Raw genomic sequence first — 49617 nt, 5'->3', positions numbered from 1 at the left:
TAGGCGCCGGCGCCGGGAAGGAACACTTTCGGCGTCTTGAACAGGATCACGATGTCGCGCCAGAGGGTCCAGGTCCGCACATAGTCGACATTGAGGCGGATCTTGGTCTCGTAGCTGGTGTCGTTGCGACCGGAGATCTGCCAGACGCCGGTCATGCCGGGCCGGGTGCTGTGATAGTAGCGGATCGCAGCGCCCCAGCGTTCCTGCTCCTCCTCGTACATCGGCCGCGGGCCGACCAGGCTCATCTCGCCCTTCAGCACGTTGAACAGCTGCGGCAGCTCGTCGAGGCTGGTCTTGCGCAGGAAGCGGCCGATCGCGGTCACCCGCGGGTCCTTCTTCAGCTTGAAGCCGGATTCCCACTCCCGCCGCATCTCAGGGTCTTTCTGAAGAAGATCCGCCAACAGCTTGTTCGCGTTGGGAACCATCGTCCTGAACTTGTGGCAGTAGAAGATCTTGCCATGGCGACCGACACGGCGGTCGCTATAGAAGACGCCCCGGCCGGAGCGTCGGATCATGGCCGCGCACACCAGGAACAGCGGTGAAAACAGCACAAGAAACACGATCGACAATACGATATCCATCAACCGCTTTGCCGCCATGCCCACCCGAGCCGTCCGGATCGGCGTCTCTGCGGAAATGTCTACAGCGGCAGTATCGACGAGGCTGTCGGACTGCATATTCCTGTACCCCCAGAAATCCGAAACAAAGGAGCAAGACATGTCCCGCCGCCGCAAACGACAGAACACCCCACATATATATTTCGTCTGACTCCCCGCCCCCTAGTCCCTAGGGTTGCCGCGCATCACTATTGCCTAAACACAGCAATTTTTAGTGTGGCCTGGCGGCCATTGAATGCGCCCACTATGTATATCGAATGCCGCCAGGGGAGACAATCCATTTGTTGCTGTCTGTTGCCGCCATGAGCGTGGACAGATCAATGGCAGAGACAGCAAAATTAAACTGATATGCAAACAAAATCATTCAATATATTGTTTCTATTCGCCTTTCCCACGAAGCAGCCGCGCCACCAGCTCACTTTCCCCGACCTTGCCGATCAGCCGGCCGTCATCGTCCAGCACCAGGATCGGCTGCCGCGTCGCTTCATGCGCGGCTATGAAACGGCGCATTGAAGCATGGACCGGCATGGTTGCGATCTGCCCCGGCGCCACGCCATTGATGAGGCCGTCGGCGATCTCCAGCGGCCTGTCGTCCTGCAGCACCGCGATCGGCCGGCCGAGATCGTCGACCCGGCAGCGGCAGGTCATGGCCTTGTCGACCAGGATCGAATCGCCGTCGCGCGGCAGCAGGTCCAGCGGCGTCATCAGCGCCTCGGCTCGCAGCACGTTGAGCGGGTTCACATGGGCGACGAAGTTGGCGACGTAGTCGTCGGCCGGCTTGGTGACGATCTCCTCCGGCGTGCCGACCTGGACGATGCGGCCGGATTCCATGATCACGATCCGGTTGCCGATCTTCAGCGCCTCGTCGAGATCGTGGCTGACGAAGACGATGGTCTTCTTCAGCCGGCGCTGCAGTTCCAGGAGCTCGTCCTGCAGATGGGTGCGGATCAGCGGGTCGAGGGCCGAGAACGGCTCGTCCATCAGCAGGATATCGGCATCGGTGGCGAAGGCGCGGGCCAGGCCGACGCGCTGCTGCATGCCGCCGGACAGCTCGCGCGGGTACTTGCCGGCCCATTTGTCGAGATGGACCAGCGCCAGCTTCTCGTCGACCACGCGGTCGCGCTCGGCCTTCGGTACGCCGCGCAGCTCGAGCCCTAGGCCGACATTCTCGCGGATGGTGCGCCACGGCATCAGCGCGAATTGCTGGAACACCATCGATACCCAGTCGGCGCGGAGCTTGCGCAGAGTGGTCTCGTCGCACGAGGCGACGTCGACCTCCTGCCCGTCGCAGCGCACGATCATGCGGCCGCGGGTGACCTTGTTGAGGCCGTTGACGCAGCGCAGCAGCGACGACTTGCCGGAGCCGGACAGGCCCATCAGCACGCAGAGCTCGCCTGGCGGGACCGAGAGCTCGGCCCCCGCGACCGCCAGGGTGTCGCCGGTCTCGGCCAAGATCTCGGCCCGGCTGCGGCCCTGGTCCAGCAGGGCCAGCGCCCGCTTCGGCGTCGGCCCGAAGATCACGTCGAGGGCGTTGAAATGGACCGCGGGAAGGGTGTCCGACATCAGTGCGCCCCTCCGACGGGCCGTTCGCTTTTCACCAGGCGGTCGAGGATCACCGCCAGGATGACGATGCACAGGCCGGCTTCGAAGCCCATGGGGACATTCACCGAGTTGAGGGCGCGCACCACCGGCTTGCCCAGGCCGTCGGCCCCGACCAGCGCGGCGATGACGACCATCGACAGCGACAGCATGATGCATTGGGTCAGCCCGGCCATGATCGTCGGCAGGGCGTGCGGCAACTCGACCTTGAACAGCAGCTGCCGCTTGGTGGCGCCGAAGGCCTCGCCAGCCTCGAGCAGCGGGCTCGGCACGCCGTGGATGCCGAGATAGGTCAGGCGGATCGGCGCGGCCACGGCGAAGACAATGGTCGAGATCAGGCCCGGCGCCACGCCGAGACCGAACAGGATCAGGGTGGGGATCAGGTAGACGAAGGTCGGCAGCGTCTGCATCAGGTCGAGGACCGGCCGGATCACGGCGTAGACCAGGGGCCGGTGGGCGCAGAGGATGCCGATCGGGATGCCGATGACCAGCGACAGGAAGGTGGCGCTGATCACCAGCGCCAAGGTCTGCATGGTCTCGGTCCAGTAGCCGAGATTGAGGATCAGCAGCAGGCCGATCACGACCAGCGCCACCAGCTGCCAGCGCCGGTGCAGGACATAGGCGAGGACGGCGACGATGCCGATGAAGACCAGCGGTGGCGGCCACAGAAAGACGTCGATCAGCCATTCGATGGCGGTGCCGAGGCCGATCGAGATGGCATCGAAGACGCTGGCGAAATTGTCGGTCAGGAAGTCCGTCAGGTGTTTGATCCACAACCCGAGCGGGATCTTCTGGGACAGCAGCGCGCTCAGTTCGTCCATGCGGCGTCCTTCTTGTTCCGGACGTTTGGACGACGCGCCGCCGGGGCGGCGCGCCTGTCAGGGAGTCTCAGAGGCCGAGCGACGCCTTCACCGCGGCGAGGCCGTCCTTGCCGTCGAAGGTGGTGACGCCGGCGAGCCAGGGGGTCAGCACATCCGGATTGGCCTTGAGATAGGCGGTCGCCGCCTTGTCCCGGTCATCGCCATTGCCGATCGCCTCCATCACCGTGGCCTCCATGTCGAGGCTGAAGGCGAGGTTCTGCAGCAGCTTGCCGACATTCGGGCATTCGCCGACATAGCCGGCCCGGACATTGGTGTAGACGGTGGCGCCGCCGAAATTCGGGCCGAAATAGTCGTCGCCGCCGGTCAGGTACTGCAAGGCGAAGTTCTTGTTCATCGGGTGCGGCGCCCAGCCGAGGAACACGATCCATTCCTTGCGGCGGATGGCGCGGTCGACCTGCGAGAGCATGCCCTGCTCGCTTGATTCGACCAGCTGCCAGGCCTTCAGGCCGAAGGCGTCCTTGTCGATCATGCTCTGGACCAGACGGTTGCCGTCATTGCCCGGCTCGATGCCATAGATCTTGTCGCCGAACTTGTCGGCGTTCTTGGCCAGGTCCGCGAAATCCTTGACCCCGCCCTGGGCCACGTAGTCGGGCACCGCGAGGGTGTATTTAGCGCCTTCGAGATTGGCCCGGAGGCTCTCGACCGACTTGTCGTCGAAATAGGGCTTGGCGTCGCCGGCCATCGACGGCATCCAGTTGCCGAGGAACACGTCGATGTTCTTGTTCTTCATCGAGACGTAGGTGACCGGCACCGACAGCAGCTCGTCCGAGGGCTCATAGCCCAGGCCCTTCAGCACGGTCTTGGTCAAGGCCGTCGTCGCGGTGATGTCGGTCCAGCCGACATCGGAGAACCGCACCTTCTGACAGCTCGCCGGATCGGCCGCCTGGGCCGTCCCGGCGGCCAGGGCCAGGCCCAGCACCAGCCCGCTCAAACGCCACGACATCATGATTGCGACTCTCCTGTTTGCCCGCCTGTCTCACAATTTTCGTTCGTTACGGGGCAGCCCCGGCCGCCGGACCCGCGGCAAGGCGCCTCCGCGCGAGTCTAACGACGGCCCGGGCGTCGCCGCTGGCCGATTTCCGGCATGGCGTGACGCAAACCGGCCTCATCGCCCGGCCCGGCCCCGCTAGCATGCGCCGCAGCCCCGAGGAGCGGAAGGTATGACGGCAGAATTCGACTATGTGATCGTCGGCGCCGGCTCGGCCGGCTGCGTCCTGGCCAACCGGCTGTCGGCCGAGCCCGGCAACCGCGTGCTGGTGCTGGAGGCCGGGCCCGAGGACCGGACCTGGAAGATCCACATGCCGGCGGCGCTGACCTACAATCTCGGCGACGACAAGTACAACTGGTACTACGAGACCGAGCCGCAGCCGGCGATGGACGGCCGCCGCATGTACTGGCCGCGCGGCCGGGTGCTGGGGGGTTCCTCCTCGCTCAACGCCATGGTCTATGTCCGCGGCCATGCCTATGACTACGACCGCTGGGCCGAGGAAGGCGCCGCCGGCTGGTCCTATGCCGAGGTGCTGCCCTATTTCCGCCGCGCCGAGACCCGGGCCAAAGGCGGCGACGACTATCGCGGCAGCGACGGGCCGCTCAACGTGTCGACCGGCAGCCAGCCGAACCCGCTGTTCGACGCCTTCGTCCAGGCCGGGCAGCAGGCCGGGTATCCGTTCACCGACGACATGAACGGCTACCAGCAGGAGGGCTTCGGCAAGATGGACATGACGATCCATCAGGGCGAGCGCTGGTCGGCCGCCAAGGCCTATCTGAAGCCGATCCGGTCGCGGCCGAACCTGACGATCGAGACCGGCGCGCTGAGCACCCGGATCCTGTTCGAGGGCACCCGCGCGGTCGGGGTGGAATACGCCCGGGCCGGCCAGGTCCGCATCGCCCGCGCCGCGCGCGAGGTGATCCTGTGCGGCGGCGCCATCAACTCGCCGCAGCTCCTGATGCTGTCCGGCGTCGGCCCGGCCGACCAGCTGCGCCGGCACGGCATCGCCGTGGTGCACGACCTGCCCGGCGTCGGCCGCAACCTGCAGGACCATCTGGAGATGTACATCCAGTACGAGTGCACCAAGCCGATCACGCTCTACAGCGTCGAGAACCCGCTGTACAAAGCCAGGGTCGGAGTCGAGTGGTTCCTGTTCCGCAGCGGTCTGACCACCTCGGCCCATCTCGAGGCCGGCGGCTTCATCCGCTCACGTCCCGGCATCCGGCACCCGGACATCCAGTATCATTTCCTGCCGTCGGTGGTGAACGACCACGGCCGCCAGCCGGGCGACCGCCACGCCTTCCAGGCCCATGCCGGCACCATGCGCGCCACCTCGCGCGGCTGGGTCGAGCTACGCTCGGCCGACCCGAGGGCCAAGCCGATCCTGCAGCCGAACTACCTGAGCACCGAGGACGACCGCGCCGACATGCGGGCCTGCGTGCATCTGACCCGCGAGATCTTCGCCCAGAGCGGCTTCGACCCCTATCGCGGGCCCGAGATCTCGCCCGGCGCGTCGGTGCGCACCGATGACGAGATCGACGCCTTCGTCCGGGCCAAGGCCGACAGCGCCTACCATCCGTCCTGCACTTGCAAGATGGGCGTCGACGAGATGGCGGTGGTCGACCCCGAGACCCGGGTGCGCGGGCTGGAAGGGCTGCGAGTCGTCGACGCCTCGATCATGCCCTCGATCGTCAGCGGCAACCTGAACGCCCCCACCATCATGATCGGCGAGAAGGCGGCGGACATGATCCTCGGCCGCACGCCCTTGCCGCCGTCCAACGCCCCGGTCTACGAGGCGCCGAACTGGCAGACGGCTCAGCGCTGAAACAGGAGAACGCCATGGTTGAGATCGGGCTGCATATCGGCGGACAGGCGGTCGCGGGCAGCGGCACGCCGTTCGACACCATCAACCCGGCGACCGGGCAGGTCATCGGCCGGGTCGCCGCCGCCTCCCCCGCCGATGTCGACCGCGCCGTGGCTGCCGCCAAGGCCGCCTTCGACGGCTGGGCCGGCATGACCGGCACCCAGCGCGGCCGCATCCTGCGCGAGGCGGTGCGCCTGCTGCGCGCCAACCGCGACCGGCTGGCGCGGATGGAGGTCGAGGACACCGGCAAGCCGATCGCCGAGGCGCTGGCGGTCGACATCGATTCCGGCGCCGACGCGATCGAGTATTTCGCCGGGCTGGCGCCGTCGCTGCACGGCACCCATCACGATTTCGGCCGCGCCTTCGCCTATACGCGGCGCGAGCCGCTGGGCGTGGTCGCCGGCATCGGCGCCTGGAACTACCCGATCCAGATCGCCTGCTGGAAGTCCGGCCCGGCTCTGGCCTGCGGCAACACCATGGTGTTCAAGCCGTCCGAGCTGACTCCGATGACCGCGCTGGCGCTGGCCGGGATCTTCGCCGAGGCCGGCCTGCCGCCCGGCGTGTTCAACGTGGTGCAGGGCAAGGGCGACGTCGGCCAGGCGCTGGTCACCCATCCCGACGTCGCCAAGGTGTCGCTGACCGGGTCGGTGCCGACCGGCCGCAAGGTCGCCGCCGCCGCCGCCGGGGCGATGAAGCACGTGACCATGGAGCTGGGCGGCAAGTCGCCGCTGATCATCTTCGCCGATGCCGATGTCGAGAACGCGGTGAAGGCGGCGATGATGGCGAATTTCTACACCCAGGGCGAGATCTGCTCGAACGGCACCCGGGTGTTCGTCGAGGCCTCGCTGCACAACCGCTTCATGGACGCGCTGCTGGCCCGCACCGAAAAGATGCGGATCGGCGACCCGATGGACCCGGCGACCCAGGTCGGCGCCCTGATCTCGGCCGACCACCGGGCCAAGGTGCTGGGCTATGTCGAGGCCGGGGTGAAGGCCGGCGCCCGGCTGGTCTGCGGCGGCCGCGCCCCGGCCGACCCGGCCCTGGCCGGCGGCTATTTCGTCGAGCCGGCGATCTTCGACGCCTGCCACGACGACATGTCGATCGTGCAGGAGGAGATCTTCGGCCCGGTGATGACGGTGCTGACCTTCACCGACGAGGACGAGGCCGTGCGCCGCGCCAACGCCACGGAATACGGGCTGGCCGCCGGCGTGTTCACCCGCGACCTGGCCCGCGGCCACCGCGTCGTCGCCCGGCTGCAGGCCGGCACCTGCTGGATCAACAACTACAACATCACCCCGGTGGAGATCCCGTTCGGCGGGTACAAGCAGTCCGGCCTCGGCCGCGAGAACGGCCTCGCCGCGCTGGAGCACTACACCCAGCTGAAGAGCGTCTATGTCGAGACCGGCGACGTCGACTCGCCCTACTGACCAGCGGTCTCACCGGGGCCGAATCGCGGCATCAACCGTGCCGGCGTAAGCCCGCGCCGCCTGCAGCGCGGCCTCGGCGGCAGGGCCGAGCAGAGAGGGCGGATCGTTCGCCGCGCCGGCCGCGATGAAGGCGTCGCGGATGCGGCGCCAGCCTTCATTGGCCATGGCCTGCAGCTGCGGCATCGCCGTGTCGGCCGGCGCAGTGATCTCGATGCTCAGCAGGTCGAAGCGGTTCTCCCCATGCGCGTACTGCCAGCCCACCAGCGTGCAGCCGGGAAGCGCGGCGACCAGGGCGAGAAGAAGCTGCTCCAGCGTCGCCCGCTCCACCGGCGCGAGCAGCGGATTGTCGTGGCTGAGCGAAAGCGTCGCCGTCCGGACATGGTCGCCATCGGCGTGCCGGGCGAAGCCGGGCCTGCCGCTGTGCTCGAGCAGGATGCCATTGCACAGGAAGATGCAGCGGTTGCAGATCGCGGTCGCACCCGGCCCCGCGATGATCTGCTCGACCCGACGCCGGTCAGCCCCGCAGAAGGAACAGACGACCGCGTCGACGCCCCGCCCCGTCAACAGGGACCACGCGCCGGCAATCCTGGTGCTGATGTCCATCGTGTCCCCCGTCATCGCCGCCCGGCATCCGGCGGCAGCGTCCTGCGATCTTGCCCGACCGGGTAGGCCGGAGCATAGTCCGGCCGCCGTCACGGCGACGGCGGATAGCCCTGGTTCATGAGCAGCTTCCGGATTCGCGACGACACCCCGCACTACACCATCCTGACCAAGCTGCAGCTGATGAGCTGGGGCCTGGTGGTGCTGGTCTGCGCCATCGCCGCGGTCGGGGTCATGCTGCTGTACTCCGCCGGCGGCGGCTCCTGGGAGCCCTGGGCCAGCCGGCAGCTGACCCGTTTCGCCACCGGCTTCGTCGTCATGCTGCTGCTGGCGCTGGTCGACATCCGGGTCTGGATGAAGCTGGCCTATCCGATCTACGCCATCGTCTTCGCGCTGCTGATCGTGGTCGAGATGATGGGCCATGTCGGCATGGGCGCCGAGCGCTGGATCAATCTCGGGCCCCTGGTGATCCAGCCCTCGGAGCTGATGAAGATCGCCCTGGTCCTGGCCCTCGCCCGCTATTTCCACGGCTTCTCGCTGGTCGAGGTGCGCCATCCGCTGGTGCTGATCGTGCCGCTGCTGCTGATCCTGGCGCCGGTCGGGCTGGTGCTGATGCAGCCCAATCTCGGCACCGCCATGCTGCTGATCCTGACCGGCGGCGCGGTCATGTTCGCCACCGGGGTGCGGTTGTGGAAATTCGCCGTGGCCATCACCCTCGGCCTGTCGGCGATCCCGATCGGCTGGGAGTTCCTGCACGACTACCAGAAGAACCGCGTCTACACCTTCCTCGAGCCTGAGCGCGACCCGCTCGGCGCCGGCTACAACATCATGCAGTCGAAGATCGCGCTCGGCTCCGGCGCCCTGTTCGGCAAGGGCTTCACCGCCGGCACGCAGAGCCAGCTGATGTTCCTGCCGGAGAAGCACACCGATTTCATCTTCGTGGTGCTGGCCGAGGAGTTCGGCATGGTCGGGGCGCTGATCCTGCTGTTCCTCTACACCATGCTGTTCGTCTACGGGCTGATGATTGCGCTCAGCGCCCGCAGCCATTTCGGCCGGCTGGTCGGGATCGGCCTGACCACGACCTTCTTCCTCTACGTCTTCGTCAATGTCGCGATGGTCACCGGCCTGATCCCGGTGGTCGGAATCCCGCTGCCCCTGGTCTCCTATGGCGGTACCGCCATGCTGACCCTGCTGATGGGCTGCGGCATCCTGCTCAGCGTCTGGATCCACCGCGAGGTGCGGGTCCCGCGCAGCGGCATCACCGACTACTGAGTCCGCACGCTTCGACCGGGGTCGAAGCGTCCTCAGCGAGCCCTCTCCGGATTGCGGCCGTTCCCCCTGTGACAGCGGGAGCAGCCACATGCCTTCAGCCGACACCATCGACACCATCGACACCCCGCGGACGCAGCCCGGCCTCGTCCTGTTCGCCATGTGCCTCGGCGTGCTGGTGGCCCAGATCGACACCTCGGTGGTCAATCTCGGCGGCCATGCCATCGGCGCCGCCCTCGGCCTCGGGGTCAGCGCCCTGCAATGGGTGCTGGACGTCTATAACCTGGTCTATGCCACGCTGCTGCTGACCGGCGGGCTGCTGGGCGACCTGTTCGGCCGGCGGCGGATCTTCGTCATCGGGGTGGCGATGTTCGCCGCCGGCTCGCTGGCCTGCGGCCTGGCGCCGGACGGCACCGTGCTGATCGCGGCTCGGGCGATCACCGGGCTGGGGGCCGCGCTGCTGCTGCCGGCCTCGCTGTCGATCCTGGCCGCGACCTATCCCGATGCCGGGGAGCGCGCCCATGCCATCGGCATCTGGGCCAGCTCCAACGGCCTGGCCTTCGCCATCGGCCCGACGCTCGGCGGCATCCTGGTCACCACCGCGGGCTGGCGCAGCCTGTTCTTCGTGGTGGTGCCGGTGGCCGCCCTCGCCCTGGTCCTGGCCGTCCGGTCGGTGCCCGAATCCGCCGATCCGGAGGGGCGGCGCCTCGACCTGCCCGGCCAGGGGCTAGCCATGCTGGCGCTCGGCGCCCTGACCCTGGCCGCGATCGAGGGCAACCGCTGGGGCTGGACCTCCGCCGCCACGCTCGCCGGCCTCGCCGTGGGTCTCGTCGCGATCGCCCTGTTCCTGGCAGTCGAATCCCGCACTGCGGGGGCGCTTGTGCCGCTCGACCTGTTCCGCAGCCCGGCCCTGTCGGGCTCGCTGATCGTGGCGCTGGCGATGACCTTCGGCATGTACGCCATGCTGTTCCTGATCCCGGTCTATCTGCAGACGGTGCGTGGCGCCACGCCGATCGAGGCGGGGCTGGAGCTGCTGCCGATGTCGGTGATCTTCTTCGTCGTCTCGCAATTCTCCGGCCGGCTGGCGACCCGGTTGGGGCCGTGGGCGCCGATGACCGCCGGCATGGCGCTGATCGGCGCCGGGCTGCTGCTGCTGGCCTGGATCTCCGCCGGCACCGGCCTGCTCTATATCGAGGTGGCGCTGCTGGTCACCGGCGTCGGGCTCGGCCTCAACACCGGCCCGGTGATGGCGGTGACGGTGTCGAGCGTGCCGCAGAAGCGCTCGGGCACCGCATCCGGGCTGGTCAACACCGCCCGGATGGTCGGCGCCACCCTGGGCGTCGCCATCCTCGGCGCCGTCTTCGCCGCGCATGGCGGCGACGTCAACGCACCGGCGGACCGGCTGATCGCCGGCCTGGGGCCGGCTCTCCTGGTCGGGGGCCTGGGGGAATGTCTCGGGGCGGTCGCGGCCCTGATCCTGATCCGCGGCGACGCGCTGGAGCGGAAGGCCGGCTGAGAAAGGCTCAGGCGTCGCCGCGCAGGGCGGCCTGCAGGCGCTTCAGCTCCGCCAGCAGCACGGTCAGCTCGTCGCGCAGCTCGGCCGAGATGCCTTGGGCGCGGCCCTCGCGCCCCGCCCCGGCCAGCAGCGAAAGCTGCATCTCGTCCCGCGACTTCCCGGTCGGCTTGGTCCGCGTGACCGGAACAGGCCTCGCCGGCCCGGCCGGAGTCCCAGCCTCGTCGGACGCCGCCGGGGTCGGGGCATCGGCCTCGGCCGATTTGCCTTCCTTCAGCAGGCGCTGCACGCCCTTGATGGTGTACCCCTCCTCATAGAGGAGGCGCTGGATCCGGCGCAGCAGCTGGACATCTTCGGGGCGATAGTACCGGCGGCCGCCGCCGCGCTTGAGCGGGCGGATCTGGGAGAACTTGGTCTCCCAGAACCGCAGCACATGCTGCGGCACGGCGAGGTCGTCGGACACCTCGCTGATCGTGCGGTAGGCCGTCGCCGACTTGCGCAGCGGCACGGGCTTCGCTTCCGATCCTGCCATTCCGGCCATGGCTTACTCGTCGTCGTCCAGGGGAGGATTGGTGCCGTTGATGCGTCCCTTGAGCACATGCGAAGCGCGGAACACCAGCACCCGGCGCGGCAGGATCGGCACCTCCTGCCCGGTTTTAGGGTTGCGCCCGACTCGCTGCCCCTTCTGGCGCACGCCAAAGGTGCCGAAGGACGAGATCTTCACCGTCTCGCCACGCTCGAGCGCTTCGGAGATTTCTTCAAGCACCGTCTCAACAAGGTCAGCGGACTCATTGCGAGATAAGCCGATTTCTTGATAGAGCGATTCACTGAGCTGCGCTCGTGTCACCGTTTCCGCCATGCCGCCCCCCCGACGGGCAATTGCGAAGAAGACCGTCGAAGGACGGTACCCTTCACAAAATAATCCGTCAATTCCAAAGCTTTGGGCGGGTTTCCTAACGAGCCCCTCAGGCGAGGCCCTCTAACTGCTTACCAGCGCACCAGGGCAGCACCCCAGGTCAAGCCGCCGCCCATCGCCTCGAGCAGGACGAGGTCGCCGGGCTGGATGCGGCCGTCGTTGACGGCCTCGGCCAGCGCCAGCGGGATCGAGGCGGCGGAAGTGTTGGCGTGCTTCTGCACCGTCAGCACCACCTTCTCCGGCGGCAGGTCGAGCTTGCGGGCGGTGGCGTCGATGATGCGCTTGTTGGCCTGATGCGGCACCAGCCAGTCGATGTCGGCCTGGGTCAGGCCGTTCGCCGCCAGAGCTTCCTCGACCACCTCGGCCAAATTGACGACCGCGTGCTTGAACACCTCGCGACCCTCCATCCGGACATGGCCGACGGTGCCGGTCGAGGACGGCCCGCCATCGACGTACAGCTTGTCCTCGTGGCGGCCGTCGGAATGCAGATGGGTCGACAGAATGCCGGGGTCGTCGGTGCTGCCGCCGCCTTCGACCGCGCGCAGCACCACGGCGCCGGCACCGTCGCCGAACAGCACGCAGGTGCCGCGATCATTCCAGTCGAGCAGGCGGGAGAAGGTCTCGGCCCCGATCACCAGCGCCGTGCGCGCCTGGCCCAGCCGGATCATGTTGTCGGCGACGGACAGGGCGTAGACGAAACCCGAGCAGACGGCCTGGACGTCGAAGGCGGCGCCGCGGGTCATGCCGAGCGCGGCCTGGATCCGCACCGCGGTCGCCGGGAAGGTCTGGTCCGGGGTGGTGGTGGCCAGCACGATCAGGTCGAGGTCACTGCCCTCGACCTTGGCCATGGCCAGCGCCTTGCGGGCCGCGGCCAGCGCCAGGTCGGAGGTCTTCTCGCCCGGCCCCGCGATGTGGCGGACGCTGATGCCGGTGCGCTGGACGATCCACTCGTCCGAGGTGTCGACCGTGCGGGCCAGCTCTTCGTTGGTGACGACGCGGTCAGGCAGGGCAGAACCGCATCCGATGATGCGCGCGCGGCGGACTGTCATAGGGGGCCGGTCATTGGGGTTGTTCGGTTCCGATCGGAGCAGTCGTTGAAGCCGTCGAAGCAGCGTCGTCGCCGTTCCGGCTGCCTTCGAAACGGCTGAACTCCTGTTTCACCTTATCATTGAAACCGTGGATGACCAGATCGACCCCGACATCGATGGCATGGGCGAAGCCCTCGCCGTCGGTGCCGCCATGGCTCTTCACGCAGATACCGTTGAGGCCGAGGAACAGCGCACCGTTGTACTGGCGCGGGTCGGTCCGGTGCCGCAGCCGGCGGAACGCGCCGCGCGCCAGCAGGTAGCCGAGCGAGGCGAGCCAGGAGGACCGGAAGGAATGGCGCAGCCAGGTGGCGTAGAGCTTGGCCGTGCCCTCGGCGGTCTTCAGCGCGATGTTGCCGGAGAAGCCGTCGGTCACGACCACGTCGACCTTCCCGGCCGGGATGTCGTCGCCCTCGACGAAGCCTTCGAACCGGCCGGGGAATTCGAGCTCGCGCAGCCGCGCGGCGGCGTCGCGCACCGTGTCCGGGCCCTTCAGCGCCTCGGACCCGACATTCAGCAGGCCGACCGAGGGGGTGACCAGGCCCAGCACCGCCTTGGCGAAGACCGAGCCCATGATGGCGAACTGGACCAGATTCTCGGCGTCGCATTCGATGTTGGCGCCGAGATCGAGCATGACGCTCTCGCCGCGCAGCGTCGGGAACAACGACGCGATCGCCGGCCGGTCGATGCCCGGCAGCGTCTTGAACACGATCTTCGCCGTCGCCATCAACGCGCCGGTGTTGCCGGCGGAGACGACGCATTGCGCTTCGCCCGCGGCCACGGCGTCGATGGCCAGCCGCATGCTCGAATTGCGCCCGCCGCGCAGCGCGGCGGAGGGCTTGTCCTCGTTGGTGATGACGTCGGCGGCATGCCGAATCGTCGACACCTTGGCCAAGGCCGGCCGTTTCGCCAGCAACGGCGCGAGCCGCGCCTCGTCACCGACGATCAGGAAGTGCACGTCCGGATGGTGCGTGCGGGCGATCTCAGCCCCTTCGAGCACCATCTCTGGCGCCCGATCGCCCCCCATGGCGTCGAGCGCGATCGTCACTGGGCCAGAGGCCGCCGGGTCGGACATTCCCTATGCGGGCGCAGTCGATCAGGCGGTCGCCGTCGTCTCGCTGACGACCTCACGGCCGTGGTAGTGGCCGCAGGCGTCGCAGACATGGTGCGGGCGGGCCAGCTCACCACAATTGGCGCATTCGACATAGGAGGCGCCGGTCAGGGCGTGGTGCGAACGCCGCATGTCGCGCCGCGACTTCGACGTCTTCTTCTTCGGAACAGCCATTTGCTTGAACTCTCGATACGAAAAGGCGGCACCGGGGGGAGCCGCCTCAGACCGGCGTTACTTAATGGAAAAGGTCCGGTGGGGCAAGGAAAAGCGATCAGTCCTCTGCCTTGTCATCACCACCGCCCTTGAGCACGGCGAAGGGCCGGCGCGTCTCCGGCTCGCCCTCCGGCGGCTCGGCCGTGGCCTCCGGCGCGTCGGGCGAGCGCGGATAGGGATCTAGCGCCAGCGACAGGTGTTGCGCCGCCAGCTCGCCGAGATCGATGCGATGGTCGACCAGGGGCTCGACCTCGGCCGCCAGCGGGTCGACCTCGACCTCCGCCTCATCCCGCCCCGCCGCGTCGGCGAAGACGGCTTCGATCTCGTCCTCGACCGCAGCGGGCACCGGGTCCAGCGTCACCACGCAGCGCTGCACCACCGCGGCGGTCAGCATGCCGGTCACGATCACGGTGTCGCCGCGTCCGGCCGTCAGCGTGAATCGGGCCTTGAGCTCGTCCAGCGCCAGCAGGTCGAAGCGGCGGGCGAGCGCAGCACGCTCGGCCCCGTCGGCCTCGATGGCGACGGTGCGGCCGCCGCGCGGCAGGGTGTTGACGCCGACCACGCGGCTGAATTCGGGGGTCATCAGGCTGCCTCCACCATCTCGGGCGCCGGGCCGAATCGGACCTCGCCGGCCAGGAACGCCGCCACCGGCTGCGCCGCCAGGCCGGCCACCTCGCGGCGCAGATAGGCGGCGACCGCCCTCACCTGACCCGGCTCCGGCTCGACCGTGCCGTAGAGGTTGCGCCGCAGCGCCGCCTCCAGCTCCTCCGGATCGGCGGCGGCCAGGCCATGGTCATAGGCGACGACGCGGCCGTAGAAGCCGCGGCCCATCGCCTTCACCTTCTTGCCGATGCTGAAATCGGTCACCCCGATCTCGCGCAGGCTGAGATCCATGTCGCTGACCATGTGGTCGAACAGGGCCTGGGCGAAGCCCGGCGCCGGCGGCGCTTCGCGCTTCAGCCGGTGCAGCACCAGGAAGGCGTGCAGGGCCAGCGCCTCGAACCGTCCGTCCAGCGTGTCCGGCACGCCGCAGGCGGTGTAGAATGCCGGGCTGCGCGCCTGCTCGACCAGCTTGACGTAGAGCTCGGCGGCGACGCGTTCGCGGCGATGGCGGGTGAACAGCTTGGACAGCACGGGACCGATCGGATTTGCGCAAAGGACGGCGATATTGGTCGAAGTCGAAGTGGTGTGCTAGAGGGAAGCCTTCAATTGGGAGCCCCCCCCGGGGCGCGGAGACATGAGGCGATGACGGAAAGAGCAAGGGTCGTCCGGACCATGGCGGCCGGCCTGCTCGTGGCGGCGGCGCTGACGGCCTGCACGCCGCGGGTGGCGACGCGCGGCAACCTCGTCGAGGATTACCGCCTCGAGCAGGTCCACACCGGCACCAGCACCAAGGCGGATGTGGCGACGATTCTGGGGACCCCGACCACGGTGTCCACCTTCGACGACAACACATGGTATTACATCGGCCAGCGGGTCGAGACGGTGGCCTTCTTCGCCCCCGAAGTGACCAAGCGCCGGGTGCTGCGCATGCAGTTCGACCCGACCAGCAGCACGCTGACCGAGATGAAGGAGCTGAACCTGGAGGACGGCGAGCAGGTGGCCCTGGTGTCGCGCGAGACGCCGACGCTGGGTCGCCGCATCGGCATCCTGGAGCAGTTCCTGGGCAATATCGGCCGGTTCAACAGCGACGGGACCGGCACCGCCGCGACCTCCGCCCGGGGCCGCCCGGTCGGCACCGGCGGCGTCGCCAGCTCGGTCGCCGGCGGCAACTACTAGCCGCGGATTGAAGACGTGAAAACCCCGGCGCCGACGGCGCCGGGGTTTTCGTCATGAGCGCGGCGGTCAGTGGGCGAGGATCGCCAGCAGCAGCAGGGCGACGATGTTGGTGATCTTGATCATCGGGTTGACCGCAGGACCAGCGGTGTCCTTGTAGGGGTCGCCGACGGTGTCGCCGGTGACGGCCGCCTTGTGCGCGTCCGACCCCTTGCCGCCGTGGTTGCCCTCCTCGATGTACTTCTTGGCGTTGTCCCAGGCGCCGCCGCCCGAGGTCATCGAGATGGCGACGAACAGCCCGGTGACGATAACGCCGAGCAGCATCGCCCCGAGCGCCGAGAAGGCGGCGGAGCGGCCGGCGATCGCCTCGATCACGAAGTACAGCACGATCGGCGCCAGCACCGGCAGCAGCGACGGCACGATCATCTCGCGGATCGCCGCCTTGGTCAGCATGTCGACCGCGCGCTTGTAGTCCGGCCGGCTGGTGCCGGCCATGATGCCGGCGTTCTCACGGAACTGGCGGCGCACTTCCTCCACCACCGATCCGGCAGCGCGGCCGACCGCGGTCATGCCGAGCGCACCGAACAGATAGGGCAGCAGGCCGCCGAGCAGCAGGCCGACCACGACATAAGGGTTGGCAAGGGAGAAATCGAGCGTCAGGCCCTGGAAATAGGGGTGCTCGCCCGGGTTGCTGATGAAGAAGTTCAGGTCCGAGGTGTAGGCCGAGAACAGCACCAGCGCGCCCAGGCCGGCGGAGCCGATGGCATAGCCCTTGGTCACCGCCTTGGTGGTGTTGCCGACGGCGTCGAGCGCGTCGGTGGTGACCCGGACCTCCGCCGGCAGGTCGGCCATCTCGGCGATGCCGCCGGCGTTGTCAGTGACCGGGCCATAGGCGTCGAGGGCCACGACCATGCCGGCCAGCGCCAGCATGCTGGTGACTGCGATGGCGATGCCGAACAGGCCGGCCAGCAGGTAGGTGACGATGATCGCGACGCAGATGATCAGCGCCGGGACCGCGGTCGATTCCATCGAGATCGCCAGGCCCTGGATCACATTGGTGCCATGGCCGGTGGTCGAGGCCCGGGCGACCGACTGCACCGGCCGGAAGTTCGTGCCGGTGTAGTACTCGGTGACCCAGATCAGCAGGCCGGTGACGACCAGGCCGCTGACCCCGCACAGGAAGAGGGAGAAGCCGCTGAAGCTGCCGCCGCCGACTGTGTAGTTGCCGCCGAAGCCGACCACGACCCAGGTGACCAGCAGGATGCCGACCAGCGACAGCCCTGCCGAGACCACGAAGCCGCGGTACAGCGCGCCCATGATGTTGTTGCTGGGACCGAGCTTGACGAAGAAGGTGCCGGCGATTGAGGCCAGGATGCAGATCGCGCCGATCGCCAGCGGGTAGACCATCATCCACGACATCACCGCGCCGGCCCCGGCGAAGAAGATCGAGGCCAGGACCATCGTGGCCACGGTGGTCACCGCATAGGTCTCGAACAGGTCGGCGGCCATGCCGGCGCAGTCGCCGACATTGTCGCCGACATTGTCGGCGATCACGGCCGGGTTGCGCGGGTCGTCCTCGGGGATGCCGGCTTCGACCTTGCCGACCAGGTCGGCGCCGACATCGGCGCCCTTGGTGAAGATGCCGCCGCCGAGGCGGGCGAAGATCGAGATCAGCGACGCGCCGAAGCCGAGCGCCACCAGCGGGTCGATCAGGCCGCGGCCGCTGGCGCCGGAGGCGAGCAGGATGGCGTAGTAGCCGGCGACGGCGATCAGGGCCAGGCCGGCCACCAGCATGCCGGTGACGGCGCCGGAGCGGAAGGCGATGGCGAGGCCGGCGGCCAGGCCCTGGCGGGAGGCCTCGGCGGTGCGGACATTGGCGCGCACCGAGATGTTCATGCCGATGTAGCCGGCGGCGCCCGACAGGACGGCGCCGATGATGAAGCCGATGCCGACGGAAATGCCGAGAAGCAGCGAGACGATGATGGCGATGACCACGCCGACCACGCCGATGGTGAGATACTGCCGGTTCAGATAGGCGCCGGCGCCTTCCTGAATCGCGGCGGCGATTGCCTGCATTCGGGCATCGCCCGGACTGGCCGACAACACGCTCCGTGAAGCCCACACGCCATAGGCTAACGCGCCAAGGCCGCAGGCCAGCACGAAGACAAGGACCGCTGACATCATTCTTGAGTCCCTCGCCCCTGTTGATGACGCACCCGGCCCGGTTCAGGCCGGCTCCGCTTCTTTTGCGCCGAAACGATGCCAGAGCAGGATGGTCAGGGCAATCAGCGTGAAATTTTTTTGCTTTGTGGCAGCCGGATGGGCTCACAAGCCAGCGATTCGGGCTGTTTGAGGGCGGCCGGAACCGGCGGCGCGGTCAGAAATGCCGCCAGCCGCTCAGCGACTCGACGGGGCAGCCCTGTGGGTCGAGCAGGCGCGCGCCCTGCCCCGCCGCAATCCGGCCGATCCGCGTCACCGGGGTGCTTGCCGCCACGGCCGCCGCCTCGATCGCGGCCCGGGTCGTCGGCGGGGCGCTGAACAGCAGCTCGTAGTCCTCGCCGCCGCCCCAGGCGATGTCCTGCAGCGCCGGGTCGAGCGCGATGGCGGCGCGGGCGGCATCGGACAGCGGCAGCCGGGCCAGCTCGACCTCCGCCGCCACGCCGGAGGCGTCGCAGAGATGCGGCAGGTCGCCCGGCAGCCCGTCCGACACATCCATCGCCGCACGGGCGAGGCCGACCAGGGCGCGGCCGAGCGCCATCCGCGGCTCCGGCACGCGGTGGCGCGTCGCCAGCGCCGCGGCGGCGTCGGGCGCCAGGCCCGGCAGCCGGCCGAGGATCGCGCGCAGGCCCAGCGCCGCGTCGCCCAGCGTGCCGCTGACATAGAGGTCGTCGCCGGGCCGGGCGCCGGAGCGGCGCAGCATCGCGCCCTGCGGCACCGTGCCGAAGGCGGTGACCGACAGCACCGCCGTTCCCGGGGTCCGCACCGAATCGCCGCCGAGCAGGCCGATGCCGTAGAGAGCCTGGTCGGCCGCAAGCCCCTCGACGAAGCGCTCGATCCAGCTCTCGTCCGGCTGGGCCGGCAGCGCCAGCGTCAGGGTATAGGCGAGAGGCGCCGCGCCCTTCGCCGCCAGATCGGAGAGGTTGGAGCGCAACAGCTTCTGCGCCACCCGCAGCGGATCCTCGTCCGGCAGGTAGTGGACGGTCTCGACCATGGCGTCGGTGGTGACCACCAGGTCGCGGCCCTCGCCGGGGTCGAGCAGCGCCGCATCGTCCGCCAGGCCGAGCGCGCCCTTCGTGGCGCGGGCCAGCGGCCGGAAGTAGCGGTCGATGCGCTCGAACTCGCCGAGCCCCATGGCGGTTCCTAGCCGGCGCGGGGTTCGTCGGGCCGCTGCTCTCGGGCGATGCGGTCGAGCACCGCATTCACCATCGCCGGCTCCTTGCCGCCGAAGAAGGCGCGGGTAACGTTGACATATTCCGAGATCACGATCGGCGCCGGCACATGCAGATTGGCCAGCAGCTCCCAGGCCCCCGCCTGCATCACGCAGCGCAGCAGCAGGTCCAGCCGCGACAGCGAGAACTGCGCGTCGAGCGCGCCGGAGACCAGGGCGTCGACCTCGTCGCTGCGCACCCGGGTGCCACGGACGATGTCGCCGAACAGCGGCGCGTCGGGCTCGACCATGGGCTCGTCCTCGACCGGCTCGCCGAAGCGGTGATGGACGAATTCGGAGATCACCTTGTCGAGCGGCGTGCCCGACTGCTCGAGCTGGTACAACGCCTGGACGGCGGCGAGGCGGGCGGCGCTGCGGCGGGCCTTGGCGGAGGGTTTCGGGGTCGCCATCGGTCAGGCCGTCAGCTGCTTGAAGTGCCGCTTGAGCTGGATCATCGCCAAAGCGGCCCGGGCGGCGCCGCCGCCCTTGTCCATCTCATCGACCCTGGCGCGGGCCCAGGCCTGGGCCTCGTTCTCGACGGTCAGGATGCCGTTGCCGATGGCCAGGCAATGGCGCAGAGCGAGGTCCTGCAGGCCGCGCGAGCTCTCGTTGCAGACCGTGTCGTAATGCGAGGTCTCGCCGCGGATGACGCAGCCGAGCGCGACATAGCCGTCGAATCGCCGTGCCGAGGTCGCGGCGATCTGCACTGCGGCCGGGATCTCCAGCGCCCCCGGCACCTCGACGCGCTCATAGGTGGCGCCGATCTGCTCCAGCACCGCGACGGCGCCGCGCGCCAGCTCGTCGGTGATGTCCTCGTAGAAGCGGGCCTCGACGATCAGGATGTGCGGCGCCGGGCCGGTGAAGGACACGGGCCGCTGTTCGGTCTTGGCGACCATGTCAGTCCTCCTGGACGCCGGCGATGGCGCGCTGCTCGACCACCGTGAGGCCGTAGCCGTCGATGCCGACGATGGTGCGGGGATGGTTGGACAGCACGATCAGCTTGCGCACGCCCAGGTCGAGCAGGATCTGGGCGCCGACGCCGTAGTCGCGCAGCTCATGCCCGCTCTCCTTCGCCGGCATGCCTTCGAGCCGCCGCTGCAGCCGCTCGCTCAGGCTGTCGGGCTGCGGCTCGCGGATCAGCACCACGACGCCCCTGCCCGCGCGGCCGATCTCCGCCATCGCCCCGTGCAGGATGCCGGCATTGCCGCCATGGACGTCGCCGAGCACGTCGTCCAGCACGTTCAGCGCATGCATCCGCACCGGCACCGGCTCCTCGCCGGAGATGTCGCCCTTCACCAGCACGACATGCTCGGCGTAGCGGGCCTTGTTGACATAGACCAGCATCCGCCAGTCGCCGCCCCAGCGGCTTTCGATCGTGGTCTCGAGCTTGCGCTCGACCAGCGATTCCTGGCAGCGGCGATAAGCGATCAGGTCGGCGATGGTTCCGATCTTGAGATTGTGGAACTGGGCGAACTTCACCAGGTCCGGCAGCCGAGCCATGGTGCCGTCGTCGTTCATGATCTCGCAGATCACCCCGGCCGGGTACAGCCCGGCCAGGCGCGAGATGTCGACCGCCGCCTCGGTGTGGCCGGTGCGCTCCAGCACGCCGCCGTCGCGCGCCACCAACGGGAAGACGTGGCCGGGCGTGGCGACGTCGGCCGGGCCGCAGGCCGGGTCGATCGCGACCGCGATGGTGCGGGCCCGGTCGGCCGCCGAGATGCCGGTGGTCACGCCTTCGCGCGCCTCGATCGAGACGGTGAAGGCGGTCTGGTGGCGCGAGGCGTTGCTGCGCGTCATCAGCTGCAGGCCGAGCTCGTCGATCCGCTTGTGCTCCATCGCCAAGCAGATCAGGCCGCGGCCGTAGCGGGCCATGAAGTTGACCGCCTCGGCATCCGCCATCTGTGCCGGGATCACCAGGTCGCCCTCGTTCTCCCGGTCCTCGTCGTCGACCAGGATGAACATGCGGCCCTGACGTGCCTCCTCGATGATCTCGTCGATCGGCGAGAGCAGCGCCTGGTCGTCGGGGCTCAGCCGGCTGTCTTGCGATCCCGCAGCAGGCGCGCCGTGTACCGCGCCAGCATGTCGATCTCCAAGTTCACGCGGCGATCCGTGCTTAAGCTTCGAAAGGTCGTGCATGACTGCGTGTGCGGAATGATGTTGACGCCGAAGCGGCAGGTCCCCGACGGGGTGTCGGCGACCTCGTTGACGGTCAGCGAGACGCCCTCGATGGCGACCGAGCCCTTGGAGGCGATGTAATCCGCCAGCTCGGCCGGGGCCTCGATGGTGAAGCGGACGCTGTCGCCCTCGGGCCGGCGGTCGACGATGGTGCCGACGCCGTCGACATGGCCGTAGACCAGATGGCCGCCGATCTCGTCGCCGAGCTTGAGCGAGCGTTCGAGATTGACCTCGGTGCCGACCGCCCAGTCGCCCAGCGTGCTGCGCGACAGGGTCTCGGCCGAGGCCTCGACTGCGAAGCGACCCGGCTGGGTCTCGATCACGGTCAGGCAGACGCCGTTGTGCGCGACCGAGGCGCCGATCTCGATCGTCGCCGTGTCGAAGGCCGTCTCGATGATGTAGCGGGTGTCGCCTCGCCGCTCGATCGCCGCGACGCGCCCCACATCGGTGATGATGCCGCTGAACATGGCCGGCACCCTATGACGGTCGCGCTGTGGTTTCCAGCGAAACCACATTGCGCGCGACGCAGCCCCTCCCTGCCGGAGCCGATCTTGAAACCAGCCGCAGCGGGCCGGGCGGCCGATCAGGGGCGCTCGCCGCGCAGCTGGTCGACGAAATCGCTGAACGCGCCGGGCTCCTGGAAGTCGCGGTAGACCGACGCGTATCGGATGTAGGCGACCTTGTCGACGCCGCTCAGCGCCTTCATCACCATCTCGCCGATCGCCTTGGACGGGATCTCGCTCTCGCCCGAGCTTTCGAGCTGGCGGACCAGCGAATTGACGATCCGTTCCAGCCGCTCGATGTCGATGTCGCGCTTGCGCAGGGCGATGCGCATCGAGCGCAGCAGCTTCTCGCGGTCGAACGGCTCGCGCTGGCCGGTCGACTTGATCACCGTCAGCTCGCGCAGCTGGATCCGCTCGAAGGTGGTGAAGCGGGCGCCGCAGGCCGGGCAGAAGCGGCGCCGCCGGATGGCCGAATTGTCCTCGGTGGGACGAGAGTCCTTCACCTGGGTGTCGTCGTGGCCACAGAACGGGCAGCGCATCGGTCCCCCCGGAAATGGTTTCGCCCACAGCGAATGGATACCATCCGTTGTGGGCGAACCACAATCTGTCGAGTGTCAGGACGGACGGATTCCAGCCTTGAACCGCGGCTCAGAGGTCCGGGTAGATCGGGAACCGGGCGCACAGCGCCTCGACCCGGGCCCGCACGGCGGTCTCGACCTTCGAGTTGTCCTCGGGGTTGGCGGCCAGGCCGTCCAGCACCTCGACCGCCATCTCGCCGATCTGGCGGAACTCGGCCAGGCCGAAGCCGCGCGAGGTCGCCGCCGGGCTGCCGAGCCGGACGCCGGAGGTGATGGTCGGCTTCTCCGGGTCGAACGGGACGCCGTTCTTGTTGCAGGTCATGCCGGCATGCTCGAGGCTGGCCTCGGCCGCCTTGCCGGTCAGCTTCTTCGGCCGGAGGTCGACCAGCATCAGATGCGTGTCGGTGCCACCGGACACGATGTCGAGCCCGCCGGCGCGCACCGTCTCAGCCAGCAGCTTGGCGTTCTCGACCACCGCCTTGGCATAGAGCTTGAACTCCGGCCGCAGCGCCTCGCCGAAGGCCACCGCCTTGGCGGCGATGACATGCATCAGCGGGCCGCCCTGCAGGCCCGGGAAGACCGAGGAGTTGATCTTCTTGCCGATCTCCGGGTCGTTCGACAGCACCATGCCGCCGCGCGGGCCGCGCAGGGTCTTGTGAGTGGTGGTGGTGACGATGTGGGCGTGCGGCAGCGGGCTGGGATGCACGCCGCCGGCGACCAGCCCGGCGAAATGCGCCATGTCGACCATCAGATAGGCGCCGACCGAATCCGCGATCTGCCGGAAGCGGGCGAAGTCGATGATTCGCGGATAGGCCGAGCCGCCGGCGATGATCAGCTTCGGCTTGTGCTCGTCGGCCAGGCGCTGCAGCTCGTCATAGTCGATCCGGGCGTCGTCGCGGCGGACGCCGTACTGCACCGCGTTGAACCACTTGCCGGACTGGTTCGGGGCGGCGCCATGGGTCAGGTGGCCGCCGGCGGCCAGCGACATGCCGAGCACGGTGTCGCCCGGCTGAAGCAGGGCGAAGAACACCGCCTGGTTGGCCTGAGCGCCGGAATGCGGCTGGACATTGGCGTAGGCGCAGTCGAACAGCGTGCAGGCACGCTCGATCGCCAGCGACTCCGCCACGTCGACGAATTCGCAGCCGCCGTAGTAGCGGCGGTTGGGATAGCCCTCGGCATATTTGTTGGTCAGGACCGAGCCCTGGGCCTCGAGCACGGCGCGGGAGACGATGTTCTCGCTGGCGATCAGCTCGATCTGCGTCTGCTGGCGCTTCAGCTCGTCCCGGATGCCGCGCAGCACGGCCGGGTCGGTGTCTTCCAGGCGGGCGGTGAAGAGGGAGCTTGCGGCGGTCATCTTGGCGGCGGAGTCGGGAGAGCTCATGGGCAAATCATCCTGGTCAGGCTGCAGGCACGTCGAGCTTGGCGATGCGGTCGCCGTGCCGACCGCCTTCGTAGTCGGTGGACAGGAACACGGCAAGGCAATCCCGGGCGGTCTCGAAGCCGATGATTCGGGCGCCGAGCGCCAGCACGTTCGCATCGTTGTGCTGGCGGCACAGCCGGGCGGTGGTGACGTCGTGGCAAAGCGCCGCACGGATCCCACGATGGCGGTTGACCGCGATCGAAATGCCGATGCCGGTGCCGCAGACCACGAGGCCACGCGACGCCCGGCCGTCCCGGATCGCTTGCGCCACGGCATGGCCGAAATCCGGATAATCCACCCGGTCCGGCCCGTTGGTGCCAAGGTCGAGCACCGTCAGCCCCTGCTCCTCGATCACGGCCCGGAGCTGGTCTTTGAGGGCATATCCGGCATGGTCTGCGGCGATGGCGACAGTCTCGGCGGCGTCAGTCATTTTGGTCCGATCGGATGGGGCGCGGGTGACCTTCGCATATTTTGCTTTGGAGAGTGAGCCGGAACGTGGCTCTATTCATGCGGGCGAGCCAGTTTGATCCGGCCGCAGCTTGCAGTTGTAGAATAGTTGGTAATTTTCCCATTACCGTTGACATGCGCGACATCAAATGCGACCTCGTTGTCGCTGTTGACGACACAAAGATAAGGATTTGATCAATGGAGGATTTTGCAAACACGACTGGCCGCAGCACCGACGATCTGGTGCAGATGACCACCCAGATTGTGACATCCTATATTTCCCGCAATAACGTCCCGAACGATCAGCTGGGGACGGTGATCCAGACCATTCATGAGGCATTGCGGAACATCGGCTCCGCGCCAACGGCCGCACCGGCCCCGACGCCGGCCAAGCCGGCGGTGCCGATCCGGCGGTCGATCCAGCCCGACTACATCGTCTGCCTGGAGGACGGCAAGAAGCTGAAGATGCTGAAACGGCACCTGCGGACGACGTACAAGCTGTCGCCGGAGGAGTACAGGCTCAAATGGGGGCTGCCGGCCGACTATCCCATGGTCGCGCCGAACTATGCGGAACAGCGCTCCGCCTTCGCCAAGAAGATCGGCCTGGGCCGTGCCCGCAGCGGCACGGACAAGGCCCGGCGCGGCTGATCGTCTTCGCCCTGGGGGCCGGGACGCCGCAGCGCGAGGCTGGCGGCGACCCGGCCCCTGTGCTGTTATGCGCCACGTTTTTCGATAGTTCCGGAGTTCGCCCATGACTTCCGCCGCTGCCACCGCGGCCGCCAAGCCGGCACAGACCGGCCGTGCCGCCTTCAACTGGGAGGACCCGCTCCTGCTTGAGGAGTTGCTGACCGAGGAGGAGCGAATGGTGCGCGACGCGGCGCGCGCCTATTGCCAGGAGAAGCTGCTGCCGCGCGTGCTCGAGGCGAACCGGCACGAGGTCTTCCACCGCGAGATCATGAACGAGATGGGCGAGCTCGGCTTTCTCGGCTCGACCATCGACGGCTATGGCTGCGCCGGCGTCAACTATATCTGCTACGGCCTGATCGCGCGCGAGGTCGAGCGCGTCGACAGCGGCTACCGCTCGGCCATGTCGGTGCAGTCGAGCCTGGTGATGCACCCGATCTACGCCTATGGCACCGAGGAGCAGCGCCAGAAGTACCTGCCCCGCCTGGCCACCGGCGAGATCGTCGGCTGCTTCGGCCTGACCGAGCCCGACGCCGGCTCCGACCCCGGCTCGATGAAGACCCGGGCGCGCAGTGTCTCCGGCGGCTACAGCCTGTCCGGCGCCAAGATGTGGATCACCAACTCGCCGATCGCGGACGTGTTCGTGGTCTGGGCCAAGGACGACAGCGGCGAGATCCGCGGCTTCGTGCTGGAGCGCGGCATGAAGGGCCTGTCCTCGCCCAAGATCGAAGGCAAGTTCTCGCTGCGCGCCTCGACCACCGGCGAGATCGTGATGGACGAGGTGTTCGTCCCGGAAGAGAACCTGCTGCCCAACGTCAAGGGGCTGAAGGGCCCGTTCGGCTGCCTCAACAACGCCCGCTACGGCATCGCCTGGGGCGCGATCGGCGCGGCCGAGTTCTGCTGGCACACCGCCCGGCAGTACACGCTGGACCGCAAGATGTTCGGCCGCCCCCTCGCCGCCACCCAGCTGATCCAGAAGAAGCTGGCCGACATGCAGACCGAGATCACCCTCGGCCTGATCTCGGCGCATCGCCTGGGCCAGCTCAAGGACGACGGCAAGGCCGCGCCGGAGGCGATCAGCCTGATGAAGCGCAACAATTGCGGCAAGTCGCTCGACATCGCCCGCCAGGCTCGCGACATGCTCGGCGGCAACGGCATCGCCGACGAGTTCAACGTCATCCGCCACGTGATGAACCTCGAGGCGGTCAATACCTATGAGGGCACGCATGACGTGCACGCCCTGATCCTGGGCCGGGCACAGACCGGTCTAGCCGCCTTCTGATCGCGGTCGGAGCGCGGAGAGACAAAAGGCGCGCCCCTCGGGACGCGCCTTTTTCGTGACCGGGCGGCAGGCGGCTCAGGCCGCGCTGGTCACCGGCTGGTCGGTGCTGTAGGCGAGGTTGCCGGACCAGAAGCCCTCGAGCCGCCGCAGCGTGGCGTTCAGCGTCTCGACGTCGCCGACACGCAGACCGGTGCCCTCCAGCGCATCGGCCTGGCGGCTGAACATGGTCTCGAGCCTGGACCGCAGCGCCTGGCCCTTGCTGGTCAGACGGACCCGGGTGGAGCGCCGGTCGTGCTGCGACCGCTCCTGCGCCAGATATCCGTTCTCGACCATTTTCTTGACGTTGTACGAGACATTCGAGCCCAGATAGTAGCCACGGGCGGTCAACTCGCCGATGGTCAGCTCGTCCATGCCGATATTGTACAGAATCAGACTTTGGACGTTGTTGATGTCTTGGACGCCAAAGCGGTCCAACTCTACCTTGACCACATCCAGAAAGCAGCGATGAAGCCGCTCAATGAGCGCGGTCATGCGGTAATAGGGATGATGCATTCAGACCTCCGACCCACTGGCGCTTTGTACTATCTAGACCGCCGTTCTACCACTCATAAAGCCACTTTAGACAAAATCATCCAAAACGAAAGTGTTGTGAGCAGGACAGGTGTTCACTGCAATTTGCACCGCATTCAGGACGAATTCGCGCTAGATGGGTGCTTCCGGTTGCCACGAAGGACATTTTTGATCCTCTCGCGCGAAGTTATCAACCCTCTGTATGCAGGCGTCATTCCCCGCGGGCGGTGCCGATCCGTGGCGGGCCGCCGCACCATGTTGTTTCCGGCCGGGGCTCCGTCCTAGAGTGCGCCCGCTCTTCCTGTCTCCGAGTGACCCGATGTCCCGCCTGCCCTTCCCCGGCTCCTACCCGACCACCCGGACGCGGCGCCTGCGCACCGACGGCTGGATCCGCGAGCTGGTGGCCGAGACCCGGCTGGGCCCGTCCGACCTGATCTGGCCGATCTTCGTGGTCGAGGGCGACCGGAAGCAGCCGGTCGAATCGCTGCCCGGCGTCGCCCGCTTCGATCTGGCCAGCGCCGCCGAGGCCTGCCGCCGCGCCCACGATCTCGGCATCCCGGCGGTGGCGCTGTTCCCGATGATCGACCGCGCCCTGCGCAGCGAGGACGGTGCCGAGGCCTGCCGCGCCGGCAACCTGGTGTGCCGCGCCATCAGCGCGATCAAGGCTGCGGTGCCGGATATCGGCATCGTCGTCGATGTCGCCCTCGACCCGTTCACCAGCCACGGCCATGACGGCCTGATCCGCGACGGCCGGATCCTGAACGACGAGACGGTCGAGATCCTGGTCCGCCAGGCGCTGGTCCAGGCCGAGGCCGGGGCCGACATCGTGGCGCCGTCCGACATGATGGACGGCCGCATCGGCGCGATCCGCGCGGCTTTGGACGGCGCCGGCCGCCAGGACGTCAAGATCATGGCCTATTCGGCGAAATACGCCTCGGCCTTCTACGGCCCGTTCCGCGACGCGGTCGGGTCGACCGGGGTGCTGGTCGGCGACAAGAAGACCTACCAGATGAACCCGGCCAACACCGACGAGGCGCTGCGCGAGGTCGAGCTCGACCTGCGCGAGGGCGCCGACATGGTGATGGTCAAGCCCGGCCTGCCCTATCTCGACATCATCCGCCGGGTGCATGACGGCTTCGGCGTGCCGGTCTTCGCCTACCAGGTCAGCGGCGAATACGCGATGATGAAGGCGGCGGCGCAGAATGGCTGGCTGGACTACGACAAGGCGCTGATCGAGGTGCTGACCGCGTTCAAGCGCGCCGGGACGTCGGGCGTCCTGACGTATGGCGCCGTCGAGGCGGCCGAACTGCTGGGCTGAGAGATCGCTTGTAAACGCTACTGGCGCGGCCGTCTGACGGCGAACTCGAAGCTTCCGGTGCTCACGGACTTAAACGTCCGCTGCGCGCCGGTTCTCGAAACCACCGCCAGCCGACTCACGCCAGCGCATTTCCAAACGATCTCTCCGTCTCAGCTGGCCGCGAGCCAGTCGCGGATCGGGGCGGTCTGGTCGGCCGCCATCAGCGCCGGGGCGTGGCCGCAGCCGGGGATGGTGAGCAGCGTGGTGCCCGGCCGCGCCGCCATGCGCTCGGCCGTTTCCGCGGTCAGCAGGTCCGACTCCGCGCCGCGGACCACCAGCACCGGGCAGCGGATCTGGTCCCAGACCATCCACAGGTCGACATCGGCGACCGGTCCGGCGAAGGCGGCGGCGATGCCGGGGTCGTAGGCCAGGCCAAGCGTGCCGTCCTGCCGGCGCCGGGCGCTGTGCTCGGCCAGATGCCGCCACTGCCCGTCGGTCAGCGGGCCGAAGGGCGCATGCACCCGCCGCAGATAGGCCTCGAGCTCGCCGAGATCGGCGAAGACCGGATCCTGCCCGACATAGGACCCGATTCGCAGCAGCGCCGCCTGCGGGATGAACGGGCCGACATCGTTCAGCACCAGCCGGCGGATCGGGGTGTTCGGCTGGGCCGCCAGCATCATGCCGATCAGCCCACCCATCGAGGTGCCGACCCAGTCCACCTCCGCCACGTCGAGCCGGGCGATCAGCGCCGCGGCGTCGCCGAGATATTGCGGATAACCGTAAAGGGCCGGATTGGCCAGCCAGCCGCTGCGGCCGCGGCCGACCACGTCCGGGCAGACCGCGGTGCGGCCGGACCAGGCCAGGTCCGCCGCCAGCATGTCGAAGTCCCGGCCGTTGCGGGTCAGCCCGTGCACGCACAGCACCGGCGGGCGCGACCGGTCCGAGCCCCAGGAGACATAGGCCAGGCGGTGGAAGCCGCCCAGGCCGAGCCCGAGGAACTGATGCTCGACCGGCTCCATCTTAAGCCGCCCGCGCCGCAGCCGGGCGCAGCGCGCCATCCTCGACCGCGATGAAGCGTCGGGCCTCGAAGCCGTTGAACCGGGTCTGCAGCACGTTGGAATAGGCGCCGATCTGGCCGAACTCGATCCAGTCGCCCTCGCGCACATCCTCGGGCAGCGGCGAGGTGCCGGGCAGGCTGTCGTAGCTGTCGCAGGTCGGGCCGAAGAGGGCGAAGCTGGCCAGCCTGCCGCCGGCCCCGCCCGGCCGCAGCAGGCGGACCGGATAGACGGTGCGGAACAGCTTCATGTCGGCCAGGCTGCCATAGGCGCCGTCGTTCAGGTACAGGCGGTGGCCGCGCCGGAACTCGACCTTCACCACCAGCGAGCAGGCCTCGGCCACCAGCGCCCGCCCCGGCTCGCAGAACACCGCACGGTCGGCGTCGGCCGGCAGCCGGGCCAGGCCGGCGCGGATCGCGGCGACGAAGGCGGAGAGCGGCGGCGCCTCGGTGCCGACATACGCGGCGGGGAAGCCGCCGCCGACATCGATCACCGGCACTTTTACCTCGGCCCTGGCGAGAATGCCGGCGCAGATCGTCAGGGCGCTCTCATAGGCGCCCGGATCCAGGCATTGCGAGCCGACATGGAAGGTCAGGCCGACGCGGTTGCCGGTGGCGGCGATGCGGCGCAGCAGCGCCGGCGCGGCTTCGACCTCGGCCCCGAACTTGCCGCTGAGGTCGCAGACCGAATCGAAGCGGGGCATGTCGACCCGCAGCACCAGGGTCAGGTCGCGCGCCCCGCCGGTCACCGCGAGGATCTTGTCCAGCTCCTCCTCGTGGTCGAGGCAGAAGGTGCGGATGCCGTAGCGGCGATAGGCCAGCTCGACCGCCTGGCGGTTCTTCACCGGATGCATGTAGTGCGACACGGCGCCGGGCAGCGCCGCCGCGGCCTCGATCTCGCTCAGCGAGGCGACGTCGAAATCGCGCAGGCCGCCGGCATGCAGCCCGGCCAGCACCGCCGGATGGTCGTTGCACTTGACCGCGTACATCACCGTGCCGGGGAACTGGCGCTGGAACTCCGCCGCCGACTCCCGCAGCACCCGGGGCCGCAGGCAGTAGACCGGCTCCTCCGGGCGGAGGGCGGTGACCATGGCGAGGGCGTCGGCGAAGGACTCCATCGAACCATCCTGCTGACCGCCGCCGGACGCGCGGCACGTCTGCATCATCTGGGCAGTGCCGGCCACTTGGCTAGCCCCCCGCGAAAATAGACCGAAGCGCACCGGGCGCCACGGATCGACCCTGCGCCCCCATGGCGCCTCGCATCGAATCGGACAGATTATTATAACACAGCACCGCCGCGACCGATCCCGGCCGGCCCGGAGACGTGACCGATGAGATGGCTTCGCCGCGGCGCGATCGCGCTGGCCTGCCTCCTGCTGCTGCTCGTGGTGCTGGCCGGCGCCGGCCTGTGGTGGCTGCGCACCGGGGTGCCGGCCGAATCGGGCACCGTCGCGCTCGACGGCGTGTCCGGCCCGGTCCGGATCTATCGCGACGGCCACGGCGTGCCGACGATCTTCGCGCAGAGCGACGGCGACGCCTATTTCGCCCTCGGCTGGCTGCACGCCCAGGACCGGCTGTGGCAGATGGAGCTGCAGCGCCGGGTCGGCGCCGGCCGGCTGGCCGAGCTGATCGGCGAAGCCGGGCTGCGGACGGACAAGTTCATGCGGACGCTCGGCATCTACCGCCTGGCCGAGGCCGATCTCGCCGCCCTGTCGCCGGAGACGCAGTCGGCGCTCGACCGCTACGCCGCCGGGGTCAATGCCTGGATCGACGACCACCCCGGCGCCCTGCCGCCCGAATTCTACCTGCTGCGAATCCGGCCGGAGCCGTGGCGACCGGCCGATACGCTGGTCTGGAGCAAGCTGATGGCGCTGCAGCTGTCGGCCAACTACCGCGACGAGATCCTGCGCGCCCAGGTGATCGCCAAACTGGGACCGGAGCGCGCCGGCACCCTGTTCCCCGACCTCGGCGCGCTGCCGCCCGCCACCCTCTCCGCCCTCGACCAGACCGCGCCGATGCTGACCGCGCTGGCACAGGCACTGCCGCCTCCGCTCGGGCCCCGCACCGCCTCGAACGAGTGGGTGGTCGGACCCAGCCGCACCGACACCGGCGCGCCGATCCTGGCCAACGACCCGCATCTGGGCTTGAGCGCGCCGATCCTGTGGTACCTGGCGCGGATCGAGACCCCGACCCTGTCGGTGGCCGGCGCCACCGTGCCCGGCGTGCCGCTGACCCTCTTGGGCCAGAACCGGCGGATCGCCTGGGGCTTCACCACCACCGGCGCGGATGTCCAGGACCTGTTCCTGGAGACGGTCGACCCGGCCGACCCGAACCGCTACCGGACCCTGGACGGCAGCGCCGCCTTCGAGACCCGACATGAGACCATCGCCGTCTCCGGCGGCGACCCGGTGACCCTGACCATCCGCAGCACCCGGCACGGGCCGGTGCTGTCCGACCTCGACCCGGGAGTGGCGGCGCTGGCCGGCGACGGCAAGGTCGCCGCCCTCGCCTTCACCGCCCTCGCCCCCGGCGACACCTCGGCCCAGGCGATCTACCAGCTCAATCGGGCCGGCAACTGGCAGGAGTGCCTGGCGGCGATGCGGCTGTACCGCACCCCGATACAGAACGTCGCCTATGCCGATGCCGACGGCGATATCGGCTTCCTGGTCCCGGGGGCGATCCCGATCCGCCGCTCCGGAAACGGCAAGCTGCCGGCGGACGGCGCCTCGGGCGCCCAGGACTGGACCGGCCTCATCCCGTTCGAGGCTCTGCCCCAGGCCTTGAACCCGCCCGGCGGCGCCATCGCCAACGCCAACAACGCCCCGGTCGGGCCGGGCTACGCCCAGTATATCGGCGACGGCTATGACGAGCCCTATCGCGCCCGCCGCATCGTCGAGCTGCTGGATGCCGACGGACCGAACACGGTCGAGCGCAGCCAGGCGATGCAGGCCGACACGCTGACGACAGAGGCGCGGGAGCTGCTGCCGCTGATGACCAAAATCGAGCCGGCGGATGACCGCATGGCGAAGGCGGTGGCCCTGCTGCGCGGCTGGGACCTGCGGATGGACCGCAACCGGCCGGAGCCGCTGATCTACATGGAATGGCTGCGGCGCTTCGCCCATGCCGTGTTCGACCCGCCGCTAGGCCCCCTGGCCGAGGACTATTTCGGGCTGCACCCGGGCGTCCTGGCGACGATCATGACCCGCGACCCGTCCTGGTGCGGCGACGCCACGGCCCCGCCGGCCGACTGCAAGGCACTGCTGCGGCAGACCCTTGGCGAGGCGCTGGACGCGCTGGCGCAGCGCCACGGCGCAGACATGGCCGCCTGGCGCTGGGGCGCCGAGCACATCGCGCCGCTGAGCGCCCAGGTGCTGTCGCGCGTGCCGGTGATCGGCGGCCTGATCTCACTGGCGACCCCGACCGACGGCGGGCCCTATACCCTGAACCGCGGCGGCACCTCGATCACCGATCCGGAGGCGCCCTATGCCGATGAGCACGGCGCCGGCTACCGTGCCGTCTACGACCTGGCCGACCGCGGCCGGTCGCGCTTCATGATCGCCACCGGCCAGTCCGGCAACCCGCTGTCGCCGCATTGGGGCGACCTGGTCGCGGATTGGCGAGACGGAAGATACTTGACGTTGCATGGTGGCGAGGCTGATCTCGCCGCCGCCGGGGCGTCGCTGACGACCCTGCAGCCGAGCCAATAACGGAACCGCCCAAATGAGCCCCGCCCCGCTGCCGGTCACCATCGACGACATCCGCGCCGCCGCCGCGGCCCTCGAGGGGCAGGTGGCCCGGACACCGGTCATCCCGGCGCCGCTTCTGTCCGGCATCCTCGGCTGCGAGCTGTTCCTGAAGCTGGAGACGCTGCAGCGCACCGGCTCGTTCAAGGACCGCGGCGCCTACAACAAGCTGCGCTCGCTCGACAAGGCGGAGCGCAAGCGCGGCGTGGTCGCCATGTCTGCCGGCAACCACGCCCAGGGCGTCGCCTACCACGCCACCCGCCTCGGCATCCCGTCGACCATCGTGATGCCGACCTATACCCCCTTCACCAAGGTGGCGAAGACCGAGGGCTACGGCGCCAAGGTGGTGCTGGTCGGCCAGACCCTCGACGACAGCATGAGCCACGCCCGCAAGCTGGTGGACGAGGAAAAGCTGACCCTGATCCACCCCTATGACGACCCGTATATCATCGCCGGCCAGGGCACGGCCGGGCTGGAGATCCTGGCCGATGTGCCCGATCTCGACGACTTGGTGGTGCCGATCGGCGGCGGCGGGCTGATCTCCGGCATCGCCATCGCCGCCCGGTCGATCAACCCGTCGATCCGGATCACGGGAGTGGAGGCCGCGCTTTACGCCTCGATGAGCGACGCGGTCGCCGGCCGCACCGGCGTCTATGGCGGCGCCACCATCGCCGAGGGCATCGCGGTGAAGAGCCCGGGCGTGCTGACCCGGCAGATCATCGCCGCGCTGGTCGACGACATCGTCACGGTCGACGAGACGGTGCTGGAGCAGGGCGTGCACCAGCTGATGACCCAGCAGAAGCTGGTGGCCGAGGGCGCCGGCGCCGCCGGCGTCGCCGGCCTCCTGGCCCATCCGGAGCGGTTCGCCGGGCGCAAGGTCGGCGTCGTGGTGTGCGGCGGCAACATCGACCCGCGCATCCTGGCCTCGATCCTGATGCGCGGGCTGGTGCGCAACGGCCAGATCGCCCGGCTGCGCATCGAGATCGAGGATGTGCCGGGGGTGCTGAGCACCATCGCCGGCATCATCGGCGCCACCGGCGGCAACATCATCGAGACCTACCACCAGCGCCTGTTCTTCCAGATCCCGGTGAAACGGGCCGACATCGACGTCGTGGTCGAGACCCGCGATCGCGCCCATGTCGACGTCATCATCGGCAAGCTGATGGAGTCCGGCTACCCGGCCAAGCTGCTGGGCGACGTCGGGGCGTGAGCAGGCGGCCGGCGCCAGGGAGCGCTTCATGAGGCGCGTGCTGATCACCGGCATGTCCGGGACCGGGAAGACCGCCGTGATCCGCGAGCTGGCGGCGCGGGGCCATGACGCCTGCGACCTCGACACGCCGGAATGGTCCGAATGGGTCGACGCAGACCCCGCCGACGCCCTGACCCCGGCCGAGGGGAAAGACTGGGTCTGGCGCGAGGACCGCGTCCGCGCCCTGCTGGCCGCGCCGCGCGACCGGCCGCTGTTCGTCAGCGGCACCTCCGAGACCATGGGCCGGTTCCTGCCCCTGATCGATGTCGTGATCCTGCTTTCCGCCCCGGTCGAGACGCTGCAGCAGCGGCTGGCGGCGCGATCCGAGGGCTACGGCCGGACAGAGGAGGAGCGGCGCAAGGTGGCCGGGCTGGTGGCGATGATCGAGCCGCTGCTGCGGCAGTCCGCCGGCCACGAGATCGACACGCGCCGGCCGGTCGCCGCCACCGTCGACGAAATTCTGAGGCTGACATGAGCCTGCGGTGGATTCCCTCTGCATACCCTGCCGTGGCGAGCCGGCATCCGAGTCGCTTGCCGACGATCCGGCACTGTGGTGCAGTATGGGCATGAGGTTGGCGTCCCGACCCAGGAGCGCTTGATGTCCGTCATCGACGGCAAGCTCGGCCGTCTGCAGCATTTCTACCGGTCAGGCCCCCTGCCCTGCCCCTATATCCCCGGTCGTGTCGAGCGCAAGCTGTTCACCCGGCTGAATGGCGGCGACGCCAGGGCGCTGAACACCACCCTGTCGCAGGCCGGGTTCCGGCGCAGCCACGACATCGTCTACCGCCCGGTCTGCCCCGGCTGCCGCGCCTGCGTGCCGGTGCGCATCCCGGTGGCGCGCTTCACGCCCGGCCGCAGCATGCGCCGGACCTGGTCCGCCAATCTCGACCTCACCCGCCGCTCGGCCCTACCGATCGGCAGCGACGAGCAGTTCGCCCTGTTCCTGTGCTACCAGCGGCACCGGCACGGCGACAGCGACATGGCGCGGATGTCGCGCGCCGATTACGGCAGCATGATCGAGGAAGGCAGCGGCAGCGCCGCGCTGATCGAGTTCCGCGACCCGACCGGCGCCCTGCGCGCGGCGGCGCTGGTCGACGTGCTGGAGGACGGGCTGTCCGCCGTCTACAGCTTCTACGACCCCGATGTGCCGGAGCGCAGCCTGGGCACCTATGTAATCCTGGCCCTGGTCGAGGAGGCGCGCCGGACCGGGCTCGAGCACGTCTATCTCGGCTACTGGATCCAACAGAGCCGGAAGATGGCCTACAAGGCCCGCTTCCAACCGCTGGAGGCCCTCACCGACACCGGCTGGACGACGCTCGACCAGGACGGTTGAGCCGCCGCCCTTCCCCACGATGCAGCAGAATCGGATACCGATGCCGAAGGGCCGGCGTCCGGTGCCAATCGTCGGTTGGTCTGGCGTGCGAAAGCTGATATTTCGCTGCAGCGAATTGCATCGATCCAATCAACGGCGCTGAAGCGTACAAGAATCGGGGGAGGCCAGATGGGGGCTTTGCTGGGTGCCAGCCGCGTCATCGACGCGGTGAACAGCTGGGTTGGACGAACCGTCTCCTGGCTCGTCCTCGTCGCCATCCTGGTCAGCGCCGGCAACGCCATCCTGCGAAAAGCCTTCTCGATCAGCTCCAACGCCTGGCTGGAGCTGCAATGGTATCTGTTCTCGGCGGTCTTCCTGCTGGCCGCGGGCTACACGCTGCTGCGGGGCGAGCACGTCAAGGTCGACATCCTCTACGCCCGCCACTCGCGCCGCACCCAGCTCTGGATCGAGATCTTCGGCACCCTGTTCTTCCTGCTGCCCTTCTGCGCCGTGGCGATCCTGATCACCTGGCCGGTGGTGGTGGACAAATTCGTCAGCGGCGAGACCTCGGGCGACGCCGGCGGCCTGATCCGCTGGCCGGTGTGGGCGCTGATCCCGGCCGGGTTCGCCCTGCTGGCGCTGCAAGGCCTGTCCGAGCTGATCAAGCGGCTGGCCATCCTGTCGGGCGACCTGCCCGACATCGTCCAGACGCACGGCCACGAAGCCGATCCGCTCTGAGCCGGCCCGCCAGCCCCTGCCCACCAGTGCCTGAAAGCCCGTCCGCATGACGCAGTTCCTGATCGAGAACATGGCGCCGATCATGTTCGCCTGCCTGGTGGTCGTGCTGCTGCTCGGCTACTCGGTCGCCTTCTCGCTCGCCGCCGTCGGCTTCGTCTTCTACCTGATCGGGGTCGAGCTCGGCGTGCTGCAGTTCAACCTGATCGGGGCGATCCCCGACCGGTTCTACCAGCAGATGTCGAACGAGACGCTGCTGGCCGTGCCGTTCTTCACCTTCATGGGACTGATTCTCGAGCGCAGCGGCATGGCCGAGGACCTGCTGGACACGATCGGCCAGCTGTTTGGCCCGGTCCGCGGCGGCCTGGCCTATGCGGTGATCTTCGTCGGCGCCCTCCTGGCCGCCACCACCGGCGTGGTCGCCGCCTCGGTGATCTCGATGGGGCTGATCTCGCTGCCGATCATGCTGCGCTATGGGTATGACCGGTCGCTCGCCTCCGGCGTCATCGCCGCCTCCGGCACGCTGGCCCAGATCATCCCGCCCAGCCTGGTGCTGATCATCATGGCCGACCAGCTCGGCCGCTCGGTCGGCGACATGTATGAGGGCGCGCTGCTGCCGGGGCTGGTGCTGACCGGCCTCTACACCGCCTACATCCTGATCATGACGATCATCCGGCCGAACAGCGCGCCGGCCCTGCCGCCGGAGGCACGTTCGCTGCGCGGCCTGGCGCTGGCGGGCAAGGTGGTCACCTCGCTGATCCCGCCGCTGGTGCTGATCTTCCTGGTGCTGGGCACCATCTTCCTCGGCGTCGCCACGCCGACCGAGGGCGGCGCCATGGGCGCGGTCGGCTCGCTGGTGCTGGCAGCGCTCAACCGGCGCCTGAACCTGACCATGATCAAGCAGGCGCTGGACACCACGACCAAGCTGTCCGCCTTCGTGCTGTTCATCCTGCTCGGCGCCCGCGTCTTCTCGCTGACCTTCTACGGCCTCAACGGCCATGTCTGGGTCGAGCACCTGATGACCTCGGTGCCGGGCGGCGTCATCGGCTTCCTGATCGTCGCCAATCTGCTGGTCTTCTTCCTGGCTTTCTTCCTCGACTATTTCGAGCTGGCCTTCATCATCGTGCCGCTGCTGGGGCCGGTGGCCGCGAGCCTGGGCATCGACCTGATCTGGTTCGGCGTGCTGCTGGCGGTCAACATGCAGACTTCCTTCATGCACCCGCCCTTCGGCTTCTCGCTGTTCTACCTGCGCTCGGTGGCACCGAACCGGGCCTATCGCGACAAGGTCACCGGCCGCACCATCGCGCCGGTGACGACCGGACAGATCTACATGGGGGCGATCCCCTTCGTGGTGATCCAGGTCCTGATGGTCGCGATCGTCATCGCCTTCCCGGGACTGGTGACCCACTACAAGTCGGGCCAGGTCGAGGCCGATCCTGCGTCCATCAACATCGACGTGCCGATGCCGGGCGCCGACGGCGCCAATCCGTTCGGCGCCCCGGCCGCTCCCGATTTCGGCACCCCACCGCCGCCGGATTTTGGCGCCCCACCGGCCCCGGGCGGCCAGCCCGCACCGGCCCCGGCGCAGCCCGGCGACCCGCTGCCCCCGCCCGACTTCAAGTAGCCAACAAAAAGGGCCGGTCCCGCGAAGGACCGGCCCTTCTTCATTCGACGAGGGAGCGGTTACTTCCCGGCCGCCTGCTGGGCGTAGACATAGCTGTCATAGGTGTATTCGGCGACGCGGAACCACTGATAGGCCTCGCCACGGAACTTCTTCCACGGCTCATAGATCGCCTTCCAGTTGGCGTTCGAGGCCGACAGCTCGTCGTACAGCTTGAAGGATTCGACATAGGCGGCATCGAGCACGTCGCGCGGCAGCGGACGCAGTTGCACGCCCTTGCCGACCAGGCTGCGGATCGCCGCGATGTTCTTCACGTCGTACAGCGCCAGCATGTTGAAGTTGGCGATCTCGGTCGCCACGGCCAGCGCCTTCTTGTAGCTGTCCGGCAGGCCCTCGTACTTCTCCTTGTTGAACAGGAAATGCACGGTCGGGCCGCCTTCCCAGAAGGCCGGGTAGTAGTAGAACTTGGCGACCTGGTAGAAGCCGAGCTTCTCGTCGTCATAGGGGCCGACCCATTCGGTGGCGTCGATCGTGCCCCGCTCCAGCGCCGGGTAGATGTCGCCGCCGGCGATCTGCTGCGGCACCACGCCGATCTTCTCTACGACGCGGCCGGCCAGGCCGGCGATGCGCATCTTCAGGCCCTTGAGGTCGGCCAGCGACTTGACCTCGCTGCGGAACCAGCCGCCCATCTGGGTGCCGGTGTTGCCGCCGGGGAAGCCGACCACGCCGTAATTGGCGAAGAAGGTGTTCAGCAGGTCATTGCCGCCACCATGGTAGAGCCAGGCGTTCTGCTGCCGGGCGTTCAGGCCGAACGGGATCGACGAGCCGATGGCGAAGGTCGGGTCCTTGCCGACATAGTAGTAGGCGACGGTGTGCGCCGCCTCGACCGTGCCATTCTGCGCGGCGTCCAGCGCCTGCAGGCCGGGCACCAGTTCACCCGAGGGGAAAACCTGGATCTGGAACTTGCCGTCGGTCAGGTCGGACAGCGTCTTCGACAGCACGTCGGCACCGCCATAGATGGTGTCGAGCGACTTCGGGAAGCTCGAGGCCAGGCGCCATTTGATCTCTGGCTTGTCCTGCGCGATCGCCGGCGCCGCCAGCGGCGCGGCCGCAAGCCCCACCCCCGCGGTCGCGATGAAATTCCGCCGCTTCATCTCTCGGGCTCTCCCCCTGTTCGCATCGAGCGTGGTTTTCGCAAGTCGCCGCGGTCGTCTGCCGCGGCGCTGCTGCCATCTAATGAAACTCGGAGATGGGACGCAACGCCGCAGAAGCGGCGCTGCGTCCTTTTGGTCTCAGGCGTCTCGACGCTGGGCGAAGCCGTCGATCTTGGCCAGCAGCAGGCCGGCCAGGGCGCCCTTGAGAATCGCCGCCGGAATGAACGGCACCAGGCCGCCGGAGATCGCGCCCGCCGGGCCGATCAACGTCGCAAGCCAAGCCACGCCGGTGACGAAGGGGATCAGCGAAGCGACGGTGATGGCCACGGCCATGCCGATGAGGCTGCGGGTCCAGCCGCGCTCCACCGCCAGGCCCATCAGCGCGGCCGAGACCACGAAGCCGACCAGATAGCCCGCGGTCGGGCCGGCGAGATAGGCCGGGCCGGCGACCGGGCCGGCGAAGACCGGAAGGCCTGCGAGACCCTCGGCGATGTAGGCCAGCATGGTCAGGCCGCCCAGGCGCCAGCCATAGGCGCCGCCGATCAGCAGCACCACGCCGGACTGCAACGTCATCGGCACCGGGTAGAACGGCACCTGGACCTTGGCCGACAGCGCCATCAGCGCCGTGCCCATCACCACCAGCACGGCGGCGCGCAGCAGGCCCGACTGGCCGTCGGCGCGCCACAGCGAGAGCATCGGGGGAAGGGTGCGGGTGGTCATGTCAGGACTCCGGTTGTCTTCTTCTAAGGCCGTCATCCCCACGAAAGCGGGGATCTCTCACCAGTTCTACCCGAAGAGATTCCCGCTTGCGCGGGAATGACGACAAGGGGGATTCACGAGAACTTGTTGGTCTGCGGGAAGCCGCGCGGCGGCAGGTTGCCGGTGCGGCCGCGGGCGGTGATCGGGATCTCCGGCTCGGTGCGGGTACGGCCGCCGCCCATCTGCCAGATCAGCCCCTCCTCGCGCTTGAAGGTGGTCAGGTCCGACAGCGCAGCGCCGTGGTACTTCTGCAACGTGACGCCCTTGCCGCGCGACATCTCCGGCAGCTCGGACAGCGGGAAGCACAGCAGGCGCCGGTTGGTGCCGACCACCGCCACGGTGTCGCCGGTGATCGGGCGGCACACCGCCGCCTTGGCGCCGTCATTCAGGTTCAGCACCTGCTTGCCGGCCCGGGTCTGGGCCAGAACGTCGCTTTCCGGCACCACGAAGCCACGGCCGTCGGTCGAGGCCAGCACCAGCTTGCGGCCGGGCACATGGGCCAGCAGGGCGACGATGTCGGCATCGTTGGCGAGGTCGACCATCATCCGGACCGGCTCGCCGAAGCCGCGGCCGCGCGGCAGCTTGTCGGCGCCGAGCGTGTAGAAGCGGCCGTCGCTGCCGAACAGCAGGATCTTGTCGGTGGTCTCGGCCTGCAGTACGAAGCCTTCGGAATCACCGTCCTTGTATTTGATCTCGGTCGGGTCGAGGCCATGGCCGCGCAGGGCGCGGATCCAGCCCTTCTCCGACAGGAACACGGTGATCGGCTCGCGCTCGATCTGCGGCTCCAGCGACACCACCACGGCCGAGGGCGGCTCGCCGATCTTGGTGCGACGGCGGCCGAGCGCAGTGTCCTGGCCGAATTTCTTCCGGATCTGGCCGATCTCGGTCGAGATCGCCTTCCAGCGCTTGCCCTCGTCGGCCAGCAGCGCCTTGAGGTCGTCGCGCTCGCCCGACAGGCCGTCGAACTCGCGCCGGATCTCCATCTCCTCGAGCTTGCGCAGGCTGCGCAGCCGCATGTCGAGGATGGCGTCGGCCTGCAGCTCGGTCAGGCTGAAGCGCGCCATCAGCCCCTGCTTCGGCTCGTCCTCCTCGCGGATGATGCGGATCACCTCGTCGAGATCGAGGAAGACGATCAGGTAGCCGCCCAGGATCTCCAGCCGCCGCTCGATCTTGGCCAGCCGGTGGCGCGACCGCCGCTCCAGCACCTCGTGCCGATGGTCGAGGAAGGCGCGGCAGACGTCCTTCAGCCCCATGACCCGCGGGACGTTGGTGGCGTCCAGCACGTTCATGTTCAGGCTGAAGCGGGTCTCCAGTTCGGTCAGCCGGAACAACTGCTCCATCAGCATGTCGGCTTCGACGTTGCGGCTCTTCGGCACCAGGACGATACGCACGTCCTCGGCCGATTCGTCGCGCACATCCTCCAGCGTCGACAACTTCTTGGCGGTGACGATCTCGGCCAGCTTCTCGATCAGCCGCGACTTCTGCACCTGGTACGGGATCTCGGTGACCACGATCTGGTACAGGCCAAGCGGCTGCTTCTCGATCTCCCAGCGGGCGCGGATGCGGAAGGCGCCGCGGCCGGTGGCATAGGCCTCGCGGATCGCCGCGGCGGATTCGACCAGCTCGCCGCCGGTCGGGAAGTCCGGTCCGGCAACCACGGTCAGCAGGTCGTCGACCGTGGCGGAGGGCCGCTTGATCAGCATCTGCAGCGCGTCGCAGATCTCGCCGACATTGTGCGGCGGGATCGAGGTCGCCATGCCGACCGCGATGCCCTGGCTGCCATTGGCCAGCAGGTTCGGGAAGGCGGCCGGCAGCACCACCGGCTCGCGGCCTTCGCCATCATAGGTCTCGCGGAAATCGACCGCGTCGTCGTCGATGCCTTCCAGCAGCGCCTCGGCGACGGCGGTCAGCCGGGCCTCGGTGTATCGCATCGCCGCGGCGTTATCGCCGTCGATGTTGCCGAAATTGCCCTGGCCGTCGACCAGCGGATAGCGCTGGGCGAAATCCTGCGCCATGCGCACCAGCGCATCGTAGATCGAGGCGTCGCCATGCGGGTGGTACTGACCGATGACGTCGCCGACGACGCGGGCCGATTTCTTCGGCGGCGTGGTCGAGGCCAGGCGCAGCTGCCGCATGGCGTAGAGTAGCCGGCGATGCACCGGCTTCAGCCCGTCGCGGACATCGGGCAGCGAGCGCGAGGTGATGGTCGACAGCGCGTAGTTGAGATAACGGGTGCTCAGCGCGTCATGCAGTGGCACCGGCAGGATCGACTCGGAAGGCTTGGTGGTCATGTCCGGGAGTCTAGCGTAACGGCGCGGCCGACCGAAGCGCGCTTCGGCGGTACGCCTCGACAAATCGGGTCCGCGCCTCGGGCGGGGCGCGGCCGGCCTGGGCGAACAGGTGTCGGTCGAAGAAATGGCCGGTCAGCTCCAGCCCCTGGGCCACCGTGGCCGGGACCGCCGGCTCGCGGCCGGTCAGGAAGCCGGGCAGCGGCAGCAGCCGGTCGCGATACGGCCCGGCGGCGGACAGCGACACCGCCCTCCCCGTCTTCGGGCTGATGAAGGCGAGATGGTCGTTGCTGCCGGTGACGGCGCAGCGCGAGACGTCGAGGCCGAAGCCGAGCACGCCGAGCAGCCCGACCTCCCACTGCACATAGGCGGCGTCCCAATGCGGCGTCGGCAGCGTCTCGAGGAAAGCGAGCGTGCCGTCATAGACCGCCGGCAGCGGCTGCCGCTCGGCCAAAGCTGCGTCGAGCACGGCGCAGGCCGAGACCAGGGCCAGGAGCCGCAACGGCTCGTCCATGATCGCGGCGGCCGGGGTGCGGTCGACCTCGAGCGTCCAGGTGCCGAGATGGTCGGCCAGCCGGCCGCGCCACTGCGCCGAGACCAGCGTGCCCGGCGGCAGCTGGGCGCGCCGACGCTGGCCGTGGACCACGCCGAGATGGCGGCCGTGCCCGCGGGTCAGCACGCCGGTGATCAACGCCGCCTCGCCATGCGGGCGGACGGTCAGGACGATGCCGTCGTCGCGCCAGTCCACATCATGCCCCGTCCAAGGTCATTCCGACCGTATAGCACGAAACGGGAACAAGCGAGATTCCGACTATGCATCGTAGTCCAGACCCCAGACCGAGTACCGCGCCGGGTCGTCGAGCCAGTTCTCGCGCACCTTGACGAACAGCGCGAGATGCACGCGCTGTTCGGTGATCTCCTCCAGCTCCAGCCGGGCGGCGGTGCCGATCGCCTTGATCATCTGGCCGCCGCGGCCGAGCACGATCGCCTTCTGCCCGTCACGCTGGACGTAGATGATCTGGGAGATGCGGACGCTGCCGTCCGGCTGCTCCTCCCAGCTTTCGGTCTCGACTGCGACCGCATAGGGCAGCTCCTGCTGCAGCCGCAGGAACAGCTTTTCGCGCGTGATCTCGGCCGCCAGCAGGCGCATCGGCATGTCCGAGACCTGGTCCTCCGGGAACAGCCACGGCCCCTCGGGCAGATGCGCGGCCAGATGACGGCGCAGGTCGTCGACTCCGCTGCCGGTCAGGGCCGAGATCATGAAGGTGTCGGTGAACACGCCGGTGGCGTTCAGGTCGGCGGCGAGGGACAGCAGCACCTCGTGCCGCACGGCGTCGATCTTGTTCAGGATCAGGATCGCCTTGCGCTTGGTCTGGGCCAGCTTCTCGACGATGCCGCGGGTCTCCTCGCGCACGCCCTTCAACGCGGCGTCGACCAGCAGCAGCACCAGGTCGCCCTCGGCCGCCCCGGCCCAGGCGGCGGCGACCATGGCGCGGTCGAGCCGCCGGCGCGGCTTGAAGATGCCGGGCGTGTCGACGAACACGATCTGGGTCGTGCCCTCGGTGAGGATGCCGAGCACCCGGCTGCGCGTGGTCTGCACCTTCGGCGAGACGATCGCGACCTTGGTGCCGACCAGGGTGTTGAGCAGGGTCGACTTGCCGGCGTTGGGGGCGCCGATCAGGGCGACGAACCCGCAGCGCGTCGCGTCTTCGGTCATGGGGAAAGCCTTTGCAGGAGAGCGGCGGCGGCGTCGCGCTCGGCCACCCGTTTCGACGGGCCGCTGGCGGTGGCGGCAGGCTGGCCTTCGATCTCGACGCGGATCTCGAAGACCGGCAGATGGTCGCTGCCGCCGCGCGACACCTCGACATAGCGCGGCAGCTTAAGGCCGCGGGCCAGCGCCCATTGCTGCAGCGCCGATTTCGGGTCCTGCGGCGGCGCTGCGTTCTGATCGATGAAGCCGGCCCAGGCCTGGCGGATGAAGCCGGCCGCGGTGGCAAGCCCGCCGTCGCGGTACAGCGCGCCGATCACCGCCTCGCAGGCATCGGCCAGGATGGTCGGGTTCTCGCGGCCGACCACGTCCTCGCCCGGCGACAGCACGAGATGGCGGCCGAGGCCGATCGCCTGGGCCACCTCGACCAGCGCCTCGCGCCGCACCAGGGCGACATGGCGCTTGGCGATGGCGCCCTCGGCCTCCTTCGGGAAGCGCTCGAGCAGCCATTCGGCGATGACCAGGCCGAGCACCCGGTCGCCGAGGAACTCCAGCCGCTCATAGCCGTGCTTGGCGATGCGCCGCTTCTGGCCGCTGACGCTGGGATGCGTCAGCGCCTCGACCAGCAGCATCGGCTCGCGGAAGGCGTGGCCGAGCCGCCGGGCGAACGCGTCGAGGCCCTCTTCGGTCCCGGCGGTCAGTGGATCCCCGTGAACATGCGGCTGAAGCGGAGCGCGAACGGCCATTTCCAGACCTGCCAGAAGCTGGCGTCGTCGAGGCTGAACCACAGGAACTCGGCGCGGCCGACGAAGTTCTCGACCGGGACGAAGCCGACATCGGCGCGGCTGTCGGCGCTGTTGTCGCGGTTGTCGCCCATCATGAAATAATGGCCCGGCGGCACGTCGTATTCCGGCGTGTCGTCATATTGCTGGTTGTCGCTGATCTCCAGGATCCGGTGCTCGACCGGCGGGTTGCCGTTCGCGCCCGGCAGCGTCTCGATGTACTGGTGCAGGGCGACGCGCTGGCCGTACTGGGTGGTCGCGCCGTAGGTCTCGATCTCGCGGCGCTCGACCATCTGGCCGTTGATGTAAAGCCGGCCGGCGGTGAGCTTGACCCGGTCGCCGGGCAGGCCGATCACGCGCTTGACGTAGTCGACCGAGGTGTCGTTCGGCTTGCGGAACACGGCGACGTCGCCGCGGGCCGGCGGGCTGCCGAGGATCCGGCCGTCGAACAGCGGCAAGCCGAAGGCGATGGTCTGGGCGCTATAGCCGTAGGAGAACTTCGACACGAACAGGTAGTCGCCGACCAGCAGCGTCGGGATCATCGAGCCGGACGGGATGTTGAACGGCTCGAACGCGACGGTGCGGATGCCGAAGGCGATCGCGATCGCATAGACCACGGTCAGGATGGTTTCGACCCATCCACCCTGCTTCTTCGACATCTCGACCGACTTCTGATGCTGGCTCATGGCGCCCCTGTATGGTCCGGCGGCGGTTGGAAATCAATCGCCGGTGAGGGCGACGTTGGTCGCAGCCCGGCGGAGCCGGGTCGGCGGTCAGCGGCTGCGGGCACGGTCCACCGCGCTGATCACAGGCATGGCGCGGAGCGCCGCGATGATGTTGGTCAGGTGCTTGACGTCCTTGACGTCGATGTCGATCAGGATCTCGAAGAAGTCGACCGACCGGCTGGTGATCTTGAGATTGGTGATGTTGCCGCCGTTCTTGCCGATCACCGTGGTCAGCGTGCCGAGGCTGCCCGGCTCGTTGCTGATCGTCACCTGGATCCGGCCGACATGGTCCTCGGCGGCGTCGGCGCCGGCGTCCCAGCTGACGTCGAGCCAGCGCTCCGGCGCGTTGTAGAAGCTCTCCAGCGTGTCGCAGTCGATGGTGTGGATGGTCACGCCCTTGCCGGTGGTGACGATGCCGACGATGCGGTCACCCGGGATCGGGTGGCAGCAACGGGCATAGTGCACGGCGAGGTTCGGGATCAGCCCGCGGATCGGGATCGCGCCCGGCCCGCCGGTGGTCGCGGCCTTGCGCGCCCGGGTCAGCGGCACGACCTTGCCCGAGCGCTCCTTCTCCTGCTGCACCTGGGCGCGGTGGCCCGGGAACACGGCGTGGAACACGTCGCGCGCGCCCAGCACCCCGGCCCCGACATTGGCCAGGATGTCGTCGGCCTGGGCGGCCTTGAAGATCTTGAGCACGCCTTCCAGCGCCTTGTCGGAGAACTCGTAGCCCTCCTGCCGGAACACGCCCTGCAGCATCGACCGGCCGAGCTTGGCGTGCTCGTCATGCTGCTGGGCGCGGATGAAGCGCCGGATGCAGGCCCGCGCCTTGCCGGTGGCGACGAAGCGCTCCCATTCCGGCGACGGCGTCGAGGTCTTCGAGGTGATGATCTCGACCTGGTCGCCGTTCTGCAGCAGGTGGCGCAGCGTCACCATGCGGCCGTTGACCCGCGCGCCGACGCAGGTGTCGCCGATCTGGCTGTGTACGGCATAGGCGAAGTCGACCGGCGTCGCGCCCTGCGGCAGGGCGATCACCGCACCCTTCGGGGTGAAGCAGAACACCTGGTCCTGGAACAGGGCCAGCTTGGTGTGCTCGAGGAACTCCTCGGGCTTCTGGGCCTGGTCGACAATGTCGAGCAGGTCGCGCAGCCAGCGGTACTGGGTGCCGTCCTGGTTGCGGTCGCCCTGCTTGTAGGCCCAGTGCGCGGCGACGCCGAGCTCCGCGATCTCCTGCATGTCGCCGGTGCGGATCTGAACCTCGATGCGCTGCCGCATCGGCCCGATCACCGCGGTGTGCAGCGACCGGTAGCCGTTCGGCTTCGGCGTCGAGATATAGTCCTTGAAGCGGCCGGGCAGCGAGGCATAGCGGCCGTGGATCAGGCCGAGCGCGTGGTAGCAGTCGCCCTCGGTCTCGACCACGATCCGGAAGGCCATGATGTCGGTCAGCTGCTCGAACGCCATGTTCTTGCGCTGCATCTTGCGCCAGATCGAGTACGGGCGCTTCTCGCGGCCGAGGACGGCGGCCTTGAGGCCCCCTTCGTCCAGCACCCGCTGCAGTTCGGCGATGATCTTCGAGACGACATCCTGGCCTTCCTCGCGCAGCTGGGCCAGGCGGCGGACGATACTCTCCCGCGCATCGGCGTGGAGCTGGGCGAAGGCCAGGTCCTCCAGCTCCTCCTGCATGCCGTGCATGCCGATGCGCTCGGCGAGGGGCGCGTAGATCTCCAGCGTCTCGCGCGCGATCCGGCGCCGCTTCTCCTCGTTGTTGAAGGCGCCGAGGGTGCGCATGTTGTGCAGCCGGTCGGCCAGCTTGACCAGCAGCACCCGGATGTCCTTGGACATCGCCAGGACCAGCTTGCGGAAATTCTCCGCCTGCTTGGACTGGTCGCTCTGCAGCTCCAGCTTCGACAGCTTGGTGACGCCGTCGACCAGCTGCGCCGTCTCGCGCCCGAACAGGCCCTCGAGCTCGCTCAGCGTCGCGCCGGTGTCCTCGACGGTGTCGTGCAGCAGGCCGGTGACGATCGAGCCGGTGTCGAGCTTCATGCCGGCCAGGATGCCGGCGACCTCGATCGGATGGACGAAATAGGGGTCGCCGGAGGCGCGCTTCTGCGAGCCATGCGCCTTCATCGAATAGACATAGGCGCGGTTGATCAGGTCCTCGTCCGCCGACGGATCGTAGGCCTTGACCCGCTCGACCAGTTCGTATTGGCGGATCATGCCGCGCCCCGCCACCGATCCATCAGCGATTCTCCCGGACGAACGACCCAGCGCCCGCCCGGATCATAAATTGACCAAAATCCGCCGCGTTGTGGATCAAATTCGGCAGGCGCGCGGCAGCCATGTCCCCGCCCCGACCGGTCAAGCCGCATCATCGATCTCCCGACAGGCGGCCTGACACCATGCCGGGCAGTTCCGCTCGGATCAGATGTCGTCTTCGGAGGAGCCGATTTCCAGGTCGCCGCGGCCGTCGTCCTCCTCGGCCTCGTCGTCTTCCGCCTCGTCCTCGACGACTCCGATGCCGAAGGTCGACTCCTCGTCCGAGCCGACCGCGGCGGCCGGGTTCTGCGGCGCCACACCGGCCTTGAGCCACTCCTCTTCGCCGGCCATCAGCTCGATGATCTCGTCATCGGCCTCGTCGATCTCGGCGAGCTTCTGATGGCCCTTGACCAAGGCCTCCTGCAGGCCGTCCAGCGGGACCGTCTCATCGGCGATCTCGCGCAGCGCCACCACCGGGTTCTTGTCGTCGTCGCGGTCGATGGTCAGCGCGGCGCCGGACGAAATGTCGCGGGCGCGCTGGGCCGCCACGAGCACCAGGTCGAACCGGTTCGGGATCTTGAGGACGCAATCCTCAACGGTGACGCGAGCCATGGGCTACCGCTCCTGCACGAAATACAGCCACGACGATAGAATCGTGACAAGATGGATGCAACGCAACGGTCGCATCTTTGTTATAGCGAAGGGCGGACCACGTAGCGCAGATGCGGCGGATGCGCAAGCCTCGTCGCGAACCGTTGACCGCTCCTTGCAAAGTGGGTAGCGAACCCAATCTGTCAACCTGTCCCCTGCCGCGAAGGAACGCACATGATATTCTATAAGGAAGAACGGCTCGCAATTTTCATTGATGGCGCCAACCTGTACGGCGCGGCTCGTTCGCTTGGTTTCGATATCGATTATCGCCGGCTGCTCGACCTGTTCGCCAAGAAGGGTCGCCTGATCCGCGCCTTCTATTATACCACGCTGATCGAGGATCAGGAATATTCGCCTATCCGACCGCTGATCGACTGGCTGGACTACAACGGCTACAGCATGGTGACCAAGCCGTTGCGCGAGTACACCGACAGCCAGGGCCGCCGCCGGGTCAAAGGCAATGTCGACATCGACCTGGCGATCGACGCGCTGGAGATGGCCGACCGGGCCGACCACATCCTGCTGTTCTCCGGCGACGGCGACTTCAAGCGGCTGGTCGAGGCGATCCAGCGCAAGGGCGTCCGCGTCACCGTGGTCTCGACCATCAAGTCGAGCCCGCCGATGGTGTCGGACGAGCTGCGCCGTCAGGCCGACAACTTCGTCGAGCTGATGGAGCTGTCGCCGCACATCCAGCGCATGAACGCGCCGAACCGCACCCAGGTCGCCCCGGCGGTCGAGGGTGATGACGGCGTGGTCGAGGAGACGGTGCAGCAGGCCGGCAACTACGCCCGGTCCGCTTGATGTGGCCCAGGCCGGTTTCCCCGTGAGGGAACCGGCCTGCCGCGATCAGCCGCGGTCGCGCAGGACGCGAGCCTTTTCGCGCTGCCAGTCGCGGGCCTTGATGGTCTCGCGCTTGTCATGCGCCTTTTTGCCCCGGGCCAGGCCGAGATCGACCTTGGCGAAGCCGCGGGCATTGAAATAGATCGACAGCGGGATGAGGGTCATGCCATCCCGCTTCACCTTCCCCAGCAGTTTGTCCCGCTCGCGCTTGCGCACCAGCAGCTTGCGCGGCCGCTTCAGCTCGTGGTTGAAGCGCTGCGCCGGCCCGTATTCCGGGATATGGGCGTTGAACAGGTACAGCTCGCCCTGCATTTCGCCGGCATAGGCGTCCTGCAGGTTGCCGCGGCCCTCGCGCAGCGACTTCACCTCGGTCCCGACCAGGACGATGCCGGCCTCGACATTCTCGTCGATGAAATAGTCGTGCCGCGCCCGCCGGTTCTGCGCGACGACGCGGCCCGGGGTTTTAGCCGGCATTTCTCACACTCCCTGCGCCCTGCGTCG

Annotated in this window: 49 protein-coding genes; 15 read left to right on the top strand and 34 right to left on the bottom strand. The window is 68.5% G+C overall.

Annotated features, from left to right (window positions below; all coding sequences use genetic code 11):
• The 4 genes from FFK22_RS27900 to FFK22_RS27885 all read right to left on the bottom strand — a co-directional run.
• On the bottom strand, window positions 1–677 hold a 677-nt coding region (locus FFK22_RS27900), incomplete at its 3' end, for a sugar transferase (RefSeq protein WP_221938907.1).
• Between the two features lie 318 nt (window positions 678–995).
• Window positions 996–2180: a choline ABC transporter ATP-binding protein gene (gene choV / locus FFK22_RS27895; RefSeq protein ID WP_138890972.1), complete on the bottom strand. Its 1185-nt coding sequence runs from the start codon at window positions 2178–2180 to the stop codon at window positions 996–998.
• Window positions 2180–3037 (bottom strand): choline ABC transporter permease subunit, encoded by an 858-nt coding sequence (choW, locus tag FFK22_RS27890; protein WP_138890973.1) that lies wholly within the window; start codon window positions 3035–3037, stop codon window positions 2180–2182. Before choW ends, choV begins: the two co-directional genes overlap by 1 nt.
• A 67-nt stretch (window positions 3038–3104) precedes the next feature.
• Window positions 3105–4043: a choline ABC transporter substrate-binding protein gene (locus tag FFK22_RS27885; RefSeq protein ID WP_138890974.1), complete on the bottom strand. Its 939-nt coding sequence runs from the start codon at window positions 4041–4043 to the stop codon at window positions 3105–3107.
• Between the two features lie 214 nt (window positions 4044–4257).
• On the opposite strand from FFK22_RS27885, the gene betA reads away from it, so the two are divergent.
• A complete protein-coding gene (betA, locus tag FFK22_RS27880; RefSeq protein WP_138890975.1) occupies window positions 4258–5910 on the top strand; it encodes a choline dehydrogenase in 1653 nt (550 codons plus the stop codon).
• 14 nt (window positions 5911–5924) lie between these two features.
• Window positions 5925–7376 (top strand): betaine-aldehyde dehydrogenase, encoded by a 1452-nt coding sequence (betB, locus tag FFK22_RS27875; protein WP_138890976.1) that lies wholly within the window; start codon window positions 5925–5927, stop codon window positions 7374–7376.
• Between the two features lie 9 nt (window positions 7377–7385).
• Here the strand turns inward: betB and FFK22_RS27870 are convergent, their stop codons facing one another.
• Entirely contained in the window at window positions 7386–7979 is a 594-nt protein-coding gene (locus tag FFK22_RS27870; RefSeq protein ID WP_186002689.1) for a ClpX C4-type zinc finger protein, read from the bottom strand.
• A 117-nt stretch (window positions 7980–8096) separates the two neighbouring features.
• Here FFK22_RS27870 and rodA point away from each other — a divergent pair, with 117 nt between their 5' ends.
• Both rodA and FFK22_RS27860 read left to right on the top strand, forming a co-directional pair.
• Window positions 8097–9248, top strand: coding sequence for a rod shape-determining protein RodA (gene rodA, locus FFK22_RS27865; RefSeq protein ID WP_138890978.1), 1152 nt, complete (start codon window positions 8097–8099; stop codon window positions 9246–9248).
• 88 nt (window positions 9249–9336) lie between these two features.
• The gene (locus tag FFK22_RS27860; RefSeq protein ID WP_138890979.1) at window positions 9337–10761 is read left to right on the top strand and encodes an MFS transporter; all 1425 of its coding nucleotides are present in this window, start codon (window positions 9337–9339) and stop codon (window positions 10759–10761) included.
• Window positions 10762–10768: 7 nt separating this feature from the next.
• Here the strand turns inward: FFK22_RS27860 and FFK22_RS27855 are convergent, their stop codons facing one another.
• From FFK22_RS27855 to FFK22_RS27825, 7 genes are all read right to left on the bottom strand, one after another.
• Window positions 10769–11299: a MerR family transcriptional regulator gene (locus FFK22_RS27855; protein ID WP_221938906.1), complete on the bottom strand. Its 531-nt coding sequence runs from the start codon at window positions 11297–11299 to the stop codon at window positions 10769–10771.
• 3 nt (window positions 11300–11302) lie between these two features.
• Entirely contained in the window at window positions 11303–11617 is a 315-nt protein-coding gene (locus FFK22_RS27850) for an integration host factor subunit alpha (protein ID WP_138890980.1), read from the bottom strand.
• A 128-nt stretch (window positions 11618–11745) separates the two neighbouring features.
• Window positions 11746–12723 carry a beta-ketoacyl-ACP synthase III gene (locus FFK22_RS27845; protein WP_138890981.1) on the bottom strand — a complete coding sequence of 326 codons (978 nt, stop codon included), beginning with the start codon at window positions 12721–12723 and terminating at the stop codon, window positions 11746–11748.
• A gap of 10 nt (window positions 12724–12733) precedes the next feature.
• Window positions 12734–13834 (bottom strand): phosphate acyltransferase PlsX, encoded by a 1101-nt coding sequence (gene plsX / locus FFK22_RS27840; RefSeq protein ID WP_138890982.1) that lies wholly within the window; start codon window positions 13832–13834, stop codon window positions 12734–12736.
• Window positions 13835–13855: 21 nt separating this feature from the next.
• Window positions 13856–14044 carry a 50S ribosomal protein L32 gene (rpmF, locus tag FFK22_RS27835; protein ID WP_138890983.1) on the bottom strand — a complete coding sequence of 63 codons (189 nt, stop codon included), beginning with the start codon at window positions 14042–14044 and terminating at the stop codon, window positions 13856–13858.
• Between the two features lie 97 nt (window positions 14045–14141).
• A complete protein-coding gene (locus FFK22_RS27830; RefSeq protein WP_138890984.1) occupies window positions 14142–14666 on the bottom strand; it encodes a DUF177 domain-containing protein in 525 nt (174 codons plus the stop codon).
• Window positions 14666–15217, bottom strand: a complete 552-nt coding sequence (locus FFK22_RS27825; RefSeq protein WP_138890985.1) for a ubiquinol-cytochrome C chaperone family protein — start codon at window positions 15215–15217, stop codon at window positions 14666–14668. Before FFK22_RS27825 ends, FFK22_RS27830 begins: the two co-directional genes overlap by 1 nt.
• Before the next feature lie 111 nt (window positions 15218–15328).
• Here FFK22_RS27825 and FFK22_RS27820 point away from each other — a divergent pair, with 111 nt between their 5' ends.
• Window positions 15329–15862, top strand: a complete 534-nt coding sequence (locus tag FFK22_RS27820) for an outer membrane protein assembly factor BamE (protein ID WP_221938905.1) — start codon at window positions 15329–15331, stop codon at window positions 15860–15862.
• Between the two features lie 66 nt (window positions 15863–15928).
• On the opposite strand, the gene FFK22_RS27815 is transcribed toward FFK22_RS27820, so the two are convergent.
• The 9 genes from FFK22_RS27815 to rpiB form a co-directional block, all read right to left on the bottom strand.
• Entirely contained in the window at window positions 15929–18040 is a 2112-nt protein-coding gene (locus FFK22_RS27815; protein ID WP_138891013.1) for a sodium-translocating pyrophosphatase, read from the bottom strand.
• A gap of 196 nt (window positions 18041–18236) precedes the next feature.
• A complete protein-coding gene (gene thiL, locus FFK22_RS27810; RefSeq protein WP_138890986.1) occupies window positions 18237–19211 on the bottom strand; it encodes a thiamine-phosphate kinase in 975 nt (324 codons plus the stop codon).
• 8 nt (window positions 19212–19219) lie between these two features.
• Window positions 19220–19696 (bottom strand): transcription antitermination factor NusB, encoded by a 477-nt coding sequence (gene nusB / locus FFK22_RS27805; RefSeq protein WP_138890987.1) that lies wholly within the window; start codon window positions 19694–19696, stop codon window positions 19220–19222.
• A gap of 3 nt (window positions 19697–19699) precedes the next feature.
• The gene (locus tag FFK22_RS27800) at window positions 19700–20182 is read right to left on the bottom strand and encodes a 6,7-dimethyl-8-ribityllumazine synthase (RefSeq protein WP_138890988.1); all 483 of its coding nucleotides are present in this window, start codon (window positions 20180–20182) and stop codon (window positions 19700–19702) included.
• Window position 20183: 1 nt separating this feature from the next.
• Entirely contained in the window at window positions 20184–21422 is a 1239-nt protein-coding gene (gene ribB, locus FFK22_RS27795; RefSeq protein WP_138890989.1) for a 3,4-dihydroxy-2-butanone-4-phosphate synthase, read from the bottom strand.
• The gene (locus FFK22_RS27790) at window positions 21314–21928 is read right to left on the bottom strand and encodes a riboflavin synthase (protein ID WP_138890990.1); all 615 of its coding nucleotides are present in this window, start codon (window positions 21926–21928) and stop codon (window positions 21314–21316) included. Before FFK22_RS27790 ends, ribB begins: the two co-directional genes overlap by 109 nt.
• A 116-nt stretch (window positions 21929–22044) precedes the next feature.
• Window positions 22045–22503 (bottom strand): transcriptional regulator NrdR, encoded by a 459-nt coding sequence (gene nrdR, locus FFK22_RS27785; RefSeq protein WP_026870463.1) that lies wholly within the window; start codon window positions 22501–22503, stop codon window positions 22045–22047.
• A gap of 109 nt (window positions 22504–22612) precedes the next feature.
• Window positions 22613–23923 carry a serine hydroxymethyltransferase gene (gene glyA / locus FFK22_RS27780; RefSeq protein WP_306770181.1) on the bottom strand — a complete coding sequence of 437 codons (1311 nt, stop codon included), beginning with the start codon at window positions 23921–23923 and terminating at the stop codon, window positions 22613–22615.
• Window positions 23924–23939: 16 nt separating this feature from the next.
• Window positions 23940–24392, bottom strand: coding sequence for a ribose 5-phosphate isomerase B (gene rpiB, locus FFK22_RS27775; protein WP_138890991.1), 453 nt, complete (start codon window positions 24390–24392; stop codon window positions 23940–23942).
• A 215-nt stretch (window positions 24393–24607) separates the two neighbouring features.
• On the opposite strand from rpiB, the gene FFK22_RS27770 reads away from it, so the two are divergent.
• Window positions 24608–25057: a MucR family transcriptional regulator gene (locus tag FFK22_RS27770; protein ID WP_186002688.1), complete on the top strand. Its 450-nt coding sequence runs from the start codon at window positions 24608–24610 to the stop codon at window positions 25055–25057.
• A gap of 103 nt (window positions 25058–25160) precedes the next feature.
• Entirely contained in the window at window positions 25161–26375 is a 1215-nt protein-coding gene (locus FFK22_RS27765) for an acyl-CoA dehydrogenase (protein WP_138890992.1), read from the top strand.
• Between the two features lie 75 nt (window positions 26376–26450).
• Here the strand turns inward: FFK22_RS27765 and FFK22_RS27760 are convergent, their stop codons facing one another.
• Entirely contained in the window at window positions 26451–26927 is a 477-nt protein-coding gene (locus tag FFK22_RS27760; protein ID WP_138890993.1) for a MarR family winged helix-turn-helix transcriptional regulator, read from the bottom strand.
• A gap of 337 nt (window positions 26928–27264) precedes the next feature.
• On the opposite strand from FFK22_RS27760, the gene hemB reads away from it, so the two are divergent.
• Window positions 27265–28263: a porphobilinogen synthase gene (gene hemB / locus FFK22_RS27755; protein WP_138890994.1), complete on the top strand. Its 999-nt coding sequence runs from the start codon at window positions 27265–27267 to the stop codon at window positions 28261–28263.
• A gap of 149 nt (window positions 28264–28412) precedes the next feature.
• On the opposite strand, the gene FFK22_RS27750 is transcribed toward hemB, so the two are convergent.
• Together FFK22_RS27750 and FFK22_RS27745 are read right to left on the bottom strand one after the other, a co-directional pair.
• Window positions 28413–29261 (bottom strand): alpha/beta fold hydrolase, encoded by an 849-nt coding sequence (locus FFK22_RS27750; RefSeq protein ID WP_138890995.1) that lies wholly within the window; start codon window positions 29259–29261, stop codon window positions 28413–28415.
• A gap of 1 nt (window position 29262) precedes the next feature.
• Window positions 29263–30414, bottom strand: a complete 1152-nt coding sequence (locus FFK22_RS27745; protein ID WP_138890996.1) for a type III PLP-dependent enzyme — start codon at window positions 30412–30414, stop codon at window positions 29263–29265.
• Window positions 30415–30627: 213 nt separating this feature from the next.
• Here FFK22_RS27745 and FFK22_RS27740 point away from each other — a divergent pair, with 213 nt between their 5' ends.
• The 6 genes from FFK22_RS27740 (at window position 30628) to FFK22_RS27715 (ending at window position 37959) form a co-directional block, all read left to right on the top strand.
• Window positions 30628–33003 carry a penicillin acylase family protein gene (locus tag FFK22_RS27740; RefSeq protein ID WP_138890997.1) on the top strand — a complete coding sequence of 792 codons (2376 nt, stop codon included), beginning with the start codon at window positions 30628–30630 and terminating at the stop codon, window positions 33001–33003.
• Window positions 33004–33016: 13 nt separating this feature from the next.
• The gene (locus tag FFK22_RS27735; RefSeq protein ID WP_221938903.1) at window positions 33017–34249 is read left to right on the top strand and encodes a threonine ammonia-lyase; all 1233 of its coding nucleotides are present in this window, start codon (window positions 33017–33019) and stop codon (window positions 34247–34249) included.
• A gap of 28 nt (window positions 34250–34277) precedes the next feature.
• Window positions 34278–34763 carry an AAA family ATPase gene (locus tag FFK22_RS27730; protein WP_138890998.1) on the top strand — a complete coding sequence of 162 codons (486 nt, stop codon included), beginning with the start codon at window positions 34278–34280 and terminating at the stop codon, window positions 34761–34763.
• A gap of 123 nt (window positions 34764–34886) precedes the next feature.
• Window positions 34887–35621: an arginyltransferase gene (locus tag FFK22_RS27725; RefSeq protein WP_138890999.1), complete on the top strand. Its 735-nt coding sequence runs from the start codon at window positions 34887–34889 to the stop codon at window positions 35619–35621.
• 168 nt (window positions 35622–35789) lie between these two features.
• A complete protein-coding gene (locus FFK22_RS27720) occupies window positions 35790–36338 on the top strand; it encodes a TRAP transporter small permease subunit (protein ID WP_138891000.1) in 549 nt (182 codons plus the stop codon).
• A gap of 46 nt (window positions 36339–36384) precedes the next feature.
• Window positions 36385–37959, top strand: a complete 1575-nt coding sequence (locus tag FFK22_RS27715) for a TRAP transporter large permease subunit (protein ID WP_138891001.1) — start codon at window positions 36385–36387, stop codon at window positions 37957–37959.
• Window positions 37960–38018: 59 nt separating this feature from the next.
• Here the strand turns inward: FFK22_RS27715 and FFK22_RS27710 are convergent, their stop codons facing one another.
• From FFK22_RS27710 to rpoZ, 9 genes are all read right to left on the bottom strand, one after another.
• Window positions 38019–39110: a TRAP transporter substrate-binding protein gene (locus tag FFK22_RS27710; protein ID WP_138891002.1), complete on the bottom strand. Its 1092-nt coding sequence runs from the start codon at window positions 39108–39110 to the stop codon at window positions 38019–38021.
• Window positions 39111–39248: 138 nt separating this feature from the next.
• Window positions 39249–39830, bottom strand: coding sequence for a biotin transporter BioY (locus FFK22_RS27705; protein WP_221938902.1), 582 nt, complete (start codon window positions 39828–39830; stop codon window positions 39249–39251).
• 113 nt (window positions 39831–39943) lie between these two features.
• Complete coding sequence (gene parC / locus FFK22_RS27700) at window positions 39944–42160, bottom strand: DNA topoisomerase IV subunit A (RefSeq protein WP_138891003.1); 2217 nt, start codon at window positions 42158–42160, stop codon at window positions 39944–39946.
• A gap of 10 nt (window positions 42161–42170) precedes the next feature.
• Window positions 42171–42905, bottom strand: coding sequence for a DNA repair protein RecO (recO, locus tag FFK22_RS27695; protein ID WP_138891004.1), 735 nt, complete (start codon window positions 42903–42905; stop codon window positions 42171–42173).
• Window positions 42906–42968: 63 nt separating this feature from the next.
• Complete coding sequence (era, locus tag FFK22_RS27690) at window positions 42969–43874, bottom strand: GTPase Era (RefSeq protein WP_138891005.1); 906 nt, start codon at window positions 43872–43874, stop codon at window positions 42969–42971.
• A complete protein-coding gene (gene rnc, locus FFK22_RS27685; RefSeq protein ID WP_138891006.1) occupies window positions 43871–44611 on the bottom strand; it encodes a ribonuclease III in 741 nt (246 codons plus the stop codon). Before rnc ends, era begins: the two co-directional genes overlap by 4 nt.
• Complete coding sequence (gene lepB, locus FFK22_RS27680) at window positions 44563–45333, bottom strand: signal peptidase I (RefSeq protein ID WP_221938901.1); 771 nt, start codon at window positions 45331–45333, stop codon at window positions 44563–44565. The genes rnc and lepB overlap by 49 nt, the downstream gene beginning before the upstream one ends.
• A gap of 87 nt (window positions 45334–45420) precedes the next feature.
• Window positions 45421–47586, bottom strand: coding sequence for a bifunctional (p)ppGpp synthetase/guanosine-3',5'-bis(diphosphate) 3'-pyrophosphohydrolase (locus FFK22_RS27675; protein ID WP_138891007.1), 2166 nt, complete (start codon window positions 47584–47586; stop codon window positions 45421–45423).
• A gap of 204 nt (window positions 47587–47790) precedes the next feature.
• On the bottom strand, window positions 47791–48237 hold the full coding sequence (gene rpoZ / locus FFK22_RS27670) for a DNA-directed RNA polymerase subunit omega (RefSeq protein WP_138891008.1): 447 nt from the start codon (window positions 48235–48237) through the stop codon (window positions 47791–47793).
• Between the two features lie 213 nt (window positions 48238–48450).
• Between rpoZ and FFK22_RS27665 the strand changes: the two genes are divergently transcribed.
• Window positions 48451–49077 (top strand): NYN domain-containing protein, encoded by a 627-nt coding sequence (locus FFK22_RS27665; RefSeq protein WP_138891009.1) that lies wholly within the window; start codon window positions 48451–48453, stop codon window positions 49075–49077.
• 45 nt (window positions 49078–49122) lie between these two features.
• Here the strand turns inward: FFK22_RS27665 and smpB are convergent, their stop codons facing one another.
• Complete coding sequence (gene smpB / locus FFK22_RS27660) at window positions 49123–49590, bottom strand: SsrA-binding protein SmpB (RefSeq protein WP_138891010.1); 468 nt, start codon at window positions 49588–49590, stop codon at window positions 49123–49125.
• Window positions 49591–49617: the final 27 nt, after the last annotated feature.

The organism is Mycobacterium sp. KBS0706, assembly GCF_005938675.2.
Classification (GTDB): Bacteria; Pseudomonadota; Alphaproteobacteria; order DSM-16000; family Inquilinaceae; genus Inquilinus.
The sequence above is the reverse complement of the archived record's forward strand: the minus strand, read 5'-3'. Positions and strand labels throughout refer to the sequence as shown.

Excerpts from the sequence above, each read along its gene's own strand:
- choV (WP_138890972.1), bottom strand. The coding sequence starts at position 2,180 with ATGTCGGACACCCTTCCCGCGGTCCATTTCAACGCCCTCGACGTGATC.
- FFK22_RS27770 (WP_186002688.1), top strand. The coding sequence starts at position 24,608 with ATGGAGGATTTTGCAAACACGACTGGCCGCAGCACCGACGATCTGGTG.
- hemB (WP_138890994.1), top strand. The coding sequence starts at position 27,265 with ATGTCCCGCCTGCCCTTCCCCGGCTCCTACCCGACCACCCGGACGCGG.
- FFK22_RS27760 (WP_138890993.1), bottom strand. The coding sequence starts at position 26,927 with ATGCATCATCCCTATTACCGCATGACCGCGCTCATTGAGCGGCTTCAT.
- FFK22_RS27725 (WP_138890999.1), top strand. The coding sequence starts at position 34,887 with ATGTCCGTCATCGACGGCAAGCTCGGCCGTCTGCAGCATTTCTACCGG.
- FFK22_RS27705 (WP_221938902.1), bottom strand. The coding sequence starts at position 39,830 with ATGACCACCCGCACCCTTCCCCCGATGCTCTCGCTGTGGCGCGCCGAC.
- FFK22_RS27715 (WP_138891001.1), top strand. The coding sequence starts at position 36,385 with ATGACGCAGTTCCTGATCGAGAACATGGCGCCGATCATGTTCGCCTGC.
- FFK22_RS27815 (WP_138891013.1), bottom strand. The coding sequence starts at position 18,040 with ATGTCAGCGGTCCTTGTCTTCGTGCTGGCCTGCGGCCTTGGCGCGTTA.
- FFK22_RS27730 (WP_138890998.1), top strand. The coding sequence starts at position 34,278 with ATGAGGCGCGTGCTGATCACCGGCATGTCCGGGACCGGGAAGACCGCC.
- FFK22_RS27850 (WP_138890980.1), bottom strand. The coding sequence starts at position 11,617 with ATGGCGGAAACGGTGACACGAGCGCAGCTCAGTGAATCGCTCTATCAA.
- era (WP_138891005.1), bottom strand. The coding sequence starts at position 43,874 with ATGACCGAAGACGCGACGCGCTGCGGGTTCGTCGCCCTGATCGGCGCC.
- nrdR (WP_026870463.1), bottom strand. The coding sequence starts at position 22,503 with ATGCGCTGCCCGTTCTGTGGCCACGACGACACCCAGGTGAAGGACTCT.
- FFK22_RS27745 (WP_138890996.1), bottom strand. The coding sequence starts at position 30,414 with ATGGAGTCCTTCGCCGACGCCCTCGCCATGGTCACCGCCCTCCGCCCG.
- FFK22_RS27830 (WP_138890984.1), bottom strand. The coding sequence starts at position 14,666 with ATGACCCCCGAATTCAGCCGCGTGGTCGGCGTCAACACCCTGCCGCGC.
- FFK22_RS27845 (WP_138890981.1), bottom strand. The coding sequence starts at position 12,723 with ATGACAGTCCGCCGCGCGCGCATCATCGGATGCGGTTCTGCCCTGCCT.
- FFK22_RS27870 (WP_186002689.1), bottom strand. The coding sequence starts at position 7,979 with ATGGACATCAGCACCAGGATTGCCGGCGCGTGGTCCCTGTTGACGGGG.
- ribB (WP_138890989.1), bottom strand. The coding sequence starts at position 21,422 with ATGCACGACCTTTCGAAGCTTAAGCACGGATCGCCGCGTGAACTTGGA.
- lepB (WP_221938901.1), bottom strand. The coding sequence starts at position 45,333 with ATGAGCCAGCATCAGAAGTCGGTCGAGATGTCGAAGAAGCAGGGTGGA.
- plsX (WP_138890982.1), bottom strand. The coding sequence starts at position 13,834 with ATGTCCGACCCGGCGGCCTCTGGCCCAGTGACGATCGCGCTCGACGCC.
- FFK22_RS27790 (WP_138890990.1), bottom strand. The coding sequence starts at position 21,928 with ATGTTCAGCGGCATCATCACCGATGTGGGGCGCGTCGCGGCGATCGAG.
- FFK22_RS27860 (WP_138890979.1), top strand. The coding sequence starts at position 9,337 with ATGCCTTCAGCCGACACCATCGACACCATCGACACCCCGCGGACGCAG.
- FFK22_RS27750 (WP_138890995.1), bottom strand. The coding sequence starts at position 29,261 with ATGGAGCCGGTCGAGCATCAGTTCCTCGGGCTCGGCCTGGGCGGCTTC.
- parC (WP_138891003.1), bottom strand. The coding sequence starts at position 42,160 with ATGACCACCAAGCCTTCCGAGTCGATCCTGCCGGTGCCACTGCATGAC.
- FFK22_RS27855 (WP_221938906.1), bottom strand. The coding sequence starts at position 11,299 with ATGGCCGGAATGGCAGGATCGGAAGCGAAGCCCGTGCCGCTGCGCAAG.
- FFK22_RS27720 (WP_138891000.1), top strand. The coding sequence starts at position 35,790 with ATGGGGGCTTTGCTGGGTGCCAGCCGCGTCATCGACGCGGTGAACAGC.
- smpB (WP_138891010.1), bottom strand. The coding sequence starts at position 49,590 with ATGCCGGCTAAAACCCCGGGCCGCGTCGTCGCGCAGAACCGGCGGGCG.
- FFK22_RS27740 (WP_138890997.1), top strand. The coding sequence starts at position 30,628 with ATGAGATGGCTTCGCCGCGGCGCGATCGCGCTGGCCTGCCTCCTGCTG.
- FFK22_RS27710 (WP_138891002.1), bottom strand. The coding sequence starts at position 39,110 with ATGAAGCGGCGGAATTTCATCGCGACCGCGGGGGTGGGGCTTGCGGCC.
- nusB (WP_138890987.1), bottom strand. The coding sequence starts at position 19,696 with ATGGCGACCCCGAAACCCTCCGCCAAGGCCCGCCGCAGCGCCGCCCGC.
- FFK22_RS27820 (WP_221938905.1), top strand. The coding sequence starts at position 15,329 with ATGACGGAAAGAGCAAGGGTCGTCCGGACCATGGCGGCCGGCCTGCTC.
- betB (WP_138890976.1), top strand. The coding sequence starts at position 5,925 with ATGGTTGAGATCGGGCTGCATATCGGCGGACAGGCGGTCGCGGGCAGC.
- FFK22_RS27885 (WP_138890974.1), bottom strand. The coding sequence starts at position 4,043 with ATGATGTCGTGGCGTTTGAGCGGGCTGGTGCTGGGCCTGGCCCTGGCC.
- betA (WP_138890975.1), top strand. The coding sequence starts at position 4,258 with ATGACGGCAGAATTCGACTATGTGATCGTCGGCGCCGGCTCGGCCGGC.
- rpiB (WP_138890991.1), bottom strand. The coding sequence starts at position 24,392 with ATGACTGACGCCGCCGAGACTGTCGCCATCGCCGCAGACCATGCCGGA.
- FFK22_RS27765 (WP_138890992.1), top strand. The coding sequence starts at position 25,161 with ATGACTTCCGCCGCTGCCACCGCGGCCGCCAAGCCGGCACAGACCGGC.
- FFK22_RS27800 (WP_138890988.1), bottom strand. The coding sequence starts at position 20,182 with ATGGTCGCCAAGACCGAACAGCGGCCCGTGTCCTTCACCGGCCCGGCG.
- rodA (WP_138890978.1), top strand. The coding sequence starts at position 8,097 with ATGAGCAGCTTCCGGATTCGCGACGACACCCCGCACTACACCATCCTG.
- rpmF (WP_138890983.1), bottom strand. The coding sequence starts at position 14,044 with ATGGCTGTTCCGAAGAAGAAGACGTCGAAGTCGCGGCGCGACATGCGG.
- thiL (WP_138890986.1), bottom strand. The coding sequence starts at position 19,211 with ATGGGGCTCGGCGAGTTCGAGCGCATCGACCGCTACTTCCGGCCGCTG.
- glyA (WP_306770181.1), bottom strand. The coding sequence starts at position 23,923 with ATGAGCTCTCCCGACTCCGCCGCCAAGATGACCGCCGCAAGCTCCCTC.
- FFK22_RS27665 (WP_138891009.1), top strand. The coding sequence starts at position 48,451 with ATGATATTCTATAAGGAAGAACGGCTCGCAATTTTCATTGATGGCGCC.
- FFK22_RS27735 (WP_221938903.1), top strand. The coding sequence starts at position 33,017 with ATGAGCCCCGCCCCGCTGCCGGTCACCATCGACGACATCCGCGCCGCC.
- FFK22_RS27675 (WP_138891007.1), bottom strand. The coding sequence starts at position 47,586 with ATGATCCGCCAATACGAACTGGTCGAGCGGGTCAAGGCCTACGATCCG.
- rnc (WP_138891006.1), bottom strand. The coding sequence starts at position 44,611 with ATGGCCGTTCGCGCTCCGCTTCAGCCGCATGTTCACGGGGATCCACTG.
- choW (WP_138890973.1), bottom strand. The coding sequence starts at position 3,037 with ATGGACGAACTGAGCGCGCTGCTGTCCCAGAAGATCCCGCTCGGGTTG.
- rpoZ (WP_138891008.1), bottom strand. The coding sequence starts at position 48,237 with ATGGCTCGCGTCACCGTTGAGGATTGCGTCCTCAAGATCCCGAACCGG.